Genomic DNA, 57,671 nt, shown 5'->3' with positions numbered 1-57,671 from the left:
CGTCAGGTTGGGCTCGCGCCCAGCAATAGATTTGGAACCCCTGAAAATCGCGTTAGTCTAGCGTCAGCCCTCACACCGTACAATAAAAGCGCCGCGGCGTATCGACGCTGGGGGAACCTTGCCCGACCTCGGCTGCACGGCCAGCCTACCCTACCGTCCGCCCGCCCGTCACGGATTGCAGCACGACATGAAACATGCCGCCGGCACGCTCGCCTTCCTCGCCCGCTGTGTCGTCATCGGCCTCGCGGCAGCGTTCGTGATCGGCCTGTTCTGGCCCGGCAGCGGCGAGCGCCTGCGCGCGCGGCTGGGCCTGCCCGGTGCACCGGCGACCGGGGCACCGGTCGCCGCACCGGCCTCCTACGCCGACGCGGTCGCCGCCGCGGCTCCCTCGGTGGTGAACATCTACGCCGACAAGATCGTCAACGAGCGGGCGATCAAGATGTACGACAACCCGATCCTGCAGCAGCTGCTGGGTGGCACGCTCACCACCTACGCGCGCCGCGAGAAGACCCTGGGCTCGGGCGTGGTCGTGAGCGCACAGGGCTACGTGCTCACCAACTACCACGTGATCTCGCACGCCACCGACATCCAGGTGCTGCTGTACGACGGCCGCGTGGCCAAGGCCACCGTGGTCGGTTCGGACGAGGAAACCGACCTCGCGGTGCTGAAGATCGACGCCGGCAACCTGCCGGTGATCCAGTTCGCCAAGCAAAACCCGCGTTCCGGCGACGTGGTGCTGGCGATCGGCAACCCGCTCGGCCTCAACCAGACCGTGACCATGGGCATCGTCAGCGCGGTGGGTCGCCAGTTGTACGGCTCCAGCGCCGAGGATTTCATCCAGACCGACGCCGCGATCAACCTCGGCAACTCCGGCGGCGCGCTGGTCAACGCCGAGGGCCGGCTGGTGGGCATCAACACCTTGCTGATCGGCAAGGCCGCGAATGCCGAAGGCATCGGCTTCGCGATCCCCGCAGGCACCGCCAAGAAGGTGCTGGACCAGATCGTCGCCACCGGCCACGTGGTGCGCGGCTGGCTGGGCGCGGACTACAGCTTCGTGCCGGTGGCCGCCAACAGCGGCCTGCCCGCGGCTGCGCGCGGCGCCCAGGTCACCGACGTGTACCCCGGCAGCCCCGCTGCACTGGCCGGCATCCAGCCGCGCGACATTCTGCTGCGCATCGGCAGCGACAACATCCGCGACCCCGCCGACCTGCGCCGGCGCGAATCGGCGATCAAGCCCGGCACCACGGTGGAGATCTCCGGCCTGCGCAACGGCAGCCCGTTCCATACCGAGGCCACGCTGACCGAGCGCCCGCCGATGAACGTGGAAGCCGCGACACCCGAGAGCAACCCGTAGGAGCGCACCCTGTGCGCGAATTGCTCTGGCGTTGATCGGAGCCAAAGGCATTCGCGCACAGGGTGCGCTCCTACATCGATCGCGCCGCCGCCAGCGGCGGATGCAGCGCCGCCTCGTAGCGCTTGCGCAAGGTATCCACACGCTGCACGTAGACCTGGGTCTCCGCATACGGCGGCACGCCGTTGTAGCGCTGCACCGCGCCGGGACCGGCGTTGTAGGCCGCGGCGGCCAGGCGTTCGTTGCCGCCGAAGTCGCGCAGCAGCAGGGCGAGGTAGCGCGCACCGCCGCGGATGTTCTGGCCGGTGTCGAACGCGTCCAGCACGCCCATGTCGCCGGCCGTGCCCGGCATCAGCTGCATCAGCCCCTGCGCGCCCTTGAGCGACAGCGCACGCGGGTTGAACGCGCTCTCGGCATGGATGATCGCGCGCAGGAAGGCCTCGTCCACGCCGTACTCCACGCTGGCCGCGCGGATCGCGTCGGCATAGGCAGTGATGTTGAGCGGCACGCTGCCCCAGTGGATGGTCGAATGCAGGTTGCAGGCGAAGCAGGTGGCGATGTAGCTGAACAGCATCTTCGCCTGCTGCGCGGCGCGGCCGGCGGGGCGGATGTTGGTGTACTCCACGCTGCCGTCGGCACGCGCGATGCGGTACACCGCGCCGCGCAGCACGCGGTCGCCCGGCGCCGTGGCGACTGGCATGTCGGGCAGCGCGCCAGCGCCGCCGCTGGCCTGCTGGTACGTCCAGCGCCCACGCAAGGCCGCCGGCACGGCCGCGGCGGCCGCGCCCGAAGTGGGCGCCGCAGCGGGCGGCAACGGATCGGTCGCCGGCAGCTTCGCGGTGCTGAGCACGCTGCCGCGCACCGCCGCCAGCGAGGTCACGTCGGCATCGGCCTGCGGCTTCGCGCCCACCACCGTTCCCTGCACGTGCTGCAACGAGGCCGCAGGCGCGCGCCGCGCCGGTGCGCCGTAGCTGCCCAGCTTGCGGCAGTCGTGATAACCCGCGGTGCTGCCGGTGAACACCGCCTCGCCATTGGCGCCGGTGCAGCGGTAAAGATTGCCCGCATGCGCCACGGGCAGCCACAGCGCGCCTGCCAGCAGGGCACAGCCCAGCACGATCCGCTGCGGGATCGTGGCGAAGGACGGGGAGCCTGCGACGGGCCGGCCGACACTCCCCCGGTGGCGCACGGCGTCGAACATGGGCGCAGTGTGCCGCCGCGCCGTGTCCGCGCCAAGAGTGGACGCACCGTTTCGTGCGCCATGCCCGCCCGGAAAGCACCCCAAGTACCTGATCCGGCTGGCATGCTTGCTGGAAGCCGGGGGGCGGTCGGCGTAAACTGCGCGGTTCGGCGCCATCTGCGCCGCGCCTCGCGCAACCACGGTAACCAGCACCCATGAGCGGCAAGCTTTTCATCAAGACCCACGGCTGCCAGATGAACGAGTACGACTCGGCCAAGATGGCCGACGTGCTGAAGGCCTCGCACGGCCTGGAGCTGACCCAGGACGAGTCCGAGGCGGACGTGATCCTGATCAACACCTGCTCGATCCGCGAGAAAGCGCAGGAGAAAGTGTTCAGCCAGCTCGGCCGCTGGAAGGAACACAAGCAGGGCGGCCGGCAAGTCGTCATCGGCGTGGGCGGCTGCGTGGCCAGCCAGGAAGGCGAGGCCATCATCAAGCGCGCGCCCCATGTCGACCTGGTGTTCGGCCCGCAGACCCTGCACCGCCTGCCCGAGCTGATCGAGGCGAATCGCGCCACGCATCAGCCGCAGGTGGACATCTCCTTCCCCGAGATCGAGAAGTTCGACAAGCTGCCCGAGCCGCGCGCCGAAGGCCCCACCGCCTTCGTCTCGATCATGGAAGGCTGCTCGAAGTACTGCAGCTACTGCGTGGTGCCCTATACCCGCGGCACCGAGATCAGCCGCCCGTTCGACGACGTGCTGGTGGAAGTGGCCCAGCTCGCCGCGCAAGGCGTGCGCGAGGTGAACCTGCTGGGCCAGAACGTCAACGCGTACCGCGGCCCCATGCACGACGGCGGCATCGCGGATCTCGCCGTGCTGATCCACGCGATCGCGCAGATCGAGGGCATCGGCCGCATCCGCTTCACCACCTCGCACCCGCTGGAGTTCTCCGACTCGCTGATCGAGGCCTACGCCAGCGTGCCCAAGCTCGCCAACTTCCTGCACCTGCCGGTGCAGGCGGGCTCCGACCGTATCTTGAGCGCGATGAAGCGCGGTTACACCGCGCTGGAGTTCAAGCAGAAGATCCGCAAGCTGCGCGCGGTGCGCCCGGACATCTGCATCAGCTCGGACTTCATCGTGGGCTTCCCCGGCGAGACCGACGCGGATTTCGGGAAGACCATGCAGCTGATCGAGGACGTGGGCTTCGACCAGAGCTTCAGCTTCATCTTCTCCGCCCGCCCCGGCACCCCGGCGGCGAATCTCGCCGACGACACGCCGATGGCGGAGAAGCATGCGCGGCTGGAGCGTCTGCAGGCCGCGATCAACGCGAACGCCAAGACGATCAACGAGGCGATGGTCGGCACCGTGCAGCGCGTGCTGGTGGAAAAGCCCAGCACGAAGAATCCCAACGAACTCGCCGGCCGCACCGAAAACATGCGCTACGTGAACTTCCCCGGCGACGCGCGCATGATCGGCCGCTTCGTGGACGTGACGATCACCGAGGCGATGAGCAACTCGCTGCGCGGGCGGGTGCACGCGCTGGCCGAGGAAGCGGCCTGATCCAAAAGCCCCTCTCCCCTTGGGAGAGGGGTTGGGGAGAGGGTCCGTGGCTTGCGAAACGCTGCAATGACACGCTCCGCCCGCCCCCTCATCCGCCTGCCGGCACCTTCTCCCGGAGGGAGAAGGATTCACTCCCAAATATTTCACCAAACCCATGACCCCAGGCCTCAACGAACGCGATTTCGCCCTAGCCCCGGAAGACAACGCCCGGCTCGCCAGCCTGTGCGGCCCGTTCGACGAGCACCTGCGCCAGATCGAACTGCGCCTGGGCGTGGAGATCGACCACCGCGGCAACCTGTTCAAGGCGATCGGCGAGGAAGCCTCAGCGCGCGCCGCCGAGAAGGTGCTGCGCGCGCTGTATGCCGTCACCGAAAACGAGACCTTGAACGGCGCGAAGATCAACCTGCACCTGGCCGAGTCGGGCGTGGACGCGCTGACTGGCGACGCGGGCGAAGGCGCGCAGGATGTCGTCATCAAGGTGAAGCGCGGCGTGATCAAGGGCCGCGGCCCCAACCAGGCGCGCTACCTGCACGCCATCGCGCGCCACGACATCAGTTTCGGCGTGGGCCCGGCCGGCACCGGCAAGACCTACCTCGCCGTGGCCAGCGCGGTGGAGGCGCTGGAGGCGAACCGCGTACAGCGCCTGCTGCTGGTGCGCCCTGCCGTCGAGGCCGGCGAGAAGCTGGGCTTCCTCCCCGGCGACCTCAGCCAGAAGGTCGACCCCTACTTGCGCCCGCTGTACGACGCGCTGTACGAGATGCTCGGCTTCGAGAAGGTGGCCAAGCTGATCGAGCGCAACGTGATCGAGATCGCGCCGCTCGCCTACATGCGCGGGCGCACCTTGAACGACTCCTACGTGATCCTCGACGAGGCGCAGAACACCACCGTCGAGCAGATGAAGATGTTCCTCACCCGGATTGGTTTTGGCTCGGTGGCGGTAATCACCGGCGACGTCAGCCAGGTCGACCTGCCGCGCAACGTGCGCTCCGGCCTGCGCCACGCGGTGGAAGTGCTGCGCGGCGTGGACGGCATCAGCTTCACCTTCTTCACCTCGCGCGACGTGGTTCGTCACCCGCTGGTGGCGAAGATCGTGCGCGCGTATGAAGCCTTCGAGCAGAAGGACGAGGACGCCAAATGAAACGCGCAGGAGCGGTCGTAGGAGCGGCTTCAGCCGCGACCGGCACCCAATCGCGGCTGAAGCCGCTCCTGCCCGCGAACACGACGGTGCATCTTGGCTACGCCGTGCCACGTGCGGGCATTCCCTCGCCGGCCAGCTTTCGCCGCTGGGTCGAGGCTGCGCTGCGCGGGGCCACGCGGCGCAGGCCGGCGGAGCTTTCCATCCGCATCGTCGACGCCGACGAAGGTCGCGCGCTCAACCGCGACTACCGCGGCAAGGACTATGCCACCAACGTGCTCTCCTTCGAGGCCGAGCTGCCGCCTGGCCTGAAGCTGCCGTTGATCGGCGACATGGTGATCTGCGCCCCCGTGGTGGCGCGCGAGGCCGCCGAACAGGGCAAACCCGAGCGCGACCACTGGGCCCACCTCACCGTGCACGGCACGCTGCACCTGCTCGGCTACGACCACATCGTGGAAGCCGAAGCCGAGGCGATGGAGGCCTTGGAAACGCACATCCTCGCCGGGCTGGGCATCGCCGATCCTTACGCCTGACGTCGGTATGGATTCTCGTAGGAGCAGCTTCAGCCGCGACCACCAGCACGAATCGCGGCTGAAGCCGCTCCTACGCCGCTCCTACACCCTGAATTGTCACGGGTTTTCCGCTAGACTCGTACTCCCGCCCGACATCGGGCAGTTGCAACCCGAGTAATGAACGACGACCCCGGCAGTACCAATGGCCCGGCCCACCGCACGTGGTGGGATCGACTGGGCCATCTGTTTTCCGGCGAGCCGCGCAACCGCGCGGAACTGATCGACGAGTTGCGCGCCGCCCAGGTCAACGGCCTGCTCAGCGCCGACACCCTGCCCATGCTGGAGGGCGCGCTCAAGGTCACCGAGCTTTCCGTCGACGACGTGATGGTGCCGCGCGTGCAGATCGTGATGATCGCCGCCGACGCCCCGCTTTCGGACATCCTCGCCGCCGTGGTCGAATCCGGCCACTCGCGCTTTCCCGTGCACGGCGAGGACAAGGACGAGATCCTCGGCATCCTGCTGGCCAAGGACCTGCTGAAGTATTTCGGCAACGGCGCCGACTTCGACATCCAGGCGATCCTGCGCCCCGCGGTACTGATCCCCGAGTCGATGCGCCTCAACGTGCTGCTGGCCGAGTTCCGCCGCAGCCGCAACCACATGGCGCTGGTGGTGGACGAGTACGGCGGCGTGGCCGGCCTGATCACGATCGAGGACGTGCTGGAGCAGATCGTCGGCGAGATCGACGACGAGCACGACGACGAGGAAGAGCCCGCGCTGATCCACGCGCAGACCGACGGCTCATGGCTGGTCAGCGCGCTCACCCCGATCGAGGACTTCAACGAGGAAGTGGGCGCAACCTTCTCCGACGAGGAGTTCGACACCATCGGCGGCCTGATCACCGCCGAGTTCGGCCACCTGCCCGAGGCGGGCGAGGAGGCCGGCGCCGGCGATTTCCTGTTCCACGTCACCGAAGCCGACGACCGCCGCGTGCAGCAGTTCCGCGTCACCCGTCGCCCCGACGCCTGATACATCGACACCCCGTAGGAGCGCACCCTGTGCGCGAATGCTTTGCCCCGATCAACGCCAGAGCATTCGCGCACAGGGTGCGCTCCCACCGTGAACACCTGCGGCAGATCCGACCATGCGCCAAACCATCGCCCTGCTGCTCGCCCTCCTCCTGCTGGCCATCGGCCCGGCCCATGCCAGCGTCGCCAACGCCCCCGGTGCAAACCTGGAAGTCGCGCTCGTCACCTATGGCCCGGGCGACGTCTACTGGGAGCGTTTCGGCCACGACGCGATCGAGCTGCGCGACACCGTCAGCGGCGAGGCGGTGAACTTCAACTACGGCGTGTTCGACTTCAACGAGAAGAACTTCTTCTTGAACTTCGCGCGCGGCCGCATGCACTACCTGATGGACGCCGAGTCCACCGGCCCGGAGGAAGCTTGGTACGTGCAGGTGGGCCGCTCGATCACCCGCCAGCAGCTCGCGCTGACACCCACGCAGGCGGCCGCGTTGCGCGACTTCCTGTTCTGGAACCTGCGCCCCGAGAACGCCGGCTACAACTACGACTACTACATCGACAACTGCACCACCCGCGTTCGCGATGCACTGGACAAGGCGCTGGGCGGCATCCTCAAGGTGCGCCTCGCCGCGGAACCCGGCGGCATGACGTATCGCGAGCAGACCGATCGCCTGATGAGCGGCCAGTCCTGGCTGATGCTGCTGCTCGACCTCGGCCTCGGCCCGTACGCCGACCAGCCGATGACCGCGTGGAGCGAAAGCTTCCTGCCCTACGAACTGCAGGCGAACCTGCGCGGCATCCGTGTGCCCGACGGCCACGGCGGCACGCAGCCGCTGGTGCAGGACGAACAACTGCTATCGCCCAACCGCCTGCAGGCGCCGCCCGCGCAGGCGCCGGACCTGCGCCTGCCGCTGGGCGCGGCCGGCCTGATCCTCGCCATCGCGCTCGCACTGACCGCGCGCCGCTGGCGCACCGGCTTCGCCCTGCTCGGCACGCTGTACCTCGTCGCCGCCGGCCTCGTCGGCCTGCTGCTGCTGGCGCTGTGGACGCTGACCAGTCACCACTCCGCCTGGGCGAACGCCAACCTGCTGCTGTTCAGCCCGCTCGCCTTCCTGCTGCTGCCCGCGCTGTGGCGCACGCGCCGTGGCCTCGCACCCACACGCTTCGTCAACGGCGTGCTGATGCTGCAACTGCTGGCCGCGCTGGCCACCGTGCTGCTGCACCTGCTGCCCGGCACCGTGCAGCAGAACCAGCCGTGGATCCTGTTCGCGCTGCCGGTGTGGCTGGCGCTGGCGTGGAGCCTGCGGCAGCTCGCGCCTCCGCCTTCTCCGTAGGAGCGGCTTCAGCCGCGATGCTCTTGAAGCTGCCTACCCGAGAGCATCGCGGCTGAAGCCGCTCCTACCCGCTCCTCCCCGGAGGCGGGTGTTCGTTCATTGCCCGGTAATGCTTTGGCGCTTCGACCGTCGCCAAAAGTTTTCGCGCACAGGGCGCGCTCCTACGGCGGCGTCTTGGCCTTGCCGCTGTCACTGGTCGCAGTTGCCGCATCGATGCCCAGCTTCCCGGCCAGCACTGGCCCGAGCGAGGCCGCGAAACTGCCGGTCAAATGCTGACTGTCACGGAACACCACCATGCCATCACGCTCCGCCGAGCACATGTCGCCCGGACAGACTTGTGCATTCATGTCCAGCATACCGACGTTGGCGAAGCGTCCCGACGCCTCGCCCAGCCACTGATACACCTGGTCTGCATGCGGATCATCGGCCGGAGCGCGACAAGCATGCCGCAGCCCCAGCCACGCCGGTCGCCCCGTGTGTTCCGCCAGACAATCCGGTCCATCAAACGGCAGGTGTGGCGTATCGCGCAGCAGATAGATATGTCCAGCTGCCGGACTGAGTACATCGAGCACCCTTGTCGTGCCATCAATCCATTGCGCCTTCGAGAACTTGTACCCGCCCCCGCCCACGGTCCCCAGCAGCACCACATCGGGCCTGATCTCAGCGACCTTCGCCAAGGCATGCGTGCGCCAGGTCGAACACACGGTGTATTCCTTGCCGATGCGCTCGTAGAAGAACGGCTCGTCGACCATCGGGCAGGACGACTTGGTGAGCACCAGCAGGCGCCAACCCGGCCGATCGAATGCCTTGGCGGCGGCGGGAAACCACTGCCCGGCATGGCTGTCGCCCATCAGCACCACCGTATGCGCCGCGTTGGCAGGGCCGAAGGCACAGATGTGCACCCGGTCGCTGTAGTACCAATCGTCGCAACCCATGCCATAGATCGCCGGCGCATCGCCGTGCGCCATGGCATAACGCTGCATGGCGGGCGACTGCATCCGTTCGGCCGCTTGGTTGTTCCAGCGCATGCACAGGCTGTTGGCCAGCAGCATCAGCGCCAGCGCTCCGAAGATTGCCATGCACGGACGCGCCAACCACTGCCGCCGATTGCGGATCGGCGACTCGATGAACCGGCAGGACAACCAGGCTAGCACCAGCGACAGCAACACCCAGGCGATGCGATACACCGGCGCATCCGAGCCCGTGACCGCTCGGCCGAGCAGCAGGATCGGCCAATGCCACAGGTACCACGAATAGGAGATGCCGCCGATCCACTGCAAGGGTCGCCACGACAACAGCCGCGATACCCCGAACGGCCGCGTGGCCACGCAGCCCGCCGCAACGATGCCGACGGCGCCCAGCGTGGGCAGCAACGCGTAGCCACCGGGATACGGGATATCGGCACTGAACAGCACGCCTGCGAGCGCGACCATCCCAAGGCCCAGCCAGCCGATGGCATGCAGCGCCCCGGGGCGGCGACTCCACCACGACGCGCCGCCAGTCGCCGGGCACCTTGAAATACAGCCAGACCAGCGCACCGGCTGCGAACTGCCAGGCGCGCAGGGGCATCATGTAGAACGCCAGCTGCGGCACCTGGTAGCTCAGCCACGCACACGTCGCGAAACTGGCGACCACCACCACGAACATGCCGATCTTCAGCCGCGCCACGCCGCGCTCGCCATCGCGACCGAGCAGCCACACCAGCAGCGCCGGCCAGACCAGGTAGAACTGCTCCTCCACGCCCAGCGACCAGGTATGCAGGAACAGATTCGTCTCGGTACCGGGCGCGAAGTAGTTCTGCGGCGCGAAGGCGAAATGGATGTTGCTCAGCCACAACGCGGCCATCGCCGCCGCGGACGACTGCTCACGTTGCTCTGTCGGCGCCAGCAGCAGCGAGGCCAGCGCGCCGACGACCAGCAGCATTGTCAGCAGGGCCGGCAGCAGGCGACGCAGGCGACGCACGTAGAACTCCGCGAAACGCAGCCGCCCGGTGTCCGACACCTCCTGCACCAGCAGGCCGGTGATCAGGAAGCCGGACAACACGAAGAACACGTCCACGCCGACGAAACCGCCGCGCAACCACGGCACCCCGGCGTGCACCGCCACGACCAGCAGGATGGCCACGGCACGCAGGCCTTCCAGATCGGCGCGGTAACCCAGCCGGTAATCGTGTCCCTTCATCGCCCCTGCGCCCCTGCGTGATTCCGAATACGAACCCGGTGATGGTACAGGGCAGTGCCTTCCACCAGACTGCCCCGTTCGCGAACTGTGCGGTGATCCAGCATGTGCTGGCGTGGAGCCTGCGGCAACTCACTCCTCCGCCTTCCCCGTAGGAGCGGCTTCAGCCGCGATGCTCTTGAGTAGGCCCGTTCAAGGCATCGCGGCTGAGGCCGCTCCTACCCGCCTCTACCCGCTCCTACCCGGATGTGGGGATTCGTTCATTGCCCGGCATCGGCCTGCACGGCATCATGCAGGCATGACCGCGTCGACGCCCGCCGTACCCGCCCCGACCGACACCCGCATGGTGGTCAACTGCGTCGCCTACCACAACGACGGCCGGCGCATCGGCGACGTGGGCATCGATGCGATCAGCGAAGTGCTCAAGGAGCCGGACACCTTCGTCTGGGTGGGCTTGCACGAGCCGGACGAAGCGCTGCTGCTGAAGCTGCAGGAGGAGTTCGACCTGCACGACCTCGCGATCGAGGACGCGCAGAGCGCGCACCAGCGCACCAAGATCGAGGCCTACGGCGACTCGCTGTTCATCGTGGTGCAGACCGCCCAGCTCATTGGCGGCCACATCGCGTTCGGCGAGACGCACATCTTCCTGGGTCCGCGCTATCTGCTCACCGTGCGCCACGGCGCCTCGCTCTCCTACGCGCCGGCACGACGCAGCTGCGAACACTCGCCCGACCTGCTGGCGCTGGGACCAAGCTACGGCCTGTACAGCGTGCTGGACTTCATCGTCGACAACCTGCTGCCGATCGTGCGCGACTTCCGCGAGGAGCTGCAGGAGCTGGAGCAGGACATCTTCGCCGCCAGCTTCAACCGCGACACCGTGCGCCGCCTGTACGACATGCAGCGCGACCTGATGACGCTGCGCCTCGCGGTGGCTCCGCTGCAGGACGTGATCAGCCAGCTGGTGCGCCTGCATCCGCAACTGATTCCCGACGAGCTGCGCGCCTACTTCCGCGACGTGCACGACCACGTGACGCGGGTGAACGACTCGATCGGCGCGATGCGCGAGATGCTCACCGCGGCAATCAGCGTGAACCTCTCGCTGGTCACCTTCGGCCAGAACGAGGTGATGAAGAAACTCGCCGGCTGGGCCGCAATGCTCGCCGCGCCCACCCTCATCACCAGCTGGTACGGCATGAACTTCACCCACATGCCCGAGCTCGCCGAATCCTGGAGCTACCCCGTCATCATCGGCGTGGTGGCCTGCGTGGTGGGCGGCATCTACCTCGCGCTGAAACGGGCGAAGTGGTTGTAGGAGCGGCTTCAGCCGCGACCGGCGTTTGGAATCGCGGCTGAAGCCGCTACTACGACGGCCGCTCCTACGCTGCACCTACGCACCGACAAACCACGCATTCCAATACGGCCAATCGCCTGGGCAGGCCACCAGCCCCGCGCGGACGGGATTGGCGATGACGTAATCCGCTGCCACCCGCAAATCTTCCTCACGGCGAAGCGCATGGTCGTGATACCCGTGCATCCACAATGGCCCGGTGAGGCGAGCATGTTGGCGCACCCGCCGCGAAAACACGCCCTTGAACCGCTGCATGACGCGCGGCAGCTCCGCTGCCGTCGCCTAACTCGACGATTCCATGCCAGTGGTCTGGCATAAGCACCCAGCACAGGCAACGGCTTGGAGCCCAGAGTTCTGACTCCCCTATGCACCGCGCCGCAAGGCGTGCGAGTTCGGTATCGGTGAATACCGGCCGGCGCTGATGGGTGACCGTGGTAAGCAGATAGACCTGGCCCGGCAACGAGCAACGGCCGATGCGCAGGCGATGCTGGGCGGGGTTGTGGATTCGGGTCATACGACATGGTGACTGGCACGCACGTCGCGGTGCCATGGATGCCGCGATCAGATCGTATGGGGTGACGGCGATGCAATGTGTAGGGCATTGACCGCACCAGCGTAGGAGCGGCTTCAGCCGCGATGCCATCAACGAAACGGCAGCCCGCAGGCTGCCGTTTCGTTGATGGGGTGAGTTTGCATGGTGCTTGGTCGCGGCTGAAGCCGCTCCTACACCCGCTCCTACGGCCGCTCCTATTTCTGCGTTTCAGGCGCCGCCGTCCACTGCTTCAGCCACGCATTCACCGTGTCGTGCCACAGCACACTGTTGTGCGGCTTGAGCACCCAGTGGTTCTCGTCCGGGAAGGTGAGGAACTCGCTGGGGATGCCGCGGCGCTGCAGCGCGGTGAACGCGCCCAGGCCTTGGCTGAGCGGGATGCGGAAGTCTTTCGCGGAGTGGATCACCAGCATCGGCACGCGCCAGTCCTTGACATGGGCTAGCGGGTCGAACTTCTCATAGTTGGCCGGCACGTCGTACTGGGTGCCGCCGTTCTCGTGTTCCTCGAACCACAGCTCCTCGGTGGCGTAGTACATCATGCGCGCATCGAACACGCCGTCGTGGTCGATCAGGCACTTCCACGGCTGGTTCCACACGCCGGCGATCCAGTAGGTCATGAAGCCGCCGTAGCTAGCGCCCAGCGCGCAGGCGCGGTTGCCGTCGAGGAAGGAATACTTCGACAGCGCGGCCTGCCAGCCGAGCTTGAGGTCCTCCAGCGGCTTGCCGCCCCAGTCGCCCGAGATGGAGTCGGTGAACTTCTGGCCGTAGCCGGTGGAACCGTGGAAGTTGATCGTCACCACCGCGAAGCCCTGCCCCGCGTAGGTCTGCGGGTTCCAGCGGTAGCTCCAGCTGTTGGTCATCGCGCCTTGCGGGCCGCCGTGGATGATGAAGGCGACCGGATACTTCTTGCCGGGCTCATAGCCCGCCGGCTTCACCACATAGCCTTGCACGGGCTCGTTGTTCCAGCCCTTGAAGGTGAAGAACTCGAAGTCGCCCTCGTGCGCGTTCTTGAGCAGCGCGGCGTTGTAATGGGTGACCTGTCTGAGATCCTTGCCGTCGACATTCGCGGTATAGAGATCGCTGGGACGCTTGAGATCATTGCGCGCCAGCAGCAGCCGCGACCCGGCCAGCGAGTAGCCGTCCACCGAGCCCGCGCCCACCAACTCGCGCACCTTGCCGCTGGCGGTATCCACCGCAAACAACGGATGCTCGCCCTCGTCGTCGGCGGTGACGTAGAGCGTCTTGCCGTCGGCGGAAATGTCCATGCCGCCCGGCGAGCGATCCCAGTGCGGATCGATCTCGCGCTTCGCACCGGTGGCGAGGTCCAGCGCCATGATGCCGAAGCGGTCGGCCTCGAAACCCGGCACCTTCATCGCAAGGTAGTACAGCGTCTTGCCGTCTGGCGAAGGCACCGGATACGCATCCCAGGCCTTGTTCTCGGCGGTGAGGTTCACCGGCACCGCGGAACCGTCGGCGGGCATCTTGTAGATGTCGAAGTTCGTCGACCACGGCTCGCTGCGACCGGCGATGCGCACGTCGAAGTACACCGTCTTGCCGTCGGGCGAGTAGGCGAATTCGCTGTCGTCGCCGAACGGCTTGCTCGGCACGTCGCCGTCGATGCCGCGCGTGAGCAGCGTCGGCTCGGCCGGTAGCTGGCCGTGTACATCGAAGCGGCCGAGGTAGAGCTGGTTGCGCGTGCCGTCGGACCAGGTATCCCAGTGCCGCACGAACAGCTTCTTGTACAGCGTGCCGGTGGCCTTGTCCGCCGCGCGCTGGTCCTGCATCTGCTTGGTGCAGGCCAGCGTGCCGCAATCGGTGAACACCGCATAGGAAAGCAGCACGCTTTTGCCGTCCGGTGACAGCTTCCAAGCCTGCACGTCCAGCGCGCCGTGGCTCACCTGCACCGGCGCCGTGTGACCAGCGAGATCCAGCCCGCCTTTGCCCACCGCGAAATCCATCCGCCACAACTGCGCCACGCCATCGGACGGCGCCACGTAGTACAGGCTTTTGCCATCCGGCGCCCAGCGCGGCGAGGAAGCGCCCTTCGCCACCACCGTCATCGGCTTGCCGCCGCGCGACAGATCCAGCACCTCGATCGCGTTGACGCCCTTGTTCGCCGCGTAATCCGTGCTGCGCACGCCGAACGCCGCGTAGCGCCCGTCCGGCGACAGCTGCGGATCGGAGACCCGCTGCATCATCACCAGGTCGCGCACGTTGAACGGATGCGGCGCGTGGTCCACGGTGATCGCGGTATCGATAGGTGCCACCGTGTCGGTGTCCACCGCGAGCGCAGGCGACGCCGCCAGCGCCAGCAACAGCGCGGCCGTCAGGGCCTTTTTCATGATCGTTCCCCAGGGTGATTGGTAAAGGGGCAAGGTAAGCACACCGGGAATACGACGCAAGCCAGCCCGCCAAAACCCCTACAAGGCAGCTTGAGAGGCACACCAGCCGTGATCGTCCCTCGCCCGTGCCGGATGACTCATGCCAGCCCAATCGGCCGCAAGCTGACAAATTGCGTCACATGCTGCCCAAAATCACCAGTCCTCACGCAGCAACCCAAGTGTCAGCCAGCGCACGGAACGAGGCCTCCCCACTACCGGTGGCGGGCTTTCGTGACCGCATGCACAACACACAAGCGCCGCAACATGAGGCAATATGTCCGCGGTGGTCGTGGCATGTTAGATGCTTCGATTCCGCCAGCTTCCTGGTCGTTCCTGACCAAGTCGTGTTGGGGTTCGATCCCGCCTAGGGGGTATCGGGGCCGGAACCCAGGGGGCAACTACGCTAGCTAGCCAACAGAGGAACCACCATGAAGAGCATGCAGAAAGGCTTCACCCTGATCGAACTGATGATCGTGGTCGCGATCATCGCGATCTTGGCGGCCATCGCCATTCCTGCGTACCAGGATTACGCCGTCCGCGCCAAGGTCACCGAAGGCGTCGTCGCCGCCGAACCTGCCAAGATTGCCGTGGCCGAGGGCTTCCAGTCGAATGACATGACCGGCGTTGCCGCTGCCGCTGCGCAATTCCCCGGCACGGGCACGAGTGCATCCAAGTACGTCTCGTTCGTTAAGGTCGACTCAGCCACTGGTTTGATCACCGTCGAGACCAGCAAGGACAGCGGCCTGCCGACCGCGGCACAAAACAAGACGCTGACCTTGACCCCCAATATTGGCGGGGTGGCTCTGGCGGCTGGTGCAACCGGCACGATCGACTGGGCTTGCGCTTCGGACACCAATACCACCGCGACGGCCCACAAGCTGTCGGTGGGCGCTGCTGGCACCCTGCCGTCGAAGTACGCACCCGCCGAGTGCCGTTGATCCTGGCTTCGATTTCGAACCCACCCTGCCTTACCGAAGCCCCGCCTCGCGCGGGGCTTCTTTTTGCAGAGCTATGGAGCAAGGCCATGAGCAGCCGTCACCCTCGACAACACCCCGAAGCGTGCGAGCACGCAATCCGCCTGGGGTGCGTCAGGCGCAGACTTCGAGTGCCCACATCTGCCCACTTGGATAGATTGCTGCGTAGTGATGACCCCTGCCTTTCCAGACAGGGGTGAAACGCTTTCGTGATGGTCAACACACTGCGCGTAGTGACCCTGTCGCGCCCTTTTTGCAAGGCGTTTCGTGGCATACAAAGTGCTTCGACTTCATCAGCTTCGTGGTCGTTATTGGCCATGATGAAGGGTCGATCCCGCTTGGTGCGGCATGGACCCTGGGGGCATCAAAGGTTAGCTAACGAAGCAAAAGGAACATTCCATGAAGATCATGCAAAAAGGCTTCACCCTGATCGAGTTGATGATCGTCGTGGCGATCATCGCGATCCTCGCCGCCATCGCGATTCCTGCATACCAGGACTATGCCGTCCGCGCCAAGATCAGCGAAGGCATCGTAGCCGTCGAACCGGCCAAGATTGCCGTGGCCGAGGGCTTTCAGACGAACGACGTGAACGGCCTCGCCGCCGCCAACGCGCAGTTCCCCGGCACCGGCACCAGTGCGTCCAAGTACGTTTCCAACATCAAGGTCGACAAGCTCACCGGATTGATCACCGTCACCACCAGCAAGGACGCCGGCCTGCCAACCGCCGCACAAATCAAAACGCTGATCCTGACCCCCAATATCGGCGGGGCAGCATTGACTGCCGGCGCAGCCGGGACCATTGACTGGGCTTGTGCTTCAACCACGGATACCACTGCGACATCCCACAATCTGACAGCAACCACTGGCACTCTGCCGGCGAAGTACGCACCTGCCGAATGCCGCTGATTCTTTCAGTTTCGAACCCGCCCTTCCTTGCCGAAACCTCGCCTCGAGCGGGGTTTCTTTTGCAAAGAATGGTGCCAAGCAATGCGTAGCCACCATCACGGCGGCATTCCGATGCGCGGCCAAGCGATCTGCCAAGCAGTGCCCCAAGCGCGCAGGCTTCAATAACCCGCGTCGGCACATATAGAATCGTGGCATGTCACGCTGGAACGCTGCACTCATCCACCTATGCATCAGCGCCACGATCGCTGCGATCGTGGCGGCGCTGCTGCTATTGGTGTGGTATCCGCCGCCGTATTTCCATGCCGGCGGTGCCGGCGAATTGTTGGCACTCGTGATGGGCGTGGATGTAACGCTGGGGCCGTTGATCACCTTCATCGTGTTCAAGAGCGGTAAGCAGGGCCTGAAATTCGACCTAGCGGTGATCGGGATCGTGCAGACAGCCGCGCTGGTGTATGGCTTCGATGTAATCGTGCGCACGCGACCAGTATTCTTGGTAGCCGCTGTCGACCGCTTTGTCCTCGTCGATGCCAACCAGCTCGCACGGAGGGATCTGGCACAGGCCAGTCGGCCGGAGTGGCGACATCTATCGTGGACGGGTCCGGTGCTGGTGGGCACCAGGCTGCCCACTGACCCAAAGGAGCACAACGCGCTACTGTTCAGCACGCTTTCGACCGGCAAGGACGTACAGGATTTTCCGAAGTATTACGTTCCCTACACCGAGGCCATTCCGGCATTGTTGCAGCGAGCGCAACCAGTGCATACGCTGCTCCAGCTGTACCCAGGCAAGCATGACGAAATTGACGCTTGGCTCAAACGACACGCCGTGGGCGAGGCACAAGTCCTGTGGCTACCGATCCAGGCACGCAACGGTGATTTGGTAATGATGGTGCACGCGAAGGATGGGCAACCCATCGGCGCACTGGCCATCAATCCATGGCCGGTGGATGCAACACCTGCGACAGGCGGCGCAACGCGGAAACCAGGCGAACCGGGTGAACCGGGTGAACCGTCGCGTGCTTGATCAACGCCAGCAAGATACCTGCGATGTCAAACCGGCTCTTCGACTGAGCAAACCGAATCGCTACCACTGGCCGGCCTTTACACCTGGAATGCTCGCATGCACCTGAGTGACACCACGCGCCAACGACTTCCCTGGTTGCTGCTTGCAATGACGGTTATCGCTACGGCGGCCGTTTACTGGCCAGGCCTCGCCGGCGGCTGGGTATTCGACGATTACCCGAACATCGTGGACAACCCGGAGATCCACATCACACCGGGACATTCGACACTGGGAGCATGGGTAGGCTCACTGCTGTCTTCACCTTCGAGCTTTCTGCGCCGGCCACTGGCATCGCTTACGTTCTCCCTGAACTGGTATTTCGGCAGCGGTGCCCCGTGGGCGTTCAAGTTGACCAACGTCATCATCCACTTGGTCAACGGCGTGCTGCTGTTCTGCATGCTGCGCGCGTTGTTGCGATTGCTTGTGCTACGCACACCCAACAAATTCGACAACGCTGCGACCACGCGCCTGGCATTGGTCGTGAGCGTGGCGTGGATGCTACTGCCGATCAACCTGATGGCGGTGCTGTACGTGGTGCAACGCATGGAAAGCCTGTGCCAGATATTCATACTGGCTGGCTTGTGGGCGTATCTGCACGGTCGTTGGATGATGCTGACTGCCCGCAGCTCGCGCCGCGATCGGCGAGGGTTCGCATTGGCCGTCGGCGGCATCGTGTTTGGCATGATATTGGGACTGACGTCGAAAGAGACCGCAGTACTGCTGCCAGTGTTCGCGTTTCTGGCTGAATGGATCTTGCTGCGATTCACGCACATCACATCGTCCAACTGGAAAGAGAGTGAAGGTGGGAGTGCGAGTTCCATGCAAACTCTTCCTGACACCGAGCCCTCATCCGCACCTTCGGGTTTCGCTCCCCTGAAACGAGAGAGAAAGCCGAAACAGGATCCTCGTATCTGGTGGACATTCGTCACCACCCTGTTCGCTCCAGCCATGCTGGGTTTCTCGTGGCTGTTGCGCTCTGTCTTGCGCCCCGGCGCATGGACCGGCCGCGATTTCACCCTCGTGCAGCGACTGCTCACCGAGCCACGCGTGCTGGTGGATTACCTGCACTGGACGCTGCTGCCCAATCCGATCGTACTGAGCCTGTATCACGACGAGATCGTGGTATCTACTGGACTGCTTGCACCGTGGACCACCTTGGGCTCGATCGTTTTTCTGGCTGCACTGATCGCGCTCGCGGTCTGGCTGCGCAATCGACACCCGCTGGTTTCGCTTGGCATCGGCTGGTTTTTCGCCGCGCAATTGCTGACTGCGACCATCATTCCACTGGAACTGGTCTACGAGCAACGCATGTATTTCGCGTCGATCGGAGTATTGCTGGCAGCGGGGGCGTTGCTGCTTGGCCCGCGCTGGAAAATCTCGCTGCCGATACTGCGCGGGTCCTTGGTTGCGGTCGCGCTGCTATGGTTCGCGGCGACCACCAACCTGCGCGCAAGGGAGTGGTCCAACCCGCTGCGGCTGGCCGTCGCCGAGGCCAACAATCATCCTGAGTCGGCGCGCGCCTTGTACGAAGCCGGCCGGCTGCTACTGATCGCGTCAAACTATCAGCCCGGCAAGACACTGGATGAGTCATCGAAGTATTTTCGGCAGGCTGCCGCGATTCCTGGCTCGTCCGCCCTGCCCGATCAGGCGATGATCATGCTCGTCGATCACGGTCAGCAAGGCGAGGATGGCGCGCCATGGAATTCGATGGTGCGCAAACTGCGCAGCCAACCGACGAAGCAGGAGGACATCTCCGCGCTGATGACGCTGACCAACTGTTATGTCGCGGGTGCCTGCAAATTCGACGTGGCGCAATTGCAGCGAGCTTACCAGGCGGCGCTCTCGCGGCCGCAGCCCGTCTCGCGACTCTACGGTATCTATGCAGATTTCCTGCGCGACATCCTGCACGACGACATGCTTGCGGAAAAATACTTGACGCTCGCAGCCGCTGGAGACCCGAGCGAACCTGCCTATCGCATCGACCTGGCCGTGCTGTATGCCCGCAATGGGCAGATCGGAGAGGCGCGGGAACAGATAGCCGCGTTGCGGCAATTGAACTACGCAGGGCGCCTCGACAGACAGATCACGGTATTGGAGCAGCTTGCCGAACGAGGCAGATCCACTGCGGCCCGGCACGATTGACCGGGACCGCCTTGCCGATTTATACGCTCACCCGCCAAGTCAGTACGGGACAAGTGCGCCGCACAGGGCCTCCCGCGTCGATGGCCTGTTTAACCCTGAATTGGCGGCTGTGAAGCGTCGAAACTCGCAGCTATGCGTCAAAATGGGACACCCATCCTCCCATCGTGACGACATGATCCACTCCCCAAAGACGCCCGCGATGCGCTGGTTGCTGCCGATCGCAATGCTAATTGCCACGGCGGCCTACTGGCCCGGCCTCTACGGCAGCTGGCTGTTCGATGACTATCCGAACATTGTGGACAACCCTGGTGTGCAACCACATGAAGTCAGCGTGCCTGCGCTGGTGCGCGCCGCTCTTTCCTCGCCGGCCAGCGATTTCAAGCGCCCGCTCGCCTCGCTGAGCTTCGCCGCGAACTACCTGGCAAGTGGGCTGAACCCTTGGAGCTGGAAGCTGTTCAACCTTGTCGTGCACTTGCTGAACGGCGTACTGGTGTTTTTGCTCGCAAGGATGTTGCTGCTGGCCGTAACCCGCCCCAACCCTCCTCCTGGATCAAGTGCGGGACAAGTTCCTCGCGCAAATGAGGGAGACAAACAACGGACAGGTACCGTCGCGGCCCTGACCGCGGCGGGTTGGATGCTGTTGCCGATCAATCTCACCGCCGTGCTGTATGTAGTACAGCGCGAGGAGAGCATGGCCAACCTGTTCGTTTTACTGGGGCTGGTCGGGTATGTCGCCGGGCGTCAGCGCATGTTGCGGTGTAGGAGCGCACCCAGTGCACGAATGCTTTTGGAAAGCGCGCCGCCCCAAGACAGCTCACAACGCTCATTCGCGCACAGGGTACGCTCCTACACAGAAGGCATGTGGGGCGGTTTATGGCTCTGTGTCATCAGCCTCACCATGGCCACCACCATCGGCCTACTGGCCAAGGAAACGGCGGCGATGCTGCCGCTGTATGCATTCCTGGTCGAATGGATCCTGTTCCGCTTCAAGCACGCACCGCTATCCGCAGGAGCGCACCCTGTGCGCGACAACGCGTCGGATGAGGCAGTGGTCGCGCACAAGGTGCGCTCCTACGGGGAATGGGACTGGCGGATTGCGGGCTTGTTTGTGGTGGTACTGGCGATGCCGCTGCTGGCGGGATTGATCTGGCTGCTGCCCAACGTGCTGAATTCGGCCAATTGGGCCACGCGCGACTTCACCCTTGGCACCCGCCTGCTGAGCGAGGTGCGCATAGTCTGCGATTACATCGGGTGGACGCTGCTGCCAACACCACAGGCACTGTCCTTCTACCACGATCAGTTCCGCATCTCGACCGGCTTGCTGTCGCCATGGACGACACTGATCAGCGTACTGGGAATCGCCGCACTGGTCGTTCTGGTGTTCTGCCTGCGTCGCCAAAAGCCATTGGTGGCACTCGGGGTTGCCCTGTACCTGGGCTGCCATGTGATGACCGGCACCATCATCCCGCTGGAGCTGGTTTATGAGCACCGCAACTATTTCGCCAGCTTCGGCGTACTGCTGGCCGTAGTGCCATGGTTGGCGGCCGTCCCGTCTGAAGCCGTGCAACCCTCTATTCGCCGGCCTCGCTGGCTGCTGCCTCGGCGCACCCTGCTGGCCTGCTTGCTGCTGTGGTGGATCGGACTAACCGCGGCTACTGCCTACGCCTGGGGCGACCCGCTGCGGCTGGCTCAGGATCTGGCCGTGCGTGCGCCCGATTCGCCGCGTGCGCAGTACGAACTGGGCCGCACCTACATCATGTATTCACACTACGATCCTGCCTCGCCTTACACGCGATTGGCCTACGTTCCGCTGGAGAAAGCTGCCAGCTTCCCTGAATCCTCGATCCTGCCGCAGCAAGCGTTGATCTTCATGAACTCGCGCATGGGGCTGCCGCTCAAGCCGCAATGGTGGGACAGCATGATCGCCAAGCTCAAAGCGCGAAAGGCCGGCGTGCAAGACGAAAGCTCGCTGGCCGCGCTGGCGCAGTGTGCCAGGGATGGCGCCTGTCCTCTGCCCACTGATCGCATGATGCAAGCCTTCGAGGCTGCCCTGGACCACCCCGGGCCCAGCGCGCGACTGCAAGCCACCTACGGCGACTACGCATGGAACGTGCTGAGTGACCACGCCTTGGGCCTTCGCATGATCGAAGGCGCCGTGAAGGATCTGCCGGGTGAGCCGGCTTATCACATCACGCTGGTGCGCATGCTGCTCGCCTCGGGGCACCTGGATGCCGCCAAGCGACAAATTCAGGTGCTGCAGCAGCTCAATATCGGAGGACGGCTGGACAGCAATATCCATGAACTCCGACAGCAAATCGACGCGACTACCAAGTCCAATGAATGACCCACGCGTCATCGACGCGGCTCGAGCGTCGCGTTTTCGCACTGGTAAGATCACAACATGAATTCGCCCACACAACTTGCCCGTCGCGAAGACCCGGACCTGCGGTTCGCGTTCGGCCGCAACTGGAAATCCTTTCTCACGACGCTCGACGAGCATCGGATCGACGAGGCACGACGCAGATTGTGCGAGTCTCTTGGGAGAGATGACTTGCGCGGTATTCGTGCACTGGACATCGGTTCCGGCAGCGGCCTTTCGAGTCTGGTGATGCACCAGCTCGGAGCCGATGTCGTTGCCTTCGACTATGACGCCGATTCTGTGGCATGTACGGAAGAATTGCGCAGGTGCTTCGCCCCCCGTGCAACGAATTGGCAAATCATGCAGGGCTCGGCGCTGGATCCCACATTCATGGCTGGACTGGGGCAATTCGACCTGGTTTACAGCTGGGGCGTCCTGCATCATACGGGAGCCATGTGGCCCGCCATTGAACTGGCTCAGTCACGCGTAGCGCAACACGGTACCTTGCTCATTGCGCTGTACAACGATCAGGGTTGGCGCTCACAGATTTGGCACGCCATAAAGCGCCTTTACTGCAGTAGTGCTCCCGGACGCTGGCTGGTTGGGGCGACGTTCTACCCTCTATTTTCCATGTACTCCATGTGGCAGGACCTGCGGCATTTCCACCTGCCAGGCACCCACGCACGTGAGTACGCAAGAAAGCGGGGCATGTCGATCTTTCACGACTGGCGGGATTGGCTGGGTGGGTACCCGTTCGAGGTCGCAAAACCCGAAGAGGTTGTGCGCAAATTGACCGCCGATGGGTTCGAGTTGCGACGCCAGACTCTCACACGCGGGTTGGGTTGCAACGAATTTGTATTCACTAGATGCCACGCGTAACCGGTACCCCGACCTCCATGAAAGGCCCCATAGCGCGCGGCACCATCCGCACAACCTTCATATTGGGTTTGTATACGCTGGTGCAGGCAGGCACCTTGCTGCTGGTGGCGCGCATGTTGGGGCCGTACCAGTTTGGTGGGTTTGCAGGCGTCGCATCGCTGGCCGTGCTCCTTGGAGCGCTTTCGCCTTTCGGCACAAACGTCATCTTGCTTGGCGAAGTGGCAAAGGAGCCGGCGCGCCGCAACCAGGTGCTGGCCTATGCGATCCCGACCACGCTGCTTTGCGGAAGCGCACTGCTGGCCATTTATCTCACTGTCTGCATGCTGATGCTGCGCGCGGCCCAAGTGCCCGCGACGGTGCTGCTGGCCATCGGCATCACCGAAATATGGCTGCAAGCACTGTTCCGCCTGGCCGTTTCCGAGCATCAGGGACTTGGACGCATTGCACGCTCGCAACTACTGAAAACCCTGCCGATGGTGCTGCGCCTCGTTGCCGCCGCCGGCGTGTTCTTGGTACACCCCTCCAATCCTTTACTCGCTTACGGCTACGTGTATCCGGTGGCCTCGCTGCTAGCGCTCGTGCTGGCAGTGCGAACGTTTCCGTCCGCTTGGCCGGCTCCGCATCAGTGGCGTCTGCCGAACATTGGCGAGCTGCGCGACAATGCCGGGTACGCCGCGCTAAGCATCAGTGCAAGCGGCCCCGGTGAACTCGACAAGACGCTTGCCACCAAATTGCTACCACTGCCAGTCGCCGGTCTCTACGCAGTCGGTACGCGTATCATCGCCGCCACCACACTTCCAGTCAGCGCTATGATGGAGTCGGCGTTGCCCAGATTGTTTCGCGAAGGCAACGAGCAACCGAAACGTACAGTCCAATTGCTCTTCTGGATATTCAGCACCGCCTTCGCCTACAGCCTTGCTACCGCGGTCGTGCTATGGCTGGCCGCACCGATATTCGACTGGGTATTCGGCACAAAATTTCATGGCCTTGACCATACGCTTCGCTGGCTGTGCGTGGCCCTGCCAGGCATGGCTCTACGCATGTCCGTGGGCAACGTGTTGATGGCCTTGGGCAGGCCCTGGATACGCGTGACACTCGAGGTCACTGGACTGATGCTATTGATCATCATGGCCACCACACTCACAGTTTTATTTGGTGAGAAAGGCCTGCCATTAGGGTTGGCGTGTTCGGAGTGGCTAATGGCAGCAATAGGGTGGGGCTACTTGCGACACCATCAATCAATTCACACTCGACTTTGATTTCAATAGGATAGGTGCACATGTCAATACCTCAAGACATCGAGTGGACGCCTGAGCAAGTCGCGCGGTTCTGGGACTATCAATCGCATCGACCATCCGCAACGGCTAACTACTTTAGCGTTAGCCATGGCATGCCTGTCGCAAAGCGCACTCTGTCGTGCGTCGCCAAGCACAAATCGGCGCGCATCCTGGACTTCGGTTGCGGAACTGGAAACTTTCTCAAATTTATCTCGCAGCTACGGCCCGACATACTGTTGCACGGCGCCGATTTCTCACACGAATCAATCCGCATTGCGCAGAAAACATGCGCATCAATCGAACCATTACCCGATCTCCGGACCCTCAATCGCGTCCCCACATCGTGGGCTAGCGAAAGTTTCGACGCCGTGTTTTCGTTAGAAGTTGTTGAGCACCTCGCCAATCCCGCACTTGAAGCAATGCTTACTGAAATCCATCGTTTGCTCAAGAATGGAGGATATGTAGTTATCACTACGCCGAACGATGAGGATTTAGAACAACTTCACACATGCTGTCCAAATTGCGGTCGCACTTTCCACATATGGCAACACGTACGCAGTTGGTCAAGAAACTCGCTGATCGAATTTATGTCTCTACATGGCTTTGCTCTTGTATCGGCAAACAGTACAGAGCTCAGGCCACTGCGCATGCGCGTTTTACTATGGGCAGCGCGTGCGGTGGGCCTGATCAAATCAAAGCCACCGCGCATCCTCGCAATTTTTCGCAAGCAGACGAGTACGGTCACTGACACCACCCAATGACTATGCCTCAGGAATTTGGGCGACACATGCGTCGGCGAAATGTCTACACATCCGGCTTAACACATTACCCAGTGAGTAATCACTAATGTGCGGCATATCCGGTCTTTGGCACTCACCCACGCTGCCCAGCGAGGAGTTGGTGGCTCGCGCGCGCAGGATGTCGGAGCAGCTCAAGCACCGCGGTCCGGACGATTCGGGCGTGTTCGTAGACCCCGGTGCCGGCATCGCGTTGGGACATCGCCGGCTGTCTGTAGTGGACCTGTCTGCGCACGGGCACCAACCAATGGCCTCTGCGAATGGGCGATACGTCATCACCTACAACGGTGAAGCATTCAACCATCAGCAGCTACACCGCGAGCTTGTAAGCCAAGGTGCCACGTTCCGCGGCCACTCGGATACCGAGGTTATCGTAACCGCCGTCGAACACTGGGGGCTTGAGCGCACCCTGCAGCGTCTCAATGGCATGTTTGCGTTTGCACTTTGGGATCGCGAGCAACGCACGCTGTCGCTTGTTCGCGACCGTGTCGGGATCAAGCCGCTCTATTACGGATGGGTTGGTCGGATGTTTGTATTCGCATCCGAGTTGAAAGCTATCCAGGCGCCACCCGGCTTCAACAACGAAATTAACCGTGACGCAATAGCGTTGTTTATGCGCCATGGATACATCCCGGCTCCCTATTCGATCTTTCGCGGTATTTACAAGCTTTTACCTGGCACATGGTTGCCCGTTGAAGAGCGCACCGCCCGCCAACCGCTCGAAATAGGGGCGATTCATCCCCTGACGCGAACCTACTGGTCCGCGCGAGGGGTTGCAGAGGACGGCGCTGCACACAGAAATGGCTATACGGACGAGGAAGCCGTCGACGAACTCGATACTCTTCTGCGCGACGCCGTGAAGATCCGCATGGAGGCCGATGTTCCGCTTGGAGCATTTCTGTCCGGCGGCATCGACTCCTCGACTATCGCAGCACTGATGCAAGTACAAGCCTCACGTCCAGTAAAGACGTTTTCAATCGGCTTCGGTACACAGGATATCAACGAAGCGCCTTTTGCAAAGGCCGTTGCGGCCCATCTGGGCACCGACCACCAAGAGCTGTACCTGACCGCACGCGATGCGCTGGATATCGTTCCGGAACTGCCAACCATCTTTGACGAGCCATTCGCGGATCCCTCTCAAATACCCACTCTTTTCGTCTCAAGACTCGCGCGCAACGCGGTTACCGTCAGCCTTTCAGGTGATGGCGGTGACGAACTGTTCGGCGGGTACAGCCGCTATTTCGAAGCCGAACGCTACCGGCGTCTGACAGCCATGTTCCCACGCATGCTCCTGAACTCCGCTGCCGCGGCACTGAAGGCACCACAAGGGAGTTTGGCTTACGTCATGGGCCGGGCAGCTCGACTTCTACCGTCCCAGCTGCGCCCAAAAAACCCGCTGTCCATGGCGACCAGATTGGGCAACATGCTCGGCGCGGCGAACGACAGTGATCGGTATCTGCACCTGATCACTCACTGGGATGATGCGCTGCGCGTGGTCAAGAACAGCAGTGAAGTTCCGACCAACCTGACGCATGAACTGCGGAATTTGGCGCTGCTCACACCGTTCGAAAGGATGATGTATGCCGATCTGGTGAGCTACCTGCCTGATGATTGCCTCACGAAAGTCGACCGGGCGAGCATGTCCGCCAGTCTTGAGGCGCGCGTGCCGTTGCTGGACCATCGAGTCGTAGAGTTTGCCTGGCGCACACCGTTGCGACAAAAGGTGCGCACCGGGCAGGGCAAATGGATATTGCGGCAAGTACTTCAGCGTTATGTACCAAGGACCCTAGTAGACCGACCCAAGGCTGGGTTCGGTGCACCCATCGGAGACTGGCTGCACGGCCCATTGCACGAATGGGCGGAAGCACTACTGGACGAAAGGCGATTGCGCGAGGAAGGCTTTTTTGACCCGCTGATGATCAGGCAAGCGTGGAATACCCACGCCAGCGGAGAGACCGGCGAACCTTACAGGCTATGGAACGTCCTGATGTTTCAGGCTTGGCTAGAGCATTTCCAAAACGCGCGATGAAGAAAAAGCACTTGGCAAGTCCGTCCCTCGCGTTTCTCGCATAGCGGAGTCGGCTTAAAGATTGGAGCTTCGAATCAAGTCGCGCCGATTAGTCAGCCAAATCCCGCAAAAGAGACTCCCAACGTGCACAACAAACCGATCGCGTGAAGTCGTATGCACGTTCCAGCAACAAGTTTGAATTGACACGATGCTTCCCTTCGATCACGCGCGTGATAGCCACAGCCAACGCATTGGCGTCTTCTACCGGCACCAACTGACCGAGCTTCCCTTCTTGCAGGATTTCACGTGGCCCCTGAGGACAATCGGCGGCGACAATTTGACACTGACACGCAAGCGCCTCGATCAAAACACCGGGAAGTCCCTCGTGACGTGAAGGCAGCACAAAAATATCCGCTTCGCGCATTGCAGCGAACGGTTCCATAGTGCTACCGCAAAAGCGAATCTTATCCCGAAGGCCAAGCTCCCCGGCCAGCGCAAAGAGCTTCGAGCGCTCAATTCCATCACCCCATATGTCCAATTGCCAAGGGCCCGGCACGTTTGCCATTGCGCGAATCAGGACGTCAAAACCCTTTTGATGTACGAGTCGCCCCAGTGCGACGATGCGACAAGGACTCGCCCCGCTCTCGAGAGGCAACCGTTTCCAACAGAGCAATTCGTCAGGAATCGCAGGATTGTGCAGGGTCACGATTTTTGACGGAGCCAACACATATTTGGCCAAAATTTCACGGCGTATACCTTCCGAGACCGTAACAACCGCATCAGCGCGACGATAGCAAAAATCCCCCGAACGGCTCTTGATCATGTAACGGAATCGCCCCAAACGATCAGACCTCGATGTCAAGTTGGCTTGCGTATCGTGCACGCTGTGTATCCACTTCGCCCGGCTTCCTGAAATTTTCAGGGCAAGCCAAGTCAGTAAGCCCATGTCGGGAAACGCGGTGATCACATGGGTCGGCTGCTCACGTCGGATAACTTTCACCAGTGAAGGAATAAATTGGTGCAACCCGCGCGGCGCAAGATCATCAACCGTCGTTAGCTTGAGGCCGCGCTCAAGCAGTTCGCCCTGATACCTGCGCAATGCAAGCCGACACTCGATTCCATGCGACGCAAGGTATTCGATCAATGTCAGGCGCACACGCTCGACGCCACCGATTGCGATATTGGGAAGAACAAATAGGACCTTCACGGCGGCGATCCAGATTTCATGCCACAAAGGCCGTTGTTCGCACTAAACGATATATCTGAGATTCGGATCATGTCGATCCTTCTACGTATGCACCATCCAGTAACGCCAGATAGCGCAACGCAATGATCTGGGGGTGGTGAACGGCAAGAACCGCCTCGCCCGTATATGACGGCTGCTCCAGTTCCGCATCCATCGCATGCGCCAAGGCGGCTGCATCGCCGACAGGCACGAGGCGACCGTAGCGTCCACCATCGAGTATTTCGCACGGACCATGCGGGCAATCGGTGGATACCATCGGAACTCCCAAGGCGAGGGCTTCCAGCAGGACATTCGGATAACCTTCCCAGCGGGAAGAAAGAACGTGCAACGAAGCATCGGCCAGCACGCGATACGGATTGTCCATCGCCCCCGTGAGCAGGACACGATCCGCCAGCCCGAGATCTCGCATCAGGTTTTCCAGGTTCGTGCGTTGCTCGCCTTCCCCGACAATGATGAGGCGATGGCTGCCGCGCAAAGCGCTGGTTGCATACGCCCGCAACAAGGTGGGGAAATCTTTCGCTTCGGTCAAGCGTCCCAGCGAAACCACGTACGGGGCGTTGTCCAGCAACGCTGGTGGCAAGCCGACAGCCGCGAGTTGCCGCAGCCGCTCGACATCCACCGGATTGCGTATGACATGGATGCGGTCATCCGCAAGACCCAGCCCACGCAGATCCTGCGCAACCCCCGCTGACACCGCGACCAGCCCGCCAACGCGTCGGTAGAGCCAACGCATCGCTTGTCGTTTCAAGGCACTTTTCGTGTTGACGAGGCTGGATGCCTCCCGCAGGACGAGACGTGCACGGATGCGCGCCCGCATGCATGCCAGCACAGTCAACAGACTCGTTCCTGTCATCGTGCTCAACACGGCGTGCGGTTTGATCGTGCGGATGAGCGATGCCAACCTGGGGAGTGCCTTCCATGCCAGTGCAAGACCCTTGGGCGCATCGCCGGCATCGATCAGCTCATGCAACGTCACAGCGTCTGGAACAAGCGGACGTAGCGGGCCACCGCCAAGCAGGACAGCTACGTGCACTTCCCGCCCTGCGGCCAGAAACGATCCAGCCAGTTGCAGCAATACACGCTCGCCGCCACCTCGCTCGAGGCTCGGCAAGACAAGCAAGATGCGGTCAGCGCGTGCAGTCATGCAGTCAACCGGCGCGCCAGCGCAGATAGGCATAGGCCAGCCACAGTGGCTGCGAATGATCGGCACGCCCAGCGCGGTGCTCACGCAGCAGCGCGCGCAATCCCGCCGCATCCACGACACCGGTGTCTCCCGAATCCGTCATGGACAGCAGGTCATCCCCCAACCAATGGCGCAGCCAGTGACTGACCGGCGAGGCAAATCCCTGCTTGCGACGATCCCAGATGAAGTCAGGCACGCGACCGCGCATGGCCGCCTGCAACAAGCGCTTTCCGCGCAATCCCGAGAAGTGCCATTGCCAAGGCAAGCGAATCGCAAATTCAAACAGCGCTTTGTCAAGAAAAGGGCTGCGGGCTTCGAGCGAATGCATCATCGTCGCGCGATCGACTTTCTGCAGGATGTCCTGGGGCAAATAGACCAGACAGTCCATCAGCAGCATGTGCCTCAGTTCGTCCGGGTCATCAGGCCAGGGCCGATCGGGCATCGAGTTTCCCGCGCCCAGCCCGGGCACCAGTTGCGCGAGCGTTTCCTTGCGGATGGCCGGCGGCCCTATGTAGGCATCCTTGTCCTCGCGCGCCAGCCGCACGAAAAGATGTGCACGTTTCAGGAAGCTGCCGCTGTGATGCGCGTAGGGTTCGGGCGTCGCCAGCACGCCACGCTCGACGATCGAACGCAGCGAGGCTGGCAGCCGGTGATAGCGCTGGCGCAGCAACCGGCCTGCGTATCTGGCGTAACCCCCGAAGATCTCGTCGGCGCCATCACCTGTCAGAACCACCTTGACGTGCCGCGCCGCGACCGAAGCAACCAACGCGCTGGGAACCAGAGAAGAATCGCCGAACGGCTGGCCCATGCGGCGGGGAAGTTCCGTTGCAAGGGCTGCCGCAATATCCGGCTTGATCTCTTCAGCCGTGTGCAGCGTACCCAGCTCGGCTGCCGCCCGCGCCGCTGGCGCGCGCTCATCGTAGGTCGGTTCGGCAAAACCCGCGGTAAATGTTCGCAGCCTTCCGAACCCCGATTCCTGCGCAAGCGCACACACGGTTGTCGAATCGACGCCGCCGGAAAGGAACGCCCCGACTTCAACGTCGGATGCCAACTGGCGTCGACGCACACCCTGCGTCAGCAGTTCGCGAACCTGCTCGGCCGCTTCCTCGAAGCTGCCAGTCCAGGGTTCGACCGATGGCGCCCAATAGCACTCCTGGACGATGGAACCATCCGCGCGCAGCCACAACGTGTGTGCTGGCAAAACCTCGCTGACGCCTGCCACACAAGTCGTTCCGGGCAACGCGTAGCCGTAGCGGAAATAGTCCGCGATGCCCGCGGCATCTTCCGTGCTGGCCACATCCGGAGTCAGCACCTCCAGTGCCGGCAATTCGGAGGCACAGGCAAACGTCGTACCGTGGCGGCGGTAATACAAGGGCTTCTTGCCGAAGCGGTCCCTTGAAAGCAACACGTCACCGGAAGCGGCATCGAGCAACACGAACGCCCACATGCCATCTAGGCGTTCGACGAACCTTGCACCTTCCGTGACCAGCCCAGCCAGCAACACTTCGGTGTCGCTGTCATCGCGAAAATCCCAGCGCCCCGCCAATTGGGCTCGCAATTCCCGGTAGTTGTAGATCTCGCCATTGAACACCAGGACCCAGCGCCCAGCGGGATCACGCATGGGCTGGTGGCCGCCATCGAGATCGATGATCGCCAGCCGCGTGTGTCCCGCCACGAAATCGTCACCGTCGAAGCACCCGGATTCGTCGGGGCCGCGGTGCTTGAGCCGTTGCAAGGCCGCTCCCATCCGTTCGCGACGCTCCCCGAATGAAACCGCCGGGGCCCGGAGAAAGGCTATTCCGCACATGAGGGGCGCTGCCTCCCGTCTTGCGTCAAGGCTGTCTGGAACAACGCCTCGTAACAACGCGCCGTATCCATCCATGTCCCGATCTGAGTGCGTGCGGCCGCACGTGCGCGTTCACCGCGGCGGTAAAGTTCTGCGCGATCGGTGACCGCCTGATCCAGCGCAGCGGCCAATGCATCTGGGTCATCGACTGCGATCAGCCAGCCGGTGTCACCGTTCCTGACCATTCCCTGCACACCCTCCAGATCGGTGGAAATAACCGGCAAACCGCCAGCCAAAGCTTCCACGACAACATTGGGTCGCCCCTCCGAACGACTGGAAAGGACGAACACATCCGCTTCGGAAATTCGTTTCGGCATGTCGGTTGCGGGCACGGTTCCGGCAAACGTGAAACAGGAAGACACACCGCGGGATGCCGCCAGAGCGAGCAGTGCTTCCCGCTCGGGTCCACCGCCGACGATGCATACATGCATTTGCTCACGATGACGCGCACGCGCGACAGCCTCGATCAACACATCGAAGCCTTTCAGAGGAATCAGGTTGCCCACCGCCAGCACCCGCAAGCCGGTGTCGTCGGAGACCGTCCTGTTGATCTGGAAGAATGCCTCATCGGCACCATTGAGGCATGCATGAATGTCGGCAGTACGATGCGGGAATTGCGTACGCAGCTGCTCAGCCATCGCTTCCGAAACGCAAATCACGATTCGACTGTTGCGCACGGCCAAGCCGAGGGTCATTCGATCTAGCCACGAACGGGTCGCGCGCGTTACGTCGCTGCCGCGCAACGTTGTTATCACGGGCTTCCTCCGCAAACGCCCGACGATGCCCGCCATGGCCCCGCATACAGCCCAGTTGGCATGAATCAAATCCGTATCACCCGCGCGCAACAAGCAGCGCCAAAACAGTCCAAACAGCAATCCCGGCAGCAGCAATACGTACCATGGCGCGCGCCGCAAACCCGTAACGATTCCACCAGACTCCTGGGCCAACCTGCGCCACGCCCTAGGTGCGTAATGCACCGCATGAACGCGAATACCCGTTGCCGCGCTATCGTCGAATGTCGCCTTCATGGGCTTCGCACCAGCGGGGCAGACCACGTCTATGGCGCATTTGACTGACAGGCGTCGATAAAGACTTTGGACGAATACGCCAGCGGAACTACCCGGGTACAGCGGATATGACGTCGTCAATGCGAGCAGGCGCATCTTTCTCACGGCCACACCACGCAAATCGGCTTACGCATCGCGCCGATAGATCAACGACGTGATCTGTTCTGAAATCAGCCCAATCAGGAACACGATCACTGCGGCGCTCCACATGAGGGTGCTGCCGTTCGTAAGGCGGCCATCCTGCGCGAATGTCCAAGCGTAATTCGCGCAGCCGAGCAGGAAGAACGCCACCGCGGTCGGCACGAACAGCTTGAGCGGCGAGTACAGCGTGGCGATCTTGAAGATGATCAGCAGAAAGCGCACGCCGTCCTTGATCGGTTTGATATGGCTCTTGCCCACGCGCTGGGCGGCCTTGATCGGCAGATAGGCCACCGGATAGGCGCTGCGGAAGAACGCCATGGTGCTGGTGGTGGGGTAGCTGAAGCCGTTCGGCAGCAGGTGCAGGAACTCGCGGAACTTGTCCGCGCGTACGGCGCGGAAGCCGGAGGTGAGGTCGGCCACCGGGTGGCCGGTCATGCGGGTGGCCAGCCAGTTGTACAGCGTGTTGGCCAAGCCGCGACCCACGCCGGCCTGGCTGCCCCAGTCGCGGGCGCCGACCACCATGTCGTAGCCCTCGTGGAGCTTGGCCAGCAGGCGCGCCACGTCGGCCGGATCATGCTGGCCGTCGCCGTCCATGAGCACCAGCACCTCGCCGCTGGCGGCACGGGCGCCGCGCTTGATCGCAGCGCCATTGCCCATCGAATACGGTGAACTGAGGCAGTTCACACCGGCTTCGGCACAGATTCGGCACGTGTCGTCGGTGGAACCATCGTCCACCACGATGATCTCCGCCTCAGGGTGGGCGGAATGCAATCGCGGCAGCAATTCGGCCAGTGCAGGGGCTTCGTTCTTGGCGGGCAGGATGATGCTGAGGCGGTTCAACGGTTGGCTCCCCGGATTGCGACGCATCATAACGTGAAGCAGGCGTCACGACCGCCGACCTGGTCGCGCCGAACGGATGACCCGCAGCCCCGACTGGGGTAGATTCGGTGCCATTAGGGCTCGGGGCTGCCACTCATGTCATCTGCAATGCAAACGCCGCTCGCGGGGCTGACCGGGCTTGCGCGCCGCTTGGTAGCCGAGGGTCTGTTGTCGGAGGCGGACGCGCGTCGCGCGGTGCAGGAAAGCAACCAGCAACGCGTCACTCTGACCTCGTGGCTGCTGGACCAGAACCTGGTGGACGGCCTGCGCCTGCTGCGCCTAGCCTCGCTTGAGTTCGGCATGCCGATGCTGGACGTGACCGCACTGAACCCCACACAGCTCCCGGTCAATTTGGTGAGCGAAGCCTTGCTGACGAAGCACCGCGCGCTGCCGCTGTTCCGGCGTGGCAAGCGCCTGTTCGTGGGCATCGCCGACCCGATGCAGCTGGATGCGCTGGAGGAGATCAAGTTCCACTCCAACTGCATGGTGGAACCGATCCTGGTCGAGCGCAGCCAGCTCAACCGCACCATCGACGTCGCACTCAGCAACATGCACGACGTGATGCCCGACATGGGTGGCGACGACCTAGGCGAGCTGGATACCGAAGGCGGCGATGTCGATGAGGCGCCGGGCGGTATCGACGCAACAGGTACTGACGATGCACCGGTGGTGAAGTTCGTCAACAAGATCCTGGTGGACGCGATCAAGCGCGGGGCCTCGGACATCCACTTCGAACCGTTCGAAAACCAGTACCGCGTACGCCTGCGCATGGATGGCATGCTGCGTGCGGTGGCCAGCCCGCCGCTGAAGCTGGCCAGCCGCATCAGCTCGCGCCTGAAGGTGATGGCGCAACTGGACATCGCCGAGAAGCGCGTGCCGCAGGACGGTCGCATCAAGCTCAACCTCAGCAAGACCCGCGCGGTGGATTTCCGCGTCAGCAGCCTGCCTACGCTGTTCGGCGAGAAGATCGTGCTGCGTATCCTGGACGGCTCGGCGGCCAAGATCGGCATCGAGAAGCTGGGCTATGAGCCGAACCAGCAGAAGCTCTACGTGGACGCCATCCACAAGCCCTACGGCATGGTGCTCGTCACCGGCCCCACCGGCTCGGGCAAGACGGTGTCGCTGTATACCGGCCTCAACATGCTGAACACCGCCGAGCGCAACATCTCCACCGTGGAAGACCCGGTGGAAATCCGCGTCGAGGGCATCAACCAGGTGCAGCAGAACGTCAAGCGCGGCATGACCTTCGCCGCCGCGTTGCGTTCGTTCCTGCGCCAGGACCCGGACGTGATCATGGTGGGCGAGATCCGCGACCTGGAGACCGCCGAGATCGCGATCAAGGCCGCACAGACCGGCCACATGGTGCTGTCCACCCTGCACACCAACGATGCGGCGCAGACCGTGGCGCGCCTGATGAACATGGGCATCGCGCCGTACAACATCACCTCCTCGGTCACCCTGATCATCGCCCAGCGCTTGGCACGCCGCCTGCACGGCTGCAAGAAGCCGCAGAATCTGCCGCCGCAAGTGCTGCTGGCCGCGGGCTTCAGCCAGGCCGATATCGACGCGGGCCTCACCATCTACGAGGCGGTGGGCTGCGACGAGTGCAACGAGGGCTACAAGGGCCGCGTGGGCATCTACCAGGTCATGCCGATGCTGGAGGAGATCCAGAAGATCATCCTGCAGGGCGGCAATGCGCTGCAGATCGCCGAGGCCGCCAAGGCGGCCGGCATCAACGACCTACGCGCCTCGGCCCTGCTCAAGGTGAAGCAGGGGATGACCAGCCTCACCGAGATCGACCGGGTGACCAAGGATTGACGCAGCCGCAGGAGCGGCGTAGGAGCGGCTTCAGCCGCGATTCCCTTGCCAGTCGCGGCTGAAGCCGCTCCTACAACCACCCCTACGCCGTTCCTTTACCCCTCCTGCGCCAGCTGTGGCCGCCGCCACGGTTTCACGGCAGGAAAATGACGTAAGCTTCGGTATCAGAACGGTTCCAGGGCCCGAACGGCCCGCCGGAACGCACCATCAGGGGGGACAGCGCATGGCCACGGCTTCTGCAACTGCCAAGAAGGACACGCGCGCGCTCGGTGCCGAGCGCGCGGCGGTCAGCAAGCTCACCGTCTACGAATGGGTGGCTCTGGACAAGCGCGGCAAGCGCATGAAGGGCGACATGCCGGCGAAGAACGCATCGCTGGTGAAAGCCGAACTGCGCCGCCAGGGCATGAACCCGCAGACCGTGCGCGAGCGCGCCAAGCCGCTGTTCGGCTCCGCTGGCAGCTCGGTCAGCCCACGTGACGTGGCAGTGTTCAGCCGCCAGATCGCCACCATGATGAAGTCCGGCGTGCCCTTGGTGCAGTCCTTCGACATCATTGCAGATGGCCAGAAGAACGTCCGCTTCAAGAACATGCTGATGGACGTGAAGCAGGGCTTGGAAGGTGGCCAGTCGCTGCACGAGGCGTTGGGTCGCTACCCGGTGCAGTTCGACGAGCTGTACCGTAACTTGGTGCGCGCCGGCGAGGCCTCTGGTGTGCTGGACACCGTGCTGGACACCGTGGCCACCTACAAGGAACGCACCGAAGCGCTGAAGAAGAAGATCAAGAAGGCGCTGTTCTACCCGATCATGGTGATTGCGGTGGCCTTCCTGGTCAGCATGATCATGCTGCTGTTCGTGGTGCCGGTATTCGCGCAGACCTTCCACGACGCCGGCGCCGCTCTGCCAGCCCCGACCCAGTTCGTAGTCAGCGCCTCGGAGTTCATGAAGAGCTGGTGGTGGCTGATCATCATCATCGTCATCGGCAGTGTGGTCGGTTTAGTCGCGGGCAAGCGCCGTTCAGTGAAGTTCGCCCATTTCCTCGACCGCGTGACGCTGAAACTACCGGTCTTCGGCAAGATCATGCGCGAGTCGGCGATCGCCCGCTTTGCCCGTACCTTGGGTGTGACCTTCCACGCCGGAGTGCCGCTCGTGGAGGCTCTGGACTCAGTCTCCGGCGCCACCGGCAGCGTGGTTTACGGTGATGCCGTGAAGCAGATGCGTGACGACATCTCGGTCGGTCACCAGCTGCAGTTGGCGATGAAGCAAACCGGACTGTTCCCGAACATGGTGGTACAGATGACCGCGATCGGCGAGGAATCCGGTGCGCTGGACAACATGCTGTTCAAGGTGGCCGAGTTCTACGAGGAAGAGGTGGAGAATGCGGTCGATACTCTCTCCACCCTGCTCGAACCCATGATCATGGTGATCCTCGGCGTGGTGGTGGGTGGCATGGTGATCTCGCTGTATCTGCCGATCTTCAAGCTCGCCGGCACCGTCTGATCGCCGCGTCGCAGGAGCGCACGCTGTGCGCGATGGATTTGGCTTGCGTTTCGATTAGAGCTAAAAGCCATCGCCCACAGGGTGCGCTCCTACGGACAAGCCCGTAAGCTTGGCCGCCCCGTAACCGCCATCCGACCCGCATGCCCGATCTACCCCTGACCGCCTGGATCGCCCTCGCCGCCGTGCTCGGCCTGCTGGTGGGCAGTTTCCTCAACGTGGTGATCCTGCGTCTGCCTGAGCGCATGGCTGCCGAATGGCGGCGCGAGGCACGCGACGTGCTGGAGCTGGAAGCTGGCGACGAGACCCTGCCGCCGGGCATCGTGCGCGAGCCTTCGCACTGCACGCACTGCAAGCATCCCCTGTCGGCCGCGGACAACATCCCGCTGTTCGGCTGGCTGCTGCTGGGCGGACGCTGCCGTTACTGCAAGGCGCGGATCTCGATCCAGTACCCGCTGGTGGAGCTGCTGAGCGGCGTGCTGAGCGCCGTCGTGGTGTGGAAGCTGGGCCCGACCTGGCCGGCGCTGGCCGGGCTCGTGCTGACCTGGACGCTGATCGCGCTGTCCGGCATCGACTTCCGCACCCAACTGCTGCCCGACCAGCTCACCCTGCCCTTGCTGTGGCTGGGCCTGCTGCTGGCGCTGAAGCCGCTGTTCGTGGAGCCCACCACCTCGATCCTCGGCGCCGCGATCGGCTACCTCAGCCTGTGGAGCGTGTACTGGCTGTTCAAGCTGCTCACCGGCAAGGAAGGCATGGGGCACGGCGACTTCAAGCTGCTGGCCGCGCTGGGCGCCTGGATGGGGCCGCTGGCGATCCTGCCCATCGTGCTGCTGTCTTCGTTGATCGGCGCCATCGTGGGCGGCAGCCTGATCGCGCTCTCCCGCCATGAGCGTGGCGTGCCAATGCCGTTCGGCCCGTTCATCGCGATGGCCGGCTGGGTGTGGTTCATCGCCGGCGACGCCCTGCTGCACGCCTACCTGCAGTTCACCGGGCTGCGATGAACAGCTACGTCGTCGCCCTCACCGGCGGCATTGCCGCCGGCAAGAGCGCGGTGACGCGCCGCTTCGCCGCGCTGGGCGTGCCGGTGCACGACGCCGACGTCGCTGCGCGTGAGGTGGTTGCGCCTGGCAGCGAAGGTTTGGCCGCCGTGGTCGCCGCGTTCGGCGACGAGGTGCTGGATGCCGAAGGCCGGCTGGATCGTCCGGCCATGCGCCGCCGCGTGTTCGCCGATCCGGCGGCGCGGCGGACGCTGGAAGGCATCATCCATCCCCGCGTGCGCCATTGGCTGCACGAACGTGCGCTGGCCGACACCACGCCTTACTGCCTGCTGGCGATTCCGCTGCTGGCCGAGAACATCGTGCGCTACCGCTGGGTCGACCGCGTGCTGCTGGTCGATGCGCCAGCGGAGCTGCAACTGGCCCGCCTGATCGCCCGCGACGGCGTCGACGAGGCGCTGGCCCGGCGCATGCTGGAACAGCAGGCGCGGCGCGAGGAGCGATTGACGCTGGCCCACGACGTGATCGACAACAGCGGCGACGAGGCAGCGCTGGATACGGCTGTCGCGAAGCTGCATCAACGCTATCTGGCGCTGGCCGCTGATCGGTAGGAGCGCACCCTGTGTGCGACAGTTCCTACCTCGATCAAGGCGCAAGACAATCGCGCACAGAGTGCGCTCCTACACGTCGCCGGTGGAGGCATTCGGCAAACGCGGGTAGCCCGTGAAATCCAGCCGCGCCTTGCCGCCCTCCACACGCAAGCGTGCCGGCACACCGAACGGCAGGGTGAACTTGTCCGGCACGTGGCCGAACGGCAGGCCGTCCAGCACCGGGATGCCGGCCACGCGGCGGATTTGCGCGAAGCCTTCGCCCAGTCCGTAGCCGTTGTCGTAGGCACTGGGTCGGCAGTCGGTGAAATCGCCGAGGATCAGCGCGCGCTGCCGCCCAAGCACGCCGGACAGGTGCAGCTGGTACAGCAGCCGTTCGATGCGGAATGGCGGTTCGCCCACGTCCTCCACGAACAGGATGCCACCGTCGATGCGCGGGAAAAACGGCGTGCCAAGCAGGCTGCACAGCATCGCGAGATTGCCGCCCCACAGCGCACCTTCGAGATCCAGCGCATGCTCACCGCTGCTGGTCCACTCCGCCGTACCCTGCGCCGCGCGCACGGTGCGCCAGAAGTGCGGCACCGTCAGCGCGCTCGGGAGCTCCGCGCCGAAATCGGGGCCGAGCATGGGGCCGCCAAACGTGACCAGGCCGCTTTTCGCATGCAGTGCCAGCTGGATCGCGGTGAAGTCGCTGTGGCCTACCAGCACCATGCTGGAACCATCCAGCCGTTCGCGCAGCGCGTCGTAGTGCAGGTGTTCCAGCAGGCGCGTGGCACCGTAGCCGCCGCGGATCGCCAACGCGATGTCGGGCAGCGCGTCCAGCGTGGCGAGCGCGTTGAGGTCGGCCGCGCGCTCGGCATCGTTGCCGGCGTAGCGCAGTTCGGTGCGCTCCAGCACGTCCAGGCCATCCACCGCGCAACCGGCCTCGCGCAGGCGGGCCACACCGCGGCTCATCGCGGCGCGGTCGTGCGGGTAGCCGGAGGGGGCGATCAGGCGGACGCGGGTGGTGGGCATGGGAACAGCCGACGGTTGGGACAGCCGATTATGCGGGCAAGCATCTGGCCGGCGCATGGCGAAAATGTTCGCCAGGGCGGCGTAGGAGCGGCTTCAGCCGCGATCATCGCGCTGTCCAAGCTGGACAAATCGCGGCTGAAGCCGCTCCTACAACCGCTCCCACGAACCACATCACACGTGTTCGACGACTTCCAGGCCGAAGCCAGCCAGGCCCACCAGCTTGCGCGGCGTGCCCAGCACGCGCAGCTTGCGCACGCCGAGGTCGGCCAGCATCTGTGCACCCAGGCCGAGTTGGCGCCACTCCTGCTGCTGCGCGTCCTCGGGCGCGAGGGTCGCGGGCTGACGCTTGAGTCGGGCCAGCAGCGCCTCGGGGGTGTCCTCGCCGGACAGCACCAGCAGCACGCCGCGGTCTTCGTCGGCGATGCGGCGCAGTGCACTGGTGACGGTGAGGCCGAGGTCGTCGCGCTTGAGGTGCAGCACGTCGGACAAGGTGTTGCGCACGTGCACGCGGCTCAGCACCGGCGCACCGTCGTCCACCGTGCCGCGCACCAGCGCGTAGTGCAGGCCACGGCGGATCGCGTCGCGCCAGGCCACCAGCCGGAACGGGCCGAATTCGGTTTCGACATCCTCCTCGTGCACGCGCTGGATGGTCTTCTCGGTTTCCAGCCGGTAGCGGATCAGGTCGGCGATGCTGCCGATCTTGAGACCATGCTTCTGCGCGAACACCTCCAGCTCGGGACGGCGCGCCATCGAGCCATCCTCGTGCAGGATCTCGATCAGCACCGCCGACGGCTCCAGCCCCGCCAGCGCGGCAAGGTCGCAACCGGCCTCGGTATGGCCGGCGCGGGTGAGCACGCCGCCGGGCTGTGCGGTGAGCGGGAAGATGTGGCCCGGCTGGGAGAGGTCCTGCGGCTTCGCATCCGACTTCACCGCCACCTGGATGGTGCGCGCGCGGTCGTGCGCCGAGATGCCGGTGGTGACGCCCTCGGCTGCCTCGATCGAGACGGTGAAGTTGGTGTGGTACTGCGAGGTGTTGTCGCTGACCATGGGGCGCAGGCCAAGCTGGCGCGTGCGCTGCTCAGTGAGCGTGAGGCAGAGCAGGCCGCGCGCCTCGCGCACCATGAAGTTGACGTCCTCCGGCCGCACCATCTGCGCGGCCATCACGAGGTCGCCCTCGTTCTCGCGGTCTTCGTCGTCGAGGATCACGACCATGCGGCCGGCGCGAAGGTCGTCGAGGATTTCGGGGATGGTGTTGAAAGGCATGAGATCACCGGTTCGCTTCGTTCTTGCCGGACGTCATTCCCGCGAAAGCGGGAATCCATCCTGCGCTACGTATGAATCGACATGGATTCCCGCTTTCGCGGGAATGACGCCGGGGTGGTGGATGCAGCGGGTCAGGCGAACCCGTGTTGTTTCAGGAATGCCTCGTCCAGCTTCGGTGCACCGCCGCCGCCGATCAGCCGCTCCACGTAGCGCGCGATCACGTCCACCTCGATGTTCACCACATCACCCGCGCGCTTCGCATGGAACGCCGTGTGTTCCACCGTGTGGGGAATAAGGTTGACTCCGAAGCGGTGGCCGGCCACCTCGTTGACGGTGAGGCTGGTGCCGTCGATGCACACCGAGCCCTTGGCGGCGATGTAGCGGGCCAGGTTCGCCGGCATCTCGAAGGTCCAGCGCTGCGAACGGCCGTCGGGCGCGATCGACACCACCTTGCCCAGGCCGTCGACATGGCCGGAGACCAGATGGCCGCCCAACCGATCGGCGAGGCGCAGCGCCTTCTCCAGGTTCACCGGGTCGCCGGCCTTGAGTCCGCCCAAGGTGGTCAGCGACAGCGTTTCGTTGGAGACGTCGGCGCTGAAGCCGCGTGCTTCCAGCGTCACGGCGGTCAGGCAAACGCCGGAGACGGCGACGGAATCGCCCAGCTGCACGTCGGCAAGGTCGAGATTGGCGGTGTCCACGTGCAGACGCAGATCGCCGCCGCGCGGTTCGAGCCGCGCGATGCGGCCCACGGACTGGATGATGCCGGTGAACATCAACGCACCTCCCGACAGGAGGCAGCCGTCTTGCTTGCAATCATCGTGATCATGAAACGTTCTCCACGGATACGGGCGAGAACGCCTCAAGGCATGAGGTCGGCGCGTGGCAGGACCGCGCGTCGAACCGTCTTCTTTCATCCGGACTGTGAGCCGCCCCGCATGCGGGTTGGCCTGACCGTCGGCTCCGGCATTCGACCGGATCTGCTGACCCTTCCCGTTGCGGCGAAGGCGCTCGCGGGCTCGTGTCTTGGGGACACCTACCGCCGGTGGGGAATTTCGCCCCGCCCTGAAGACGCTTGCCGGCGAACCGGCGCGCGCAGTCTAGCACCTGCGCCGGCACCGGCCCGACCCGTCGGCGGAACACGGCGTTCAACCAGGGCGACGCCGAATCAAAGCACCGGATGCAGCCGCAGGCGCATGTCCCGCCCCAGCATGCGCTGGTCGCACAGGCGCAGGCGCCAGCGCGAGGCCATGTCCGCCAGCGGCGGCAGCGCCAGCAGGGGGCGCGCGGCGTCGCCCAGCAGCACCGGCGCGATGTAGAGCAGCAGTTCGTCGACCAGGCCGGCGGCGAACAGCGCCCCGCACAGGGTCGGGCCGGCCTCCACGTGCAGTTCGTTGATGTCGCGCGCGGCGAGCAGGGACAGCACGGCGGGTAGCTCGAAGGCGCCGCCCTGTTCCGCCACCGTAGCGAGTTCGACCCGCGCGTAGCGGTCGTCGCGGCACGCGGCATCCGCGCCATGCAGCACCAGGGTAGGCGTGCTGCCGTCCAGCACGTGGCTGCCGGCGGGGCTGCGCAGCTGGCGATCCAGCACCACGCGCAGCGGCGCGATGGTCACCCCCTCACCCCAACCCTCTCTCCCGGCGAGGCCGGGGGAGAGGGAGCCAAACCCGGCGCCGTGGCTGGCCGAGCCCTCTCCTCCAACCGCACTTTGGGGAGAGGGTTGGGTGAGAGTGGCTGCTGCACCGCCCAGCCGCACGGTGAGGCGGGGATTGTCCGCCAGCACGGTGCCGCTGCTGGTGAGGATGGCGCTGCTGCGTGCGCGCCAGCGCTGCACGTCGGCGCGGGCGGCCTCGCCGGTGATCCACTTCGACTCGCCGTTGGCGAGCGCGGTGCGGCCGTCCAGGCTCATCGCCAGCTTCACGCGCACGAAGGGGCGGCCGCGTTCGATGCGGCTGAAGAAGCCGCAGTTCAATTCACGCGCCTCATCGCGCAGCAGCCCGGTGTCCACGGCAATGCCGGCAACACGCAGTTTTTCGATGCCGCGCCCGGCCACTTGCGGGAACGGGTCTTCCGCAGCGATCACCACCCGCGCCACGCCGGCGGCGACCAGCGCATCCGCGCAAGGCGGCGTGCGGCCGTGGTGGGCGCAGGGTTCCAGCGTCACATAGGCGGTGGCGCCGCCGGCGCGCTCGCCGGCCTCGCGCAGCGCGAACACCTCGGCATGCGGCTCGCCAGCGCGCCGGTGCCAACCGGCACCGACCACCTCATCGCCGTGCACGATCACGCAGCCCACGCGCGGGTTGGGCTGGGTGGTGCAAAGGCCGCGCTTGGCGAGGCGCAGGGCGTGCGCCATGTGGGTGTGGTCGGAGGAGGTGAAGCTCATGCGGGTCATCCACTCCCAGGAAGGGTGAGGGCGCGGCCGTCCCTTGACCCCGACCCTCTCCCCGGCGGGGAGAGGGAGAAAAGCGTCAACCCTTGCGCGGGCGACGCGGCTCCGCAACCGCGGCTTCGCCGCCGGCCAGCAGCGACAGCTGCAGTTTCTCCAGCTCCGGCAGGTCGTGCTCCAGCTTCGCGATTTCCTCGAGGAAGGCTTGCACGTCCTCGAACTTGCGATAGACCGAGGCGAAGCGCACGTAGGCCACCTGGTCGAGCTTCTTCAGCTCGCGCATCACCAGTTCGCCGACCTGGCGCGAAGGCACTTCGCGCTCGCCGCTGCGGCGCAGATCGTTGATGATCTCGCGCACCGCGGCATCCACCGCGTCGCTGGCCACGGGCCGCTTCTGCAGCGCGCGTTCGAAGCTCACCCGCAGCTTGCGCTCGTCGAAGGCTTCGCGCCGCTCGCCGCTCTTCACGATCGCCGGCAGCTTCAGCTCCGCCGTCTCGAAGGTGTTGAAGCGTTCGCCGCACTGCGGACACTCGCGACGACGGCGCACGGTGGCGCCGTCCTCGGTGAGCCGCGAGTCGATCACGCGGGTGTCTTCGTGCTGGCAGAAGGGGCAATGCATAGGGGCTTAGGAGTGAGAGTAGAGAAGTGAGGAGCGAGAGGAAAGCATCAGCACCGGCTTTCTCTCACTTCTCACTCCTCTTCACCCACTTCTCGCTTTCAGCCGTAGACCGGGTACTTCCTGCACTGCGCCTCGACCTTGGCGCGCACAGCGGCGATCACCTTGTCGTCGTTCGGCGCATCCAGCACGTCGCAGATCCAGTTCGCCAGTTCCACGCAGTCGGCTTCGAGATAGCCGCGGGTGGTGACGGCGGGGGTGCCCACGCGCAGGCCGGAGGTGACGAAGGGTTTCTGCGGGTCGTTCGGCACGGCGTTCTTGTTGACCGTGATGTGGGCCTTGCCCAGCGCGGCTTCCGCGTCCTTGCCGGTGATCGGCTTGCCGATCATGTCGACCAGCATCAGGTGGTTCTCGGTGCCGCCGGAGACGATCTTGTAGCCGCGCGCGATGATGGTCTTGGCCATCGCCTTGGCGTTCTTCACCACCTGCGCCTGGTAGGTCTTGAACTCCGGCTCCAGTGCTTCCTTGAACGCCACCGCCTTGGCGGTGATCACGTGCATCAGCGGGCCGCCCTGGATGCCGGGGAACACGATGGACTGCAGCTTCTTCTCGATCTCCTCGGCCGCCGCGCCCATGCCCTGCTTGCTCGCCACGATCAGGCCGCCGCGCGGGCCGCGCAGCGTCTTGTGCGTGGTGGAGGTGACCACGTGAGCGTGCGGCAGCGGGCTGGGGTACACGCCCGCGGCGACCAGGCCGGCGACGTGGGCCATGTCCACGAACAGGTACGCGCCGACCTTGTCGGCGATGGCGCGGAAGCGCGCCCAGTCCATCACCTGCGAATAGGCGCTGAAGCCGGCCACGATCATCTTCGGCTGGTGCTCGACGGCGAGGCGCTCGACCTCGGCCATGTCCACGATGCCGTTGGCGTCCACGCCGTACTGCACGGCGTGGAGGATCTTGCCGCTGAGGTTGACCTTGGCGCCGTGGGTAAGGTGGCCGCCGTGTGCCAGGCTCATGCCGAGGATGGTGTCGCCCGGCTGCAGCAGCGCGAAGTACACCGCCTGGTTGGCCTGCGAGCCGGAATGCGGCTGCACGTTGGCGTACTCACAGTCGAACAGCTGCTTGAGGCGCTCGATGGCCAGCTTCTCGGCCACGTCCACGTACTCGCAGCCGCCGTAGTAGCGCTTGCCGGGATAACCCTCGGCGTACTTGTTGGTGAGCTTGGAACCCTGCGCTTCCATCACCCGCGGGCTGGCGTAGTTCTCGGAGGCGATCAGCTCGACGTGGTCTTCCTGGCGCCGCCCTTCGTCGGCGATGGCCTGGGCCAGTTCGGAGTCGTAACCGGCGATCGTGCAGTCCTTCGGGAACATTCGGGCCTCTGCGGGCAAGGGGGCGGGGATGAATCGCGAAATTGTAACGCCGCCGGGAGGTTGCGGCCACTGCCCGGCCGCTGGCGGTGCAAGGCGGACACCATCACGTAGCTGATGATCATCAGCAGCAGCCACGCGCCCAGCTTGCCGAACGGCACCCAGTGCCAGCCATGCCGCTGTGTGGGATACAGCCAGGCATGGCTGAAAGTGCCCACGTTCTCCGCCAGCCAGATGAACAGCGCCACCAGCACGAAGCCCAGCAGCAGCGGCATGCGCCGGTGCGTGCGGCGGATGCGGAAGTGGATCCGGCACGGCCCGAACAGCCACGCCACTGCCACGAACAACAGCGGCCGCGCATCCGGCAGGTAATGGTGGCTGAAGAAGTTGAGGTAGATCGCCACGGCCAGCGCCACCGTCGCGGCGAACGGCGGATGCCGGGTGAAGCGGAAGTCGAACAGCCGCCACGCGCGGGCGATGTAGCTGCCGACCGCCGCGTACATGAAGCCGGTGAACAGCGGCACCCCGCCCAGCCGCAGCAGCGAGGATTCCGGGTAATTCCACGAGCCCACCGCCGTCTTGAACAGTTCCATCGCCGTGCCCACGACATGGAACAGCAGGATCACCCTCGCTTCCTCGCGACTCTCCAGCTTCGCGGCCAGCAGGATGCCCTGGATCGCCAGGGCAGCCACGGTCAGGAAGTCGTAGCGCGCCAGCCACGCGTCACGCGGATACCAGCGCCAGCTGGCCAACAGCAAGGCCACCATCAGGCCGCCGAACAGGCAGGCAGCGGCTTGCTTGAGGCCGAACACCACGAATTCGTGGGCAAAGACGGCAAGCCGGCCGCCAGGACGTGCCCAATACGCCACCCGCCGATCCAGCCTGAGCAGCGCCCGCCTTGCTCCGTCTGCCACGCCATCCATTCGTCCATCCCGATCCCGGCCGCACCGGCAGCAGCTTGCAAGGGGAATCGGGCCGCGAACGGCGCCCGGCATGGCGGCAAAACGGCCTATCGGCGATAATTGGCGGTCTTTATCCCACCTACCCGTCCGGACCGCGCCAGCAGTGGCCGGCGCACCGCAGCCAGGGAGCACGCATGCAATACATCTACACCATGAACGGGGTGAGCAAGATCGTCCCCCCGAAGCGCCAGATCATCAAGGACATCTCGCTGTCGTTCTTCCCCGGCGCGAAGATCGGCCTGCTCGGCGTCAATGGCGCGGGCAAGTCCACCGTGCTGAAGATCATGGCCGGCGTGGATACCGACTTCCAGGGCGAGGCGCGTGCGCAACCCGGCACCAAGATCGGCTATCTGGCGCAGGAGCCGGATCTGAACCCTGAAAAGACCGTGCGCGAAGTGGTCGAGGAAGGCGTGTCGGTGATCCTCGACGCACAGAAGCGGCTGGAAGAGGTCTACGCCGCCTACGCCGAGGAAGGCGCCGACTTCGACGCGTTGGCCAAGGAGCAGGAGCAGCTGGAAGGCATCCTGGCCGCGAACGACGCTCATGCGCTGGAGCGCCAGCTGGAAGTGGCCGCTGACGCGCTGCGCCTGCCGGCGTGGGACGCCAAGGTCGGCCCGCTCTCCGGCGGCGAGAAGCGCCGCGTGGCGCTGTGCCGCCTGCTGCTGTCCAAGCCGGACATGCTGCTGCTGGACGAACCGACCAACCATCTCGACGCCGAATCCGTCGACTGGCTGGAGCAGTTCCTGCACGACTACCCCGGCACCGTGGTGGCGGTGACGCATGACCGCTATTTCCTGGACAACGCCGCCGAGTGGATCCTCGAACTCGACCGCGGCCGCGGCATCCCGTGGAAGGGCAACTACACCGAGTGGCTTGAGCAGAAGGATGCGCGCCTGAAGCAGGAAGCCAACCAGGAGAAGTCGCGCCAGAAGGCGATCGAGAAGGAACTGGAGTGGGTGCGCTCGGCCGCCAAGGGCCGCCAGTCCAAGGGCAAGGCGCGCCTGGCCCGCTTCGAGGAGCTGAACTCGGTCGACTACCAGCGTCGCAACGAGACCAACGAGATCTTCATCCCGCCGGGCGAGCGCCTGGGCCAGGAAGTGATCGAGTTCAAGAACGTCACCAAGTCGTTCGGCGACCGCGTGCTGATCGAGGACCTCTCGTTCAAGGTGCCGCCGGGCGCGATCATCGGCGTGATCGGCCCGAACGGCGCCGGCAAATCCACCCTGATGAAGATGATCATGGGCAAGGAGTCGCCGGACACGGGCGAAGTGAAGCTGGGCCACACCACCAAGCTGGCCTACGTCGACCAGTCGCGCGACGCGCTCGATCCGAAGAACAACGTGTGGCAGGAAGTGTCCGGCGGCTCGGACATCCTCACCATCGGCAACTTCGAGATCCAGTCGCGCGCCTACATCGGCCGCTTCAACTTCAAGGGCACCGACCAGCAGAAGATCGTCGGCAGCCTGTCCGGCGGCGAACGCGGCCGCCTGCACATGGCCAAGACCCTGCTGCAGGGCGGCAACGTGCTGCTGCTCGACGAGCCGTCCAACGACCTCGACGTGGAAACCCTGCGCGCGCTGGAAGACGCGTTGCTGGAATTCCCCGGCAGCGCGATCGTGATCTCGCATGACCGCTGGTTCCTCGACCGCATCGCCACCCACATCATCGCGTTCGAAGGCGACTCGCACGTGGAGTTCTTCCCAGGCAACTACAACGAGTACGAGGCCGACAAGAAGCGCCGCATGGGCGACGAGGCGGCCAGGCCGCATCGCGTGAAGTACAAGAAGCTGGCTTGAGGGCAGGAAGGTGGGGTGAAGCTTGCCCACTTTTACTGCGCGAATATTGCGAGGATCTGAAACCGTCCTCGCCGTCATTCCGGCGAAAGCCGGAGGTGTTTTTCAACAGCCGCAGGCTGGTCATCCAGTCGAACACTCGTGCGAAGCACGCAAAACCTGTTTCGTGTGCTTCGCACGCATACTTCACTAGATTCCGGCTTTCGCCGGAATGACGAGCGGGGACAAGCTCTCGCTGGCCCCCTCTATTCACTCACTTCCCGTTTCCGGCCCCACCCGCCGACATCGACGGCGGCGCATCGGCCGGATCAGTGCCCCAGGCCTTGTTCGGCGCAGGCCCCATCGTAAGCACCAGAGTGGCGCCGTTCGCGATGTCCGCCTGGCTGAACCAGGGTTTGTTCCACGGCTTGCCGTTGAGTGTGGCGGACTGAATGTAGAGGTTCTTCGCCGAGTTGTTGCGCGCGACGATCTCGAGGATTTTGCCGTTGCCCATGTGCAGGCGGACGCGGTCGAAGATCGGGCTGCCGAGGATGTAGTCCGGCATGGACGGATCGACCGGGTAGAAGCCCATCGCGCTCAACACGTACCAGGACGAGGTCGAGCCCTGGTCGTCCATGCCGGGGAAGCCGTAGCCGCTGGCGTCGCTGCCGTACATCTCGGCGAGGATGCGTCGCGCCAGCGCCTGCGTCTTCCACGGCTGGCCGCTCCACGCATACAAGTAGGCCGCCTGCTGGTCGGGCTGGTTGCCCTGCACGTATTGCCCGATCAGGCCGGTGCAGTCGCGGCAGATGCCCTTGGCCGTGTAGGGCGTGGAGAAGAACGCGTCGAGCTTGGCGTTGAACGCGGCGCGCCCGCCGAGCAGGTCGATCAGGCCCTGCACGTCGTGCGGCACCAGCCACAGCGTGGACCAGCCCGAGGCCTCCTTCATCATGAAGTTGTAGTACGGCTCGCCCGGATCGAACGGCGAAATCCACTTGCCGTCCGCGGTCCTGCCGCGCATGAAGCCGGTCGACGGGTCGAACACGTTGCGGTAGTTCGCGGCGCGGCGCAGGAACATCTGCGCGTCGTCCGTCTTGCCGAGCCGGCGCGCGACGTCGGCCAGTGCGTGATCGTCCCAGGCGTATTCCAGCGTGGTGGCCACGCCCGCCTTGCCGCCCGCATACGGCGGGCTCGGATTCCCCGGCGGCACGATGTCGGAGATCCAGCCGTTCTTCATGTATTCGGCGAGATAGCCGCGCGGCCCGTGGGGGTCGGTCGCGTTCTTGCGCAGGTATTCGTAGGCAGCGGCGTAATCGAACGGGATGCCGCGCTGCCACGCACCGTCGTAGAGCAGCACGGCGTGGTCGCCATGGAACGAGGTGTCCATGTAGCCGCGTTCGCGCGCGCGATCCAGCTCGGAGCGCATGATGTCCTGCACGACCTTGGGTTCGAGCAGCATCAGCAGCACGATCTGGTTGCGACCGGTATCCCAGAACGGCACCGGGCCGTAGCGGTCGTAGCTGGCGACGTGGATCTTGCCGTCCGCGCCGGTGAAGCGTTCGCCCTTGTGCGCCAGCAATCGCGGGCTGGCGAAGGAGTGGTACAGCGTCGAGTAGAACAGCATGCGCTGCTTCGGCGTGCCGCCGCTGACTTCGACGCGGTCGAGCCATCGCGCCCACGCCGCGCGCGCCTGGGCATGCACGCGCTCGAAATCCCAGCCTGGATCTTCGTCGCGCAACCGCTGCTCGGCTTCGTCGGCACTGTGGCCGTGGGCGATCTTCACCAGCACCTGCTCGCCGGCCTGGGTGTCGAAGCTGACGTAGGCGCCCGCGTAACTGCCGGACACCGCACGCCGGTCCGGTTGCACGTCCGCGTCGCCGATGCCGTAGCCCTCGTGATCGTGGTTCGCGTGGAAGGTGCCGAATCCGGCGAACGGCCGCGAGAACTCGGCGACGAACCAGGCGCCGTCCGAGTCGCGTTCCGGGCGCCCGCCCGTGGCGACACCGCGAATGGTGTGGTCGTCGACCACCTCCACGTTGCCGCCGGAGCGGCGCAGGTTGATGACGACATTCGAACGGTGGCTCGCCGGGAAGGTGAAGCGCATCAGGCTGGTGCGCTGTGTCGCCGTGAGCTCGACCCTGGTGTGGAAGGTGGCCAGGTCCACCGTGTAGTAGCCCGGCGACGCCTTCTCGCTCGCCTTGTCGTAAGTCGACTGCGCGTAGTCGGGCGGCATGGTCCAGTCGCCCACTACCGGCATGATCATCGGCGATGCCTGGCCGCCATAGGTCGAGCCGCCGCCGGTGAATCCGATCATCGTCGGATTCGGGTAGTAGTACGACATGCCGACGCCCGCGGGATAACTGAGATCGACATTGAGGTTGACCGGCGTCGCCTCGGTCGGGCTTTGCGGCAGGCTCGCACCCGGCGAGGTCATGCCCGAATACAGCGGCTCGCCCGGCGGCGGCGCGTTGCCGATCAGCGACTGCCGGTCCAGCGGCGCGGTGCCGACCAGCGGGTTCGCCTCGTCGACGGCCTGCGTCGCATGCTGCAACGCGTTGTCGCCTTGGGCATGGACTGCGCCCATGGTTCCAAGTGCAAGGGCTGCCATCGCGAAGACCTGTGCAAGGTGCCTGCGGGTCGATGAAGCGCGGCGGCAAGAGAGTGCGGAAAATGGATGCATGGTCCGTTCCGGTGCGTGCATGAATGAAGGCGCGTCATCCGTCACGCCGGCGGCGCTTTGCTCCCTCTCCCCGACGGGGAGAGGGAGCAAAGCTCATGGGCAGGCCAAGATTGAACCCGCCCGTCGTGCTCAATCGCCGGAGCCGAACTTGTACGTGACGCCCATGTAGTACTGGCGTCCCGCATATTCCAGCTGATTGAGCCGCGCCGTCGTGTCGCTGCCAAGATACGAACGCGGCTTGGCACGCGTCAGGTTGATGATCGACGCGGTCACCATCAGGTGCTTGTTGAACTGGTAGTCGCCGTTCAGATCGACCTGGTGGTAAGGCTCCGTGTAGACCGGCAGGCCGGCGGCAAGCCCTTGCATGGTGCGGCCCGTCCAATTGCTGGTGGCACGCAGCAGCAGGCCATGCTTCTCGTAGAACAACGACACGTTCGCCGCGTACTTGGCGCTGCCGATCAGTTCCGACTTGCCCACCTGGGTGTCGCCGAGCGAAACCGCGGTTTCGTTGGTCTTGTTGAGCGTGTAGTTGGCGATGTAGCCGAAGCCCGACTGGAAGGTGTGCTGCGTGTAGAGCTCCACGCCCTTGGAGGTGCCCGAGCGGCCGTTGGCGTTGGTGCTGTATTGCAGGAAGTTCTCCTGGGTGCCGCCGACATCCACGTTGATATTGTTGACGGTGACCGGCACGACGAAGTTCTTCACCTTCTTGTCGAACAGATCCAGGCCGACGACCGATTCGGGCGCGTAGTACCACTCGCCCGCCAGGTCGAACTGGGTGGCCGTGAACGGCTTGAGATCGGCGTTGGCGCCGCTGCCGTACCAGCCCGGAGGCGGCGCGCCGAACTGCTTGCGGTCGTTGTAGTACGCCTGCGTGTTGTTGGTGAGGCTGCCCAGCTGGGCGAGGTCGGTGTAGTTCGCGCGGGCCATCGCCTGCGAGCCGGCGGCGCGCAGCACGAAGTCGTCCGCAACGGTCCACGCGACGTTGAAGCTGGGCAGGAGCTTGTTGTAGCGCTTGGAGGTGGTGGCGTTGGAGTACGTCTGCACCACCGACTGCTCGCGCGGCAGGTACTGGAAATCGCCCGGTGCGCACGGGCCGCCGCCGGCGTTCACGCCGCTGGCCGGGCAGATCAGGATGTTGCCGCTCGCGTCGTGGTAGTACACCGCATTGTTGGTGGTGATCTGGTCGGCGACGGTGAGGTCCTGCTGCGTGCTGACGAAGCGCAGGCCCACGTTGCCGCGCAGCGTGCCCGTGTCGAAGTTCGCCTGCACGTAGGCCGCCGAGATCTTTTCCCGGACCGTGGATTTGTCTTCGGGGTGGTTGTAGACCACCCGGTCGTAGGTGGAGTTGAGGTGACTGTAGTAGGCCGGGAAGTTGATCGCCGGGAAGATGCTGTCGTTGTAGGCCTCGGTGTTGCCGTCGAGCATGCCCGGTTCGAGGAAGCCCGCCGGCAGCTGGCCGGCATTCGGGTCGCAGGTCTGGAACTGCAGCGTGGTGCCCTTGCAGTACCAGCGCAGCTCGTTGTTCTGCTGCTCGGCGCGGTTGTCGCGGTACTTCGCGCCGAACTGCAGCGATTGCAGCCAGCCGTTGTCGAAGGCCCAGGTGAAGTCCGCCTGGGCGAAATTCTGCGAGGTGCGGGTATTGACCATGTTGGAGCCGGTCGAACCGAGATCCACCTGACCCTCGCCGGCCAGCATGTTCTGCAGCACGTCGGGCGCCGCCGTGATGGTCGGCTTGCCGTTCAGCGTCCACGCGGCCCCGTTGCTGCCGTCCACCCACTGGCCGTTGACGAAGTTGCGCGGCTTGGCCGCCATGCCCAGCTCGATCGACGGGCCGCCCGTCGCCCAGGTGCGGCCGACGTTGAACGTCCCGCTGAGGTCGCCGCCGTTGTCCCACTCGCCTTCGAGGTTGAGGGTCTGCGAGGTGGCCTTCTCCACGGAGTAGTTGCCGTTGAGCCAGGGGATCTCCGTGGAGCAGACGTCCACCGGCTGCCGTTGCGCGCCAGTGCTGGGGTTCGTCGTCGCGTTGCAGCCCTGGCCCGGGGGCGGCAGCACGTAGTTCGCACCAGTGACGACGGTGTGCGAGGGATCGAAGGTCAGGCCATTGGGAGCGAGCAGCCGGCCCTGCTGGTCGTCAAAATTGTTGTTGCTGGGCAGGCCCCACTCGGGAACCTCCAGGGTATTGGTGATCTGGGTCTGCTGCCGCTGGAAGCGGAAGTAGTTGCCCGTCAGCAGGAAATGGTCGCTGGGCTTGAGCTGCATGGTGGCCTGGACGCCCTTGGTCTTCAGGTCCAGCTGGTTCCGGCTGGTGGAGAACTGCTGCGGCATCCAGTAGCCCGAATACTGTTTGCCGGACTGGTCGACCTCGCCGTTGCCCCACAGGTCGATGTTGGAGGCCACGGCCGGGTCGTACTGGTTGCCATGCACATCCGTGGGCGGCTGGGTGCACGTTGCGACGTCGGAGCAGTTGTCGGCCCACCAGTGCCAGCTCGACGCATTGGCCGTGTAGTCGATGTCCCGGCGCTTCTGGTAGGTGCCCGCGAGCAGGACGCCAAAGGTCTGGTCCTTGTTCTTCCACGACCACAGCGCCGAGACCTGGGGGGTGATCTTGCCGCTGTTGTCGGAGCCCGCACCGTTGACGGACACGAAGCCGTCGTTCGCCTTCATCTCCAGCGGGCGGCGCGTGCGCAGGTCCACGTTGCCGCCGATGCCGCCTTCGTCCAGGCGCGCCTCCAGGCTCTTGTAGAGCTTGATGTCCGAGAACATGTTGGCCGGCATCATCGAGTAGTTGAACGAGCGCGTCAGGCCGGCCGAGGTATCGGCCGAGGCCACGTAGTTACCGTTCAATTCCGTCAGCGTCAGCTCGGGCGCGAGGCCGCGGATGCTGACCGTCTTGCCTTCGCCGGATTCGCGGGTGATGACCACGCCGGGCACGTGCGCCAGCGCATCGGCGATGTTCTTGGCGGGGAACTGCGCGATGTTCTGCGCGTTGATGACCTCGACGATGGCGTTGGAATCGCGCTTGTCCTGCAGGTTCTGGTCGATCGACTGGCGGTAGCTCGTGACGACCACGCCCGGCAGGAGGATCGGCTTTTCGTTCTTGTCGTTCTTTTTCTTGCCTGCCGTCTTTGCCGTCGTGCCGTCGGAGGTCTGCGTGCCGTCGGAGGTTTGTGCCGGCGGTGGCGTCGCGGTCGCGACGGGCGTCGTCGTCTGGGCGGCCAAGGCGGTCGCGGGGATTCCGAGACCGGCTAGCGACAGGCTCGCCGCGGCTAATGCGACGTAGAGCGGTTTGCGGGCAAAGGCATGAGGCAGACAAGTCATCTTCAGTATCTCCGTTGATGTGCGTTCTTGTGGAATCGGCGCAAGGCACTCCGTTCGATCGCATGAACCGGATGCGCGGTCACCGCTTTCTTGCTTCCTCCAACACTGAATCGATCCAAATTTTCATCGGCCAACGGGCGCATGCCCGTCGTCGACCGACACTTCAAAATCCCGAACGCGTTACTGCGATTGCCCGGATCGAAGGCCGCGAAAGCGGCCGGTTGCCGCGGAACCTGCCGGGACAGGAATTCCGCCCACGCACCCGCACATGCCTGGTGCATGCAGGCACGTCACCGTGGAAATACCGATGGCTTCGGTGGTTGCATTTCTCAAACCCCGTCAACCCGCCAGGCAGGAGCCGTGACATCCCGGGCAGCCCACTCCTGCCCGATCGTCACGCGGCCGAAGCCGCACTCACCCCTCGTGTCACTGGCGTGATGTGGATCACAATGACTTGGATCGATCTTAACGCTTCAGTCGCAAGCTACACCTCGAACTCGATAAGTCACGCTGCGGCGCAAAAAACGGCGCCGCGAACGGTCGGCGGGCCTCGTCGGCCCGCCATTCCATGACGCAGTGGCAGCGCAGGAGTGGGCGCAGGCGAGCCCTCTGGTCTTCTTCCGTGTCTCGTCGGGCCTGGCTAACGGGCAGGCTGCTGCATGCTCCGCACGGCGAGGGGCGCGAAGATGCCGCCCTGCACCGGGCGGGCCTGGAACGCGACGCGGCGCCCGGTGACGGTGCTGTAGAGATCGCAGAACGGCACCCGGTCGGGCGTGCCGTCGGCATAGGCGTAGACGCGATCGATCAGCTCCTGCGCCACCGGCTGATCGGCCAGCCAGGCCGCCGTGAACAGCGCCCAGTCGGACTTGGCGTAGCTGTGCGGCACCTGCAGCGGAAGCCCGAAGGCATTGCACTGCCGCAGGTACCAGGCCGCCTGCATGGCGCGGACTTCCGCAGGGATCAGCCCGGTGCCCAGCAAGCTGTCCGCAAAGCCGTTGTAGAGCGTTCCCCACGTACCCTGCCCGCCGGCGTCGTGATAGGTAAGGTCCAGGTGCGGTGCCTGCGGATCCTGCGCATGCGCGGCCCAGTACGCGATGTCCTTGCGCGCTCGTTCGCGGTAGTGCGCGGCGTCGCCGGCATGGCCGGCAAGCCCGGCCACCTGCCCCATCGCGGCCAGCGCCACGATGCCTTTCAAGGCCAGGTTGACGCTGTGCACGATCGAGCCGGCGAAGTCGTCGGTCTGGTTCTGGAAGCCCGGATCGGGCAGGTTCCGCTCCAGGTATTGCGCCCACTTTTCCAGCAGCGGGTAATGGCGCACGGCGAAGGCCTGCGCCTCGGCACGCGGCGCGCGGCGCAGCCAGGCGGCGATCATGATCAGCATGTCGCCGCTCTCCTCCACCGGCATGTCCTCTTCCTTGCCGTCGTTGTGGCCGGTCGCCTGCGGATAGGCGGAACCGAGGTCGTGCTCGGCGTAGGGCTTGGGCCATCCGCCGCGCCCGGCGTAGTCGAGCAGGGGCAACAACAGCATGCGCAGGTAATCGGGATCGAGGTACATCCACACCGGCGAGGCCGGGTAAAGCACGTCCACGGTGGACACGTTGCCGTCGCTGGAAATCTCCTTCAGGAACGCCCACGGCGTACCGTCCGGTCCCAGCACCAGTTCGGTACCACCGTAGGCCTGCCGCAACGACAGCACGCACAAGCCCTCGTAATGTTCCCCGCCGACGGCACGCGCATCGCGGCTGACGCGCGCATCGAGCGCATCGGCCCGCTGGCGCGCCGCAGCGGCGTCGCCATGGAAGAAATCCAGCATCGCCTTCCAGTCGGCGAAATGCTTCGTCCACAGCGCGCGCAACGGCCGGCCCAGGTAGTTGATGCATTGCTCGCGCACCTGGCCGACCACGAAATCCGCAGAACTCGCAGCAGCACCACAAGGGCCAAGGTCGACCGCCAGCGCCAACGCCGGCAACGCCTTGACCGTGCTGCGCGCCGCCGCGTTGCTGCCGTCAAGCGAACCGTGTTCGACGAAGCGCGCCCGCAGCTTCAGCCGCTCGCCCGCCTGCAGGCTGACGCCGTCGCGCGCCGGCGTCGACCACAGCACCCGGCCCCAGGCCGCGAACTCGTGCTGCTCCGCCAGCGGTTGCGACCTGGCGCGCGCGAGGGTCCAGGTCCGGGCGGCTTGCGTATCGCCGCGCGCGACCACCAGCTCCTGCGCGACATCGTCGCCGGCCCAGTCGCCAGTGATCTCCATGTAGACCTGCACGGCATGGGATGCGCCATCCATGCTGCGCGCCGACACGCGCACGTAGCTCATCGGAATCGACTGGCGGCGGTTGTCGCCCGGCTCCACCGGTGAAAGGAAATCCACCGCCAGCTCGACGCCACCACCTTGCAGGGTGAAGCACGACCGTGTCGCCGTGACGCGCAACGCGGTCTGCCGCATGGCGCGCGGGAAGTCCTCGACCGTCGCCTGCTGCCCGTGGTTGCCATCGGGAATGGCCTGGACGATCTTGCCGTCGCCCATGAACAGCCAGGCCGCGCCGTCGATGCGGGCCAAGCCCACCATCCCCGTGGTGCTGCCCTGCCAGAACTGCGGCGCATTGCCGGGCAACAGCGTTGCCGGCAGCCAGGTGCTCAGGTAGGGCTGACGCACCGCCAGGGGCACGGCAGGCGGACGGATCGGCGTTACCGAGGCAGCGGCCTGCGCAGCATGACCGGCCCCGCCCGCCGCCGGTTCGACGGATGCCGCCCCCAGTGGGGCCTTCGCTTCGGCTGGCAGCAACGCCGAACCGGCGAGTGCCAGGCCGGCGATGCCAGAGAGCCGCAGGACGTTGCGGCGCGAGGGATCGACGTCCGTGGAAGCATCGACGGAAGGCGTGCATTTTTTCGACATGGGGAAGGCCTTGGTCAGGTGCGTCGCGATCGGCGGCAGATGCGGGGAATGTCCGGATGGATCCGGCACACCCCTTGGGACCTTAGGTCCGATCAGGCACAAATGGAAGGCCAAACACGCCCATCGGTGCGATCCCGCCAACCCGTTCGCCATGCCGCGTGCCCGCTGCGCTTCCCTTAAACTGTGCAGCCACTTCCTTGCCCGAGGCACGCGCCATGCGCTTCCACGACACCCTGCGACAGCGCTGGCACGAGCACGGCACGCTGGTCTGCGTGGGCCTCGATCCGGAACCGGCGAAGTTTCCCGCGCACCTGCGCGACCTGCCCGACGCGGTGTTCGCGTTCTGCGCCGCCATCGTCGACGCCACCGCCGACCTCGCCTGCGCGTTCAAGCCGCAGATCGCGCACTTCGCGGCGCTGCGCGCGGAAGAGGCGCTGGAGCGGCTGATCGCGCACATCCACGAAAAACATCCCGGCGTGCCGGTGATCCTCGACGCCAAGCGCGGCGACATCGGCAGCACCGCGCAGCACTACGCCAGCGAGGCCTTCGAGCGTTATCGCGCCGATGCAGTGACGCTGAACCCCTACCTCGGCCGCGACTCGGCGCAACCCTTCCTCGATCGCGCCGACAAGGGCGTGATCCTGCTCTGCCGTACCTCCAACCCCGGCGGCGCGGACTTCCAGGCGCTGGACTGCGGCGGCGTGCCGCTCTACCTGCGCGTGGCCGAGACCATCGCGCGCGACTGGAACGCCCACGGCAACTGCGCCCTGGTCACCGGCGCCACCTGGCCGGAGGAACTGGGCCAGGTGCGCGACGTGGTGGGCGACATGCCCCTGCTGGTGCCCGGCATCGGCGCCCAGGGCGGCGACGTGGCCGCCGTGCTGCAGCACGGCCTGACCGCGGACGGCACGGGTCTGATGATCAGCTCGTCGCGCGCCATCCTCTACGCCGGCAGCGGCGAGGATTTCGCGCGGGCCGCGCGGGCCGCGGCGATGGAACTGCGCGACAGCATCAACCACTATCGTTCCTGATCGCCATGTGTCATCGCGGCTGAAGCCGCTCCTACAGGTATGTCGTTGTAGGAGCGGCTTCAGCCGCGACCCACATTTCCCCATATGTCGAATACCCAGCTCGACCACCACGCGCACCGCCCCGCGACAGGCAAGCACCCGCTCTGCA

General features: G+C 64.7%; 42 protein-coding genes, 1 pseudogene and 1 riboswitch (1 of these 44 only partly in view). Of the genes and pseudogenes, 23 read left to right on the top strand and 20 right to left on the bottom strand.

Annotated features, from left to right (window positions below; all coding sequences use genetic code 11):
- Nucleotides 1–187 precede the first annotated feature (187 nt).
- Nucleotides 188–1,354, top strand: coding sequence for a S1C family serine protease (locus AB7878_RS13865; RefSeq protein ID WP_369494916.1), 1,167 nt, complete (start codon nt 188–190; stop codon nt 1,352–1,354).
- A 70-nt stretch (nt 1,355–1,424) separates the two neighbouring features.
- On the opposite strand, the gene AB7878_RS13860 is transcribed toward AB7878_RS13865, so the two are convergent.
- Nucleotides 1,425–2,549 carry a lytic transglycosylase domain-containing protein gene (locus AB7878_RS13860; protein WP_369494915.1) on the bottom strand — a complete coding sequence of 375 codons (1,125 nt, stop codon included), beginning with the start codon at nt 2,547–2,549 and terminating at the stop codon, nt 1,425–1,427.
- Nucleotides 2,550–2,743: 194 nt separating this feature from the next.
- On the opposite strand from AB7878_RS13860, the gene miaB reads away from it, so the two are divergent.
- The 5 genes from miaB (at nt 2,744) to AB7878_RS13835 (ending at nt 8,090) form a co-directional block, all read left to right on the top strand.
- Nucleotides 2,744–4,087, top strand: coding sequence for a tRNA (N6-isopentenyl adenosine(37)-C2)-methylthiotransferase MiaB (gene miaB, locus AB7878_RS13855; RefSeq protein WP_369494914.1), 1,344 nt, complete (start codon nt 2,744–2,746; stop codon nt 4,085–4,087).
- Nucleotides 4,088–4,241: 154 nt separating this feature from the next.
- Nucleotides 4,242–5,225, top strand: a complete 984-nt coding sequence (locus tag AB7878_RS13850; protein WP_369494913.1) for a PhoH family protein — start codon at nt 4,242–4,244, stop codon at nt 5,223–5,225.
- A complete protein-coding gene (gene ybeY, locus AB7878_RS13845; protein WP_439653798.1) occupies nt 5,222–5,755 on the top strand; it encodes an rRNA maturation RNase YbeY in 534 nt (177 codons plus the stop codon). Before AB7878_RS13850 ends, ybeY begins: the two co-directional genes overlap by 4 nt.
- A gap of 156 nt (nt 5,756–5,911) precedes the next feature.
- A complete protein-coding gene (locus AB7878_RS13840; RefSeq protein ID WP_369494912.1) occupies nt 5,912–6,760 on the top strand; it encodes a CorC family transporter in 849 nt (282 codons plus the stop codon).
- 115 nt (nt 6,761–6,875) lie between these two features.
- A complete protein-coding gene (locus AB7878_RS13835; RefSeq protein ID WP_369494911.1) occupies nt 6,876–8,090 on the top strand; it encodes a lipoprotein N-acyltransferase Lnb domain-containing protein in 1,215 nt (404 codons plus the stop codon).
- Between the two features lie 161 nt (nt 8,091–8,251).
- Here AB7878_RS13835 and AB7878_RS13830 read toward each other — a convergent pair whose 3' ends face one another.
- A complete protein-coding gene (locus tag AB7878_RS13830) occupies nt 8,252–9,523 on the bottom strand; it encodes an acyltransferase family protein (protein WP_369494910.1) in 1,272 nt (423 codons plus the stop codon).
- Between the two features lie 130 nt (nt 9,524–9,653).
- A pseudogene (locus tag AB7878_RS13825) lies at nt 9,654–10,271 on the bottom strand (acyltransferase family protein); the annotation flags it as partial.
- Between the two features lie 295 nt (nt 10,272–10,566).
- Between AB7878_RS13825 and AB7878_RS13820 the strand changes: the two are divergent.
- A complete protein-coding gene (locus tag AB7878_RS13820) occupies nt 10,567–11,580 on the top strand; it encodes a magnesium and cobalt transport protein CorA (RefSeq protein ID WP_369494909.1) in 1,014 nt (337 codons plus the stop codon).
- A 75-nt stretch (nt 11,581–11,655) separates the two neighbouring features.
- Here the strand turns inward: AB7878_RS13820 and AB7878_RS13815 are convergent, their stop codons facing one another.
- A complete protein-coding gene (locus AB7878_RS13815) occupies nt 11,656–11,871 on the bottom strand; it encodes a transposase (RefSeq protein WP_369494908.1) in 216 nt (71 codons plus the stop codon).
- A gap of 492 nt (nt 11,872–12,363) precedes the next feature.
- A complete protein-coding gene (locus tag AB7878_RS13810; RefSeq protein ID WP_369494907.1) occupies nt 12,364–14,508 on the bottom strand; it encodes a dipeptidyl-peptidase 5 in 2,145 nt (714 codons plus the stop codon).
- Between the two features lie 467 nt (nt 14,509–14,975).
- Here AB7878_RS13810 and AB7878_RS13805 point away from each other — a divergent pair, with 467 nt between their 5' ends.
- From AB7878_RS13805 to asnB (AB7878_RS13765), 9 genes are all read left to right on the top strand, one after another.
- Nucleotides 14,976–15,485 carry a pilin gene (locus AB7878_RS13805; RefSeq protein WP_369494906.1) on the top strand — a complete coding sequence of 170 codons (510 nt, stop codon included), beginning with the start codon at nt 14,976–14,978 and terminating at the stop codon, nt 15,483–15,485.
- 435 nt (nt 15,486–15,920) lie between these two features.
- Nucleotides 15,921–16,427 carry a pilin gene (locus tag AB7878_RS13800; RefSeq protein ID WP_369494905.1) on the top strand — a complete coding sequence of 169 codons (507 nt, stop codon included), beginning with the start codon at nt 15,921–15,923 and terminating at the stop codon, nt 16,425–16,427.
- A 193-nt stretch (nt 16,428–16,620) separates the two neighbouring features.
- Entirely contained in the window at nt 16,621–17,448 is an 828-nt protein-coding gene (gene tfpZ, locus AB7878_RS13795; protein WP_369494904.1) for a TfpX/TfpZ family type IV pilin accessory protein, read from the top strand.
- A gap of 96 nt (nt 17,449–17,544) precedes the next feature.
- Entirely contained in the window at nt 17,545–19,629 is a 2,085-nt protein-coding gene (locus AB7878_RS13790) for a tetratricopeptide repeat protein (protein WP_369494903.1), read from the top strand.
- Between the two features lie 172 nt (nt 19,630–19,801).
- Nucleotides 19,802–21,973, top strand: a complete 2,172-nt coding sequence (locus AB7878_RS13785) for a hypothetical protein (RefSeq protein WP_369494902.1) — start codon at nt 19,802–19,804, stop codon at nt 21,971–21,973.
- Nucleotides 21,974–22,030: 57 nt separating this feature from the next.
- Nucleotides 22,031–22,867, top strand: coding sequence for a class I SAM-dependent methyltransferase (locus tag AB7878_RS13780; RefSeq protein ID WP_369494901.1), 837 nt, complete (start codon nt 22,031–22,033; stop codon nt 22,865–22,867).
- 17 nt (nt 22,868–22,884) lie between these two features.
- Nucleotides 22,885–24,126, top strand: a complete 1,242-nt coding sequence (locus tag AB7878_RS13775) for a lipopolysaccharide biosynthesis protein (RefSeq protein WP_369494900.1) — start codon at nt 22,885–22,887, stop codon at nt 24,124–24,126.
- Nucleotides 24,127–24,146: 20 nt separating this feature from the next.
- Nucleotides 24,147–24,905, top strand: coding sequence for a class I SAM-dependent methyltransferase (locus AB7878_RS13770; protein ID WP_369494899.1), 759 nt, complete (start codon nt 24,147–24,149; stop codon nt 24,903–24,905).
- 85 nt (nt 24,906–24,990) lie between these two features.
- A complete protein-coding gene (asnB, locus tag AB7878_RS13765; RefSeq protein WP_369494898.1) occupies nt 24,991–26,970 on the top strand; it encodes an asparagine synthase (glutamine-hydrolyzing) in 1,980 nt (659 codons plus the stop codon).
- A gap of 88 nt (nt 26,971–27,058) precedes the next feature.
- Here asnB (AB7878_RS13765) and AB7878_RS13760 read toward each other — a convergent pair whose 3' ends face one another.
- The 5 genes from AB7878_RS13760 to AB7878_RS13740 all read right to left on the bottom strand — a co-directional run bounded on the left by AB7878_RS13760 (nt 27,059) and on the right by AB7878_RS13740 (nt 33,272).
- Nucleotides 27,059–28,156 (bottom strand): glycosyltransferase, encoded by a 1,098-nt coding sequence (locus AB7878_RS13760; RefSeq protein ID WP_369494897.1) that lies wholly within the window; start codon nt 28,154–28,156, stop codon nt 27,059–27,061.
- A 67-nt stretch (nt 28,157–28,223) separates the two neighbouring features.
- Nucleotides 28,224–29,339, bottom strand: coding sequence for a glycosyltransferase (locus AB7878_RS13755; RefSeq protein WP_369494896.1), 1,116 nt, complete (start codon nt 29,337–29,339; stop codon nt 28,224–28,226).
- A 4-nt stretch (nt 29,340–29,343) separates the two neighbouring features.
- A complete protein-coding gene (asnB, locus tag AB7878_RS13750) occupies nt 29,344–31,125 on the bottom strand; it encodes an asparagine synthase (glutamine-hydrolyzing) (RefSeq protein WP_369494895.1) in 1,782 nt (593 codons plus the stop codon).
- Between the two features lie 47 nt (nt 31,126–31,172).
- Nucleotides 31,173–32,387 (bottom strand): glycosyltransferase, encoded by a 1,215-nt coding sequence (locus AB7878_RS13745; protein WP_369494894.1) that lies wholly within the window; start codon nt 32,385–32,387, stop codon nt 31,173–31,175.
- A 30-nt stretch (nt 32,388–32,417) separates the two neighbouring features.
- On the bottom strand, nt 32,418–33,272 hold the full coding sequence (locus AB7878_RS13740) for a glycosyltransferase family 2 protein (RefSeq protein WP_369494893.1): 855 nt from the start codon (nt 33,270–33,272) through the stop codon (nt 32,418–32,420).
- Nucleotides 33,273–33,407: 135 nt separating this feature from the next.
- Between AB7878_RS13740 and pilB the strand changes: the two genes are divergently transcribed.
- The 4 genes from pilB to coaE all read left to right on the top strand — a co-directional run bounded on the left by pilB (nt 33,408) and on the right by coaE (nt 38,227).
- Nucleotides 33,408–35,129: a type IV-A pilus assembly ATPase PilB gene (gene pilB / locus AB7878_RS13735; RefSeq protein ID WP_369494892.1), complete on the top strand. Its 1,722-nt coding sequence runs from the start codon at nt 33,408–33,410 to the stop codon at nt 35,127–35,129.
- Between the two features lie 223 nt (nt 35,130–35,352).
- Nucleotides 35,353–36,624, top strand: coding sequence for a type II secretion system F family protein (locus AB7878_RS13730; protein ID WP_369495775.1), 1,272 nt, complete (start codon nt 35,353–35,355; stop codon nt 36,622–36,624).
- A 140-nt stretch (nt 36,625–36,764) separates the two neighbouring features.
- Nucleotides 36,765–37,622 (top strand): prepilin peptidase, encoded by an 858-nt coding sequence (locus tag AB7878_RS13725; RefSeq protein ID WP_369494891.1) that lies wholly within the window; start codon nt 36,765–36,767, stop codon nt 37,620–37,622.
- Entirely contained in the window at nt 37,619–38,227 is a 609-nt protein-coding gene (coaE, locus tag AB7878_RS13720) for a dephospho-CoA kinase (RefSeq protein WP_369494890.1), read from the top strand. Before AB7878_RS13725 ends, coaE begins: the two co-directional genes overlap by 4 nt.
- Before the next feature lie 69 nt (nt 38,228–38,296).
- Here the strand turns inward: coaE and ldcA are convergent, their stop codons facing one another.
- The 7 genes from ldcA to AB7878_RS13685 all read right to left on the bottom strand — a co-directional run bounded on the left by ldcA (nt 38,297) and on the right by AB7878_RS13685 (nt 45,679).
- Entirely contained in the window at nt 38,297–39,238 is a 942-nt protein-coding gene (gene ldcA / locus AB7878_RS13715) for a muramoyltetrapeptide carboxypeptidase (protein WP_369494889.1), read from the bottom strand.
- 171 nt (nt 39,239–39,409) lie between these two features.
- Nucleotides 39,410–40,501, bottom strand: coding sequence for a 3,4-dihydroxy-2-butanone-4-phosphate synthase (gene ribB, locus AB7878_RS13710; protein ID WP_369494888.1), 1,092 nt, complete (start codon nt 40,499–40,501; stop codon nt 39,410–39,412).
- Nucleotides 40,502–40,632: 131 nt separating this feature from the next.
- A complete protein-coding gene (locus AB7878_RS13705) occupies nt 40,633–41,274 on the bottom strand; it encodes a riboflavin synthase (RefSeq protein ID WP_369494887.1) in 642 nt (213 codons plus the stop codon).
- A 125-nt stretch (nt 41,275–41,399) separates the two neighbouring features.
- Nucleotides 41,400–41,575: riboswitch (FMN riboswitch) on the bottom strand.
- A gap of 91 nt (nt 41,576–41,666) precedes the next feature.
- Complete coding sequence (gene ribD / locus AB7878_RS13700; RefSeq protein WP_369494886.1) at nt 41,667–42,881, bottom strand: bifunctional diaminohydroxyphosphoribosylaminopyrimidine deaminase/5-amino-6-(5-phosphoribosylamino)uracil reductase RibD; 1,215 nt, start codon at nt 42,879–42,881, stop codon at nt 41,667–41,669.
- 85 nt (nt 42,882–42,966) lie between these two features.
- Nucleotides 42,967–43,503: a transcriptional regulator NrdR gene (gene nrdR / locus AB7878_RS13695; protein ID WP_369494885.1), complete on the bottom strand. Its 537-nt coding sequence runs from the start codon at nt 43,501–43,503 to the stop codon at nt 42,967–42,969.
- A gap of 98 nt (nt 43,504–43,601) precedes the next feature.
- A complete protein-coding gene (gene glyA, locus AB7878_RS13690) occupies nt 43,602–44,870 on the bottom strand; it encodes a serine hydroxymethyltransferase (protein WP_369494884.1) in 1,269 nt (422 codons plus the stop codon).
- A complete protein-coding gene (locus tag AB7878_RS13685; protein ID WP_369494883.1) occupies nt 44,774–45,679 on the bottom strand; it encodes a DUF817 domain-containing protein in 906 nt (301 codons plus the stop codon). The genes glyA and AB7878_RS13685 overlap by 97 nt, the downstream gene beginning before the upstream one ends.
- 284 nt (nt 45,680–45,963) lie before the next feature.
- On the opposite strand from AB7878_RS13685, the gene ettA reads away from it, so the two are divergent.
- The gene (gene ettA / locus AB7878_RS13680; RefSeq protein ID WP_369494882.1) at nt 45,964–47,625 is read left to right on the top strand and encodes an energy-dependent translational throttle protein EttA; all 1,662 of its coding nucleotides are present in this window, start codon (nt 45,964–45,966) and stop codon (nt 47,623–47,625) included.
- Nucleotides 47,626–47,875: 250 nt separating this feature from the next.
- Here the strand turns inward: ettA and AB7878_RS13675 are convergent, their stop codons facing one another.
- The 3 genes from AB7878_RS13675 to AB7878_RS13665 form a co-directional block, all read right to left on the bottom strand.
- Nucleotides 47,876–50,281, bottom strand: a complete 2,406-nt coding sequence (locus AB7878_RS13675; RefSeq protein ID WP_369494881.1) for a GH92 family glycosyl hydrolase — start codon at nt 50,279–50,281, stop codon at nt 47,876–47,878.
- A 129-nt stretch (nt 50,282–50,410) separates the two neighbouring features.
- Nucleotides 50,411–53,500, bottom strand: coding sequence for a TonB-dependent receptor (locus AB7878_RS13670; RefSeq protein ID WP_369494880.1), 3,090 nt, complete (start codon nt 53,498–53,500; stop codon nt 50,411–50,413).
- 739 nt (nt 53,501–54,239) lie between these two features.
- Nucleotides 54,240–56,492: a glutaminase family protein gene (locus AB7878_RS13665; protein WP_369494879.1), complete on the bottom strand. Its 2,253-nt coding sequence runs from the start codon at nt 56,490–56,492 to the stop codon at nt 54,240–54,242.
- A 215-nt stretch (nt 56,493–56,707) separates the two neighbouring features.
- Here AB7878_RS13665 and pyrF point away from each other — a divergent pair, with 215 nt between their 5' ends.
- A complete protein-coding gene (pyrF, locus tag AB7878_RS13660; RefSeq protein WP_369494878.1) occupies nt 56,708–57,523 on the top strand; it encodes an orotidine-5'-phosphate decarboxylase in 816 nt (271 codons plus the stop codon).
- Between the two features lie 84 nt (nt 57,524–57,607).
- Nucleotides 57,608–57,671, top strand: the 5' portion of a protein-coding gene (locus tag AB7878_RS13655; protein ID WP_369494877.1) for a TrmH family RNA methyltransferase. 449 nt of this gene lie beyond the right edge of the window; only the first 64 of its 513 coding nucleotides appear in the window; it begins with the start codon at nt 57,608–57,610; the stop codon falls past the right edge of the window.

Source organism: Rhodanobacter humi, assembly GCF_041107455.1.
Taxonomy (GTDB): Bacteria; Pseudomonadota; Gammaproteobacteria; order Xanthomonadales; family Rhodanobacteraceae; genus Rhodanobacter_A.
Note: the sequence above shows the minus strand (reverse complement) of the source record. Positions and strands in the feature narration are given on the sequence as shown.

Bases quoted from the DNA above. Each gene is read 5' to 3' on its own strand.
- AB7878_RS13745 (WP_369494894.1), bottom strand. From the start codon at position 32,387: ATGCGCCTGCTCGCATTGACGACGTCATATCCGCTGTACCCGGGTAGT.
- AB7878_RS13770 (WP_369494899.1), top strand. From the start codon at position 24,147: ATGTCAATACCTCAAGACATCGAGTGGACGCCTGAGCAAGTCGCGCGG.
- AB7878_RS13730 (WP_369495775.1), top strand. From the start codon at position 35,353: ATGGCCACGGCTTCTGCAACTGCCAAGAAGGACACGCGCGCGCTCGGT.
- AB7878_RS13820 (WP_369494909.1), top strand. From the start codon at position 10,567: ATGACCGCGTCGACGCCCGCCGTACCCGCCCCGACCGACACCCGCATG.
- AB7878_RS13665 (WP_369494879.1), bottom strand. From the start codon at position 56,492: ATGTCGAAAAAATGCACGCCTTCCGTCGATGCTTCCACGGACGTCGAT.
- AB7878_RS13835 (WP_369494911.1), top strand. From the start codon at position 6,876: ATGCGCCAAACCATCGCCCTGCTGCTCGCCCTCCTCCTGCTGGCCATC.
- ribD (WP_369494886.1), bottom strand. From the start codon at position 42,881: ATGAGCTTCACCTCCTCCGACCACACCCACATGGCGCACGCCCTGCGC.
- AB7878_RS13675 (WP_369494881.1), bottom strand. From the start codon at position 50,281: ATGCATCCATTTTCCGCACTCTCTTGCCGCCGCGCTTCATCGACCCGC.
- ldcA (WP_369494889.1), bottom strand. From the start codon at position 39,238: ATGCCCACCACCCGCGTCCGCCTGATCGCCCCCTCCGGCTACCCGCAC.
- pyrF (WP_369494878.1), top strand. From the start codon at position 56,708: ATGCGCTTCCACGACACCCTGCGACAGCGCTGGCACGAGCACGGCACG.
- ribB (WP_369494888.1), bottom strand. From the start codon at position 40,501: ATGCCTTTCAACACCATCCCCGAAATCCTCGACGACCTTCGCGCCGGC.
- AB7878_RS13850 (WP_369494913.1), top strand. From the start codon at position 4,242: ATGACCCCAGGCCTCAACGAACGCGATTTCGCCCTAGCCCCGGAAGAC.
- glyA (WP_369494884.1), bottom strand. From the start codon at position 44,870: ATGTTCCCGAAGGACTGCACGATCGCCGGTTACGACTCCGAACTGGCC.
- AB7878_RS13785 (WP_369494902.1), top strand. From the start codon at position 19,802: ATGATCCACTCCCCAAAGACGCCCGCGATGCGCTGGTTGCTGCCGATC.
- AB7878_RS13790 (WP_369494903.1), top strand. From the start codon at position 17,545: ATGCACCTGAGTGACACCACGCGCCAACGACTTCCCTGGTTGCTGCTT.
- AB7878_RS13805 (WP_369494906.1), top strand. From the start codon at position 14,976: ATGAAGAGCATGCAGAAAGGCTTCACCCTGATCGAACTGATGATCGTG.
- AB7878_RS13860 (WP_369494915.1), bottom strand. From the start codon at position 2,549: ATGTTCGACGCCGTGCGCCACCGGGGGAGTGTCGGCCGGCCCGTCGCA.
- AB7878_RS13865 (WP_369494916.1), top strand. From the start codon at position 188: ATGAAACATGCCGCCGGCACGCTCGCCTTCCTCGCCCGCTGTGTCGTC.
- AB7878_RS13705 (WP_369494887.1), bottom strand. From the start codon at position 41,274: ATGTTCACCGGCATCATCCAGTCCGTGGGCCGCATCGCGCGGCTCGAA.
- AB7878_RS13775 (WP_369494900.1), top strand. From the start codon at position 22,885: ATGAAAGGCCCCATAGCGCGCGGCACCATCCGCACAACCTTCATATTG.
- ybeY (WP_439653798.1), top strand. From the start codon at position 5,222: ATGAAACGCGCAGGAGCGGTCGTAGGAGCGGCTTCAGCCGCGACCGGC.
- coaE (WP_369494890.1), top strand. From the start codon at position 37,619: ATGAACAGCTACGTCGTCGCCCTCACCGGCGGCATTGCCGCCGGCAAG.
- AB7878_RS13840 (WP_369494912.1), top strand. From the start codon at position 5,912: ATGAACGACGACCCCGGCAGTACCAATGGCCCGGCCCACCGCACGTGG.
- asnB (WP_369494895.1), bottom strand. From the start codon at position 31,125: ATGGGAGCGGCCTTGCAACGGCTCAAGCACCGCGGCCCCGACGAATCC.
- AB7878_RS13755 (WP_369494896.1), bottom strand. From the start codon at position 29,339: ATGACTGCACGCGCTGACCGCATCTTGCTTGTCTTGCCGAGCCTCGAG.
- ettA (WP_369494882.1), top strand. From the start codon at position 45,964: ATGCAATACATCTACACCATGAACGGGGTGAGCAAGATCGTCCCCCCG.
- nrdR (WP_369494885.1), bottom strand. From the start codon at position 43,503: ATGCATTGCCCCTTCTGCCAGCACGAAGACACCCGCGTGATCGACTCG.
- pilB (WP_369494892.1), top strand. From the start codon at position 33,408: ATGTCATCTGCAATGCAAACGCCGCTCGCGGGGCTGACCGGGCTTGCG.
- AB7878_RS13830 (WP_369494910.1), bottom strand. From the start codon at position 9,523: ATGGTCGCGCTCGCAGGCGTGCTGTTCAGTGCCGATATCCCGTATCCC.
- tfpZ (WP_369494904.1), top strand. From the start codon at position 16,621: ATGTCACGCTGGAACGCTGCACTCATCCACCTATGCATCAGCGCCACG.
- AB7878_RS13725 (WP_369494891.1), top strand. From the start codon at position 36,765: ATGCCCGATCTACCCCTGACCGCCTGGATCGCCCTCGCCGCCGTGCTC.
- miaB (WP_369494914.1), top strand. From the start codon at position 2,744: ATGAGCGGCAAGCTTTTCATCAAGACCCACGGCTGCCAGATGAACGAG.
- AB7878_RS13800 (WP_369494905.1), top strand. From the start codon at position 15,921: ATGAAGATCATGCAAAAAGGCTTCACCCTGATCGAGTTGATGATCGTC.
- AB7878_RS13815 (WP_369494908.1), bottom strand. From the start codon at position 11,871: ATGCAGCGGTTCAAGGGCGTGTTTTCGCGGCGGGTGCGCCAACATGCT.
- AB7878_RS13810 (WP_369494907.1), bottom strand. From the start codon at position 14,508: ATGAAAAAGGCCCTGACGGCCGCGCTGTTGCTGGCGCTGGCGGCGTCG.
- asnB (WP_369494898.1), top strand. From the start codon at position 24,991: ATGTGCGGCATATCCGGTCTTTGGCACTCACCCACGCTGCCCAGCGAG.
- AB7878_RS13780 (WP_369494901.1), top strand. From the start codon at position 22,031: ATGAATTCGCCCACACAACTTGCCCGTCGCGAAGACCCGGACCTGCGG.